This window comes from Streptomyces sp. NPDC048434, from assembly GCF_043200375.1.
Lineage (GTDB): Bacteria > Actinomycetota > Actinomycetes > Streptomycetales > Streptomycetaceae > Streptomyces.
The window spans coordinates 54,880-104,664 of sequence record NZ_JBICXQ010000034.1; the positions used below are offsets into that span (position 1 = coordinate 54,880).

Consider the following 49,785-nt stretch of genomic DNA (forward strand, 5'->3'; position numbering starts at 1 on the left):
GCTGGGACAGCGCAAACGGCTGCGCACGGTCGTGGACGCCTCGGCCGAGGGCCGGCCGACGGTCTGTGTGTCGGCGGGGCGGCGCGGGCTGGAGGTCGAGCTGTCGCCGGCGGACCTGGTGGTGCTCACGGGGGCGCACCTCGCGCCGATCGCCCGCGGCTGAACGCACTGCGGGGCGGCCGGTGGACCGGCCGCCCCTGAGGTCTGCGGATGTCAGCCCTCGTCGGGCGGCCGCTGATCGTGGTGGTCCACGGGCCAGTGCGGCGACTCCGGCTGCGGCTCCGGGTCGCGCGGCCCGAACAGCCCGGTCAGCGCGAGCTGGGTGAGCATCGAGGCGATCGGCCAGGCCAGCAGCGCGCCCTTGGCCTGCAGCCGCAGCGGGCCGTTGAAGTTCACGCCGGGGCCGACCTGCTTGGCGTGCGCGGCCACGTCCGCTGTGGGGCCCAGCCACATACCCGTCACCCAGCCCAGCACCGCGCCGAGCAGCCCGCCCACGACCAGCGCCACGACCAGCGGAATCCCGCCACGCCGGCGGAAGAGGAAGACCGCGGCGGCGCTCAGCACACCGAAGCCGAGGGACAGCAGGACGAAGGTGCCGTCCGCGCCGATCGCCTCCTCGCCCTCGGTGTTCTTGAGGTAGACGTTGCGGGTGTCCGCGATCAGCGGGATGTGCGGCGCGAGCCAGTTCCACAGCACGCCGAGCAGCACGCCGCTCACCGCGACCACGAGCGCGATCAGCGCGCCCTCGCGCAGCTCGCGGGCAAGCTCGGGGCCGCCGAGGCCGCCGTGGTCGGCGACGGGCGCGGCCTCGGGGCGCTGCGGCTCGTCGGGCGGTTGGTTGTCGGATGGCGTCAGCGGTGCGGTCACCCCGTCATCGTGCCAGGTGGGGCTGGTGGGACCGGAAGCAGGACGGCCGTTCGGTGTGGTGGCGCCCGTCATCGGGCCGCCGCCCGGCGGTACGCCCAGGTGGCGACGGCCAGCGAGAGCACCCCGACGGCCGCGCAGACGCCCAGGTCCGCGCCGACCGCGACCCAGTCGGGATGCGGGTCGAAGCTGCGTGCCAGCGCCTCCACTCCGTAGGTCGAGGGCAGCAGATCGCGGGCCCAGCCGATCGCCGCGGGCATCCGTTCGGCCGGCAGCACCCCCAGCAGCAGCGCCGCCGACATGCCCAACTGGCCGCAGAGCGTGGCGAGTTCGGGCCGAGGAGCGAGCAGGCCGAGGGCCGCGCCGAGGCCGGCCAGCGCCGCCCCGGCGAGCGGGAGCACGGCGGCCAGCACCCACAGGTGGGCCGTCGGCAGCTGGAAGAGCACACAGCCGGTGACCGCGGTGACCACCGTCCCCGGCACGGTGAACGAGGCGTACGCGGCGGCGGCGCCGAGCACCACGGCGGCCGGCGGCACCGGCAGCGTCGCGTAGTGGTCGAGCCCGCCGCCGGCCCGTAGCTGTCCGAAGTACTGGGCGAGGAGATTGAGCGCCACGAAGGCGACGACCAGCACGCTGGAGCCGGACACCACGGACCGGGCCGGATCCCCGCCGTCGACCACGCCGCGCAGCAGGACCATGATCCCGATGGACTGGAAGGTGGCGACGAACAGCAGCGGGATCCGTGCCACCCGGGCCCGGGAGAGCTGGGCCCGGTAGACGGCGCCCAGCGCGGGCACCAGACGGGCGCGCGGCGCCAGCGGGGCGGCCTCCTCGGGCCGCGCCCCGGCGCCCCGGACCGCCCCGGCCACCGCCTGCGCGGGAACCACACTCACGTTGTCACCAAGCCTTCCTCGCTGCTCCCGTGGTACTCCATACGTCCGCCGTACCGGCCTCCGTTCACGCCTTGACCAGTCCTTCCGCCCGGCCCCCCAGGGCCAGGTACACATCCTCCAGGCTGGGCGTGGCCAGCGTGAAGTCGTCCAGGGCCGCGAAGGCGGGGCCCGCAGTGACCGCGGTGACGGCGGAGCGGGCCCGGTCGGCGGGCAGGCGGAGGGTCCAGCGGCGGCCGGAGATGTGCGCGGCGGCTTCGAGGGCGGCGACCTCGGGCACCTCCAGCGGCGGGCGGTCGCGCCACACCAGCTCCAGCCGGACCTCCTCGCTCACCATTTCCTTCAGTCCGCCGGGCGTGTCGCAGGCGATGACGCGGCCCCGGTCGATCACCGCCACCCGGTCGAGCACGCTCTCGGCCTCCAGGACGTTATGGGTCACCAGCACCACCGTGACGCCGTACTCGGCCCGGCGCCGGTCCACCGCGGCCCACACGGCGCGCCGTGCGACCGGGTCCATACCGGTGGTCGGCTCGTCCAGCACCAGCAGCGGCCGCTCGCCGATCAGCGCGGTGGCCAGGCAGGCCAGCCGCCGCTGCCCGCCGGACAGCTTCTTCAGCGCCCGTCCCGTGATGTCGGCGAGGCCCAGCTCGCCGATCACCGCGTCCCGCTCGGCGCGCGCCTCGCGGGCACCGAGCCCGCGCAGCCGGCCGGTGGTCTCCACCGCCAGCGAGACCGTCATCTCGTCCAGAGCGGTCGACTCCTGGCCCAGGTAGCCGAGCAGCCGGGCGGCCCGCTCAGGGTGGCGCACCAGGTCGTGGCCCAGTACGGAGATGCTGCCGGAGTCCGGGCGCAGCAGTCCGGTCAGCTGACGGACCAGGGTGGACTTGCCGGCGCCGTTGGGGCCGAGCAGCCCGAAGATCTCGCCGCGGCGCACCTCCAGGGTGATGCCGTCGTTGGCGCGTACGGCGGACGCGCGTGCCGCCCCGCGGCGCCCGCGCATCGCGGGGTACGTCTTGACCAGGTCCCGCACGGCGCACACCGGCATCCCGCGCTCCACCTGTTTTGCGCCCGTCCTCACGAGCTATGAGGGTACGCGTCCCCGGCCCGCCTCCGGGCCGCGGGGCTCCGGCGGGCGGGGACGGGCAGGGGGCTCCGGCCGGTCAGTCCCCGGCCGGAGCGTGCTCGGCGGCCGTGCGCAGATCGACCTCGCGCCAGAATCCGGCCCGGATCGCATAGCGGTCGTGCTCGTCGATCTGGTCGTCCTTGTGGGCCAGCAGCCCGAACCGGGCGGCGTAGCGCAGCAGTTCACCGTCGATGCGGTGCGGGATGCGCGGGTACTCCGTCGACAGCTGCTGGAGATGGGCGGTGACGGAGAGCCGGTCGGTCCAGCGGCGGGCGAAGACCTGGCCGACCTCGAAGGGGTCGCCGCTGACGGCGGTGATGTCCTCCTCGCGGTCGGCCCAGCGCTGCTCGGCGCTGGTGAGCTGGGCGAGGGTGGGCAGGGCCGCGGTCTCGGAGGGCTCACCGACCGGGCCGCCGCGCTCGACCCAGCCCTTGTCGGACGACCAGCGCAGAGTGGCACCGCCCGGTGCCTGCGGAGCGGGGCCGGCCGCACCAGCGGCGGGGCCCTGGCCTGCGGCGTGGGCCCGGCCGAGACCGGCCAGGTCCTTGGGGGTGGGGACGACCTTGGAGCCCGCGGCGCCGGCCTCGTCAGCGGCGGCCGGTGCGCCCTCGGCGCCGCCCGGCGCCCGGGAGACGCCGTTGGCGCCGCTGCGCTCATGGGCGTGCTCGGCGGATTCCGGGCCGGAGGCGGCGGCCGCCGCGGCGGCCGCGACCGCGGACTCGGGCAGCGGGGCGGAGAGGATCGCGGCGATCTCGGGGCGGGGTACGGGCGGCGGCGCACAGGGACCGCCGAGCTCCTTGGCGCGGACCGCGCGGGTGATCCAGGTCCGGTCCAGCACCCGCCGCTCGTCGGCCTCGGCGACCAGGTCCTCGGACTGGTTGTAGTCGCCGTCCGCGGCCTGGACGGCCCACAGATGGACCGCGACGCCGTGTTCCTTCGCCGACATCAGGCCGGGCAGGAGGTCGCCGTCGCCGGTGACCAGGACGATGTCGGAGCAGGCCCGGTTACGTGCGAGTTCGGTCAGCTCGGCGTGCATCGCGGCGTCCACGCCCTTCTGCGCCCAGCGCCCGTCGCTGCGGGTCAGCGCGCCCAGCCGGACGGTGACGCGGGGCATCACCCGCAGCCGGCGGTGCTCGGGCTGCGGGACGCGGTCGGGGGCGCCGTCGAACCAGTAGATCCGCAGCAGCGGGCGTTCGGTGTCCGCCTCGGCGCGCTGGCGCAGGCCCTGGATGAGGGCGGCGTGATCCACCGTGATCCGGGAACGGGCGGGCTCTCCGGCGAGCAGGCTCGCCGCGGCGCCGAGCAAATACCCGGCGTCCACCAGGACGACACAGCGATCCACGATCCACCCTCTTCCCTGAGGTGCTGATGTCCGGTCGCCCCCCGGCTCGGCCCGTGGCACGAGTTCTCTTCGGTTGTCCTTCGAGTCTGCCCGACCCTACGGGCGTTATCTGCCCGAACTCGATCATCGGCGTGGCGGATTCGGCGGGGATGTTGAGTACAGCGCGTGATCAACCATATAACGCAGGGTAATTGCCCGAAATGCAGCGCTCTGTCCGGCATGTAAGTCTGGATCCGGCCCCGATCCCAGATTCCCCCTCAGGAGGCAAGATCATGGCCAAGGACAAGAAGCAGGACCGCAGTCAGCAGCAGAAGACGGCATCCTCGGCGGAACGCGGCCAGCAGGAAGCCCAGAAGTCGAGCCTTGAGGCACAGTCCCAGTCGCGGTCACAGGCGCAGGGCAGCCCGGCAGATGTTGCGCGTAAGCACCAGCGGCGCTTCGGTCACAACTGATCCACGCCACACAGAGGTTGAGGGGCGCGTCCGCTACGGGGCGCGCCCCTCGGGGTACTAACGGCCGGGGCCGGCGGCTCAGCCCGCCAGGCAGGACGGGCCGAGCAGCACCTTCAGATCGCCGAACAGCGAGGGGTCGGGCGTGACCCGGTGCCGGTCCAGTCGGAGCACGGTCGTCTTGCGGGCCCCCTGCAGCTTGATCCGCACCTCCGTGGAACCGCGGTGGCTGCTGAGCACCTCACCGAGCTTCTCGACCATCGGCGGGGTGACCTTGACCGTCGGAATGGTGATCGTCACGGGGGCGTTGGTGCCGGCCTCCGAGAGGTCGGGGACCATCATCTCCATGGCCACCAGCCGCGGGATGTCCTCCCGCTTGTCGAGGCGGCCCTTGACGAAGACCACGGTGTCCTCGACGAGTTGGGTGGACACCAGCTGGTAGGTCGCCGGGAAGAACATGCAGTCGATGGAGCCGGCCAGGTCCTCGACGGTGGCGATCGCCCAGGCGTTGCCCTGCTTGGTCATCTTGCGCTGCAGGCCGGAGATGATGCCGCCGATGGTGACGATCGAACCGTCCGAGTAGTCGCCGCCGGTCAGCTGGGCGATGGCGGCGTCCGCCTTGTCGGACAGCACATGCTCCAGGCCGAAGAGCGGGTGGTCGGAGACGTAGAGACCGAGCATCTCGCGCTCCTGGGCGAGGAGGTAGGCCTTGTCCCACTCGATGTCCGAGAACTCCACGTCCAGGCCGAAGCCGGGGCTCTCGTCCGCGCCGGCGTCGCCCATGCCGCCGAAGAGGTCGAACTGCCCCTCGGCCTCCTTGCGCTTGACCTGCACGACGTTGTCGATCATCGGTTCGTAGTGCGCCGTCAGGCCCTTGCGGGTGTGGCCCATCTCGTCGAAGGCACCGGCCTTGATCAGCGATTCGGTGGTGCGCTTGTTGCAGACGACCGCGTCGACCTTGTCGAGGTAGTCGGGGAAGGAGAGGTACTTTCCCTTCGCCTTGCGGCAGCGGATGATCGACTCGACGACGTTCTGACCGACGTTACGGACCGCGGTGAGACCGAAGAGGATCACATCGTCGCCCTGGGCGGCGAAGTTGGCCTCCGACTCGTTGACGTTCGGCGGCAGCACCTTGATGCCCATGCGGCGGCACTCGTTCAGATAGACCGCCGACTTGTCCTTGTCGTCGCGCACCGAGGTCAGCAGCGCGGACATGTACTCGGCCGGGTAGTTGGCCTTGAGGTAGGCGGTCCAGTACGTGACCAGGCCGTACGCGGAGGAGTGCGCCTTGTTGAAGGCGTAGCCGGCGAACGGGACCAGGACGTCCCACAGTGCCTGGATGGCCTGGTCGGAGAAGCCCTTCTTCTTCGCGCCCTCCTGGAAGAGCACGAAGTTCTTCGCCAGCTCCTCGGGCTTCTTCTTGCCCATGACGCGGCGGAGGATGTCGGCCTCGCCGAGGGAGTACCCGGCGATGATCTGGGCGGCCTTCTGCACCTGCTCCTGGTACACGATGAGGCCGTGGGTCAGGCCGAGGACCTCCTTGAGGGGCTCCTCCAGCTCCGGGTGGATCGGGGTGATCTCCTGGAGGCCGTTCTTGCGCAGCGCGTAGTTGGTGTGCGAGTCCATGCCCATCGGGCCCGGCCGGTACAGCGCCGAGACGGCGGAAATGTCCTCGAAGTTGTCGGGCTTCATCAGCCGCAGCAACGAGCGCATCGGACCGCCGTCGAACTGGAAGACGCCGAGCGTGTCACCGCGGCAGAGCATCTCGTAGGTCTTGGGGTCGTCCAGCGAGACGGAGAGCAGCTCCAGGTCGACGCCCTTGTTCTTCTTCACCATCTTGACGGCGTCGTCCATGATGGTGAGGTTGCGCAGGCCCAGGAAGTCCATCTTGAGCAGGCCGAGCGACTCGCACTGGGGGTAGTCCCACTGCGTGATGGTGACGTTGTCGGTGTGCCTGACCCAGACCGGGGCGTGGTCGACGATCGGCTCGCTGGACATGATGACGCCGGCCGCGTGCACGCCCATCTGCCGGACCAGGCCCTCGACGCCCTTGGCGGTGTCGATGACCTTCTTCACGTCCGGTTCGTTCTCGTACATCCCCCGGATCTCGCCCGCCTCGCTGTAGCGCGGGTGCTGGGGGTCGGTGATGCCGCTGAGGTCGATGCCCTTGCCGAGGACGTCGGCGGGCATGGCCTTGGTGAGGCGGTCACCCATGGCGTACGGATAGCCCAGGACGCGCGCGGAGTCCTTGATGGCGTTCTTGGCCTTGATCTTGCCGTAGGTGCCGATCATGGCGACCTTGTCGGCGCCGTACTTTTCCGTGACATACCGGATGACTTCGACGCGCCTGCGCTCGTCGAAGTCGATGTCGACATCGGGCATGGACACGCGCTCGGGGTTGAGGAACCGCTCGAAGATCAGTCCGTGCGTGATCGGGTCGAGGTCGGTGATGCCCATCGCATACGCCACGATCGAGCCGGCCGCTGAGCCACGGCCGGGGCCGACCGCGATGCCGTTGTTCTTGGCCCACATGATGAAGTCGGCGACGACCAGGAAGTAGCCGGGGAACCCCATCTGGATGATGATGTCCATCTCGTACTCGGCCTGCTTCTGCCGGTCCTCGGGGACACCGCCCGGGTAACGGCGCTGCATGCCGACCCGGACCTCCTCCTGGAACCAGGTGACCTCCGTGAAGCCCTGCGGGATGTCGAACTTCGGCATCAGGTCGCGCTTCTCGAACATCCCGGAGACGTCGATCTGGTCGGCGACCAGGCGGGTGTTGGCGCAACCCTGCTGCCAGGCGTCCGAGGAGTCGATGGCGTACATCTCGTCCGTGGACTTGAGGTAGTAGCCCGTGCCGTCGAAGCGGAAGCGGTCAGGGTCGGAGAGGTTCTTGCCGGTCTGGATGCACAGCAGGGCGTCGTGCGCCGTGGACTCGTGCGCGTAGGTGTAGTGCGAGTCGTTGGTGACCAGCGGCGGGATGTCGAGCTTCTTGCCGATCTCCAGAAGACCGTCGCGGACCCGGCGCTCGATCTCGATGCCGTGGTCCATCAGCTCCAGGAAATACCGGTCCTTGCCGAAGATGTCCTGGTATTCGGACGCGGACTTCAGCGCCTCGTCGAACTGGCCGAGCCGCAGCCGGGTCTGCAGCTCACCGGAGGGGCAGCCGGTCGAGGCGATCAGTCCCTCGGACCACTGGGCGATGGTCTCCTTGTCCATCCGCGGCCACTTCGTCAGCCAGCCCTCGGCATACGCGTCCGAGGACAGCCGGAAGAGGTTGTGCAGTCCGGTCCTGTTCGCCGCCCAGATCGTCTTGTGCGTGTAACCACCGGAGCCCGAGACGTCATCGCGCTTCTGATGCGGCTGGCCCCACTGCACCTTGCGCTTGTTGCGCCGCGACTCCGGCGCCACATACGCCTCGATGCCGATGATCGGCGTCACCCCCGCCTTCTTCGCCGAGTGGAAGAAGTCGTACGCACCATGGAGGTTGCCGTGGTCGGACATGGCGATATGCGTCATGTCCATCTCGTTGCACGCCTTGAACATGTCCGACAGCCGCGCCGCACCGTCCAGCAGTGAGTACTGGGTGTGGACATGCAGGTGCGTGAACGGGGGCCTGGACGGGGCTGCCACGGCGGAGGACCTCCAAAGGAACGAAGCGGCACAAGGCGCCTCGGCGGGGGGCGGTGGTCGGACGACGGATGGACGGTCGGCGACGGATGGGTGAGACGGTCTCGAAGTCTACGACTCCTGACTGACAATCGCCGGGCACCGACGAGTAGCCTCGCGCGTTGTCAGTGACAGATCCGCGACGGGCTCCGCCACGGTTCTCCGTACCCTCTTCCGCACCTCAGGAGGCACCCAGCGATGCCGTCCCAGCACGCCCCCGCGCAGGACGCCGAGCAGCGCGGCGAGGAAATCCTCGCCGTATTCGACACCGCCTTCGGGGAGCTGCTCGCCGCCGACCCCGCAGCCTTCCGTGTGAAATTCCGGAAGATGGCCGCCTCCGCCTTCGCCTTCTACCGGGGCACGGCCTGTCTGTTCTACCGGGACCTGGAGGCCTCACAGGACGACGGCGGCAAGGACAGCGGCCCGTATCTGGACGAGCGGACCGGCCGGGTGTGGATCCACGGCGATCTGCACGCCGAGAACTTCGGCACGTACATGGACGCCACGGGCCGGCTGATCTTCAACGTCAACGACTTCGACGAGGCGTACGTCGGGCCGTTCACCTGGGACCTCAAGCGGTTCGCCGCCTCGGTCGCGCTGATCGGCTACGCCAAGGCGCTCAGCGACAAGCAGATCACCGACCTGGTGCGCACCTACGCCGCCGCCTACCGGGAGCGCATCCACGCGCTGGCCTCGGGGACGAAGAGCTCCGACCGGGACGAGCTGCCGCCCTTCACGCTGGACACCGCCGAGGGCCCGCTGCTGGGCGCGCTGCGCATGGCCCGCTCGCTGACCCGGTTCGGGCTGCTGGACTCGATGACGGAGATCCGCGACTTCGAGCGCCGCTTCTCGGCGGGCGGTGGCAGCGTCGAGCTGGACGCGGCCACCCGCTACAAGGTCCTCGCCGCCTTCGACGGCTATCTGGAGACGCTGCCGGAGTCGAGCCTGGACCGCCCGGACTCCTACCGCGTCAAGGACGTGGTGGGCCGGCGCGGCATCGGCATCGGCTCGGCCGGTCTGCCGTCGTACAACATCCTGCTCGAGGGCAACAGCGACGCCCTGGAGAACGATGTGGTGATCTACATGAAGCAGGCGCAGACCCCGGCCGTCTCCCGGCACATCACCGACCCCGCGGTCCGCGGCTACTTCCAGCACGAGGGCCACCGCACGGTGATTTCGCAGCGCGCCCTGCAGGATCACGCCGACCCGTGGCTGGGCTGGACCGAACTCGACGGCGCGGGCCAGCTGGTCGCCGAGATCTCGCCGTACGCGGTCGACCTGGACTGGTCGGACATCGACGACCCGGAGGAGATCGCGGCGGTGGTGGCCGACCTGGGCCGGGCCACCGCGACCATGCACGCAGCAGCGGACGACGAGAGCGGCCACTCGCTGGTGCCGTTCTCGACGGAGCGGGCCATCGACGCGGCCATCGCGGCCGACGAGGACGGCTTCGCGGCGCTGCTGGTGGACTTCGCGCACTCCTACGGCGCCCGCGCCCGCGGCGACCACCAGATCTTCGTGGACCTCTTCCGCAACGGCCGGATCCCGGGCCTGTAGGGGCCGGGGGCGGCGCCCGACGCGTGCCGTACGCACCGTATATCCCGGTGCGTACGGCTTCGGACCCCCTTAGCCGCCGCTTACCCCGGCCCATGGCACACTCGGCTGCAATGGACATCTCGGCGGCACACCTGCGGGCACTGCGCGCGGCGCTTTTCACGGCGCTGTGCGTGACGTTGTCCGCGGCGTCGCATGTGCTGCTGTCCCGTATGCCGCTGCCGCTGACCACCGTCGCCGCGCTCTGTGCCGCCGTGTTCGCCCTCGCCTATGCGCTGGCCGGGCGGGAGCGCGGCTTCTGGCGGATCGCGGCGCTGCTGGTCCCGCTGGAACTGGCCGCCGATCTGGTCTTCAGCCTGGGGCAGCACACCTGTTACGGGGAGGCCGGCGGCCCGGTCGCCGGCCCGCTGCGCTCGCTGGGCATGGATCTGCTGTGCGGCGGCGACCCCGTCGGGTCACCGCTGGCACGGCTGTCCCAGGACGACGCTGCGCCCGTGGCCACCTGGCTGGTGCTGCTCGCGGCGCATGTGGGCACCGGGCTGCTGGCGGCGGGCTGGCTGCGCCGCGGCGAGGCCGCGCTGCACCAGCTGCTGGGCGCGGTGGCGGGCTTCGCCTTCCGCCCGCTGCTGATCGCCGTCGCGGTGATCGGCGCCACCGCCGAGCCCCGCCACCCGGCGCCCGCCCCCGTACGGTCCGGGCGCCCCGCCCGCGCCGTCCCCCTGCTCGTGCACTGTGTCGTGCGCCGTGGGCCGCCCTGCGCGCTCGCTGCGTGAGCCTTCGGCCACGCGGCCCGCGTACGCCCGCACCGCGCGCCTACGCCTTTGACAGCACGCACCTTCCGTCCCACGGACAACCACGGAGCAGGAACAGTCATGAGCAACCGCAACAACCAGGCCAACAAGCAGGCAGCCCGCGAGCGGCTGCGCGCCGAACGTGAGCGGCAGGCGAAGAAGGACCGGGTCCGCCGGCAGCTGATCGTCGGCGGCGCGATCGTCGGTGTTCTGGCGATAGCCGGCGGTATCGGGGTGGCGGTCGCCAATATGGGCGGCGGCAGCTCCGTCAGCAGCAGCGGCGGGGGCAGCGGCGACTGGGCGAAGGCCGCGAAGGCCACGCTGGTCAAGCCCCAGAACACCAGCGGCAAGAACGGCACCACGGTCGTCGTCGGCAAGAAGGACGCCAAGAACACCCTGAACCTCTTCGAGGACCCGCGCTGCCCCGGCTGCGCCGGCTTCGAGCAGAACGTCGGCGCCACCGTCGAGAAGGACATCAAGGACGGCAAGTACAAGGCGTCCTACCACCTGGGCACGTTCCTCGACGCCAACCTCAAGGGCACCGGTTCCAAGAACGCGCTGAGCGCACTGGGCGCCGCCCTCGACGTCAGCCCGGACGCCTTCTTGAAGTACAAGTACGCGCTGTACTCGAAGGAGTTCCACCCGGACGAGACCGGTCCGGACAAGTTCGCCGACGACAGCTACCTGATCAAGGTCGCCGACACCATCCCGGCACTCAAGGGCAACGCGGCCTTCCAGAAGGCCGTCAAGTCGGGCACCTACGACCGGTGGGCGCTGGAGATGTCCGACGCCTTCAGCGCGGTCAAGGACGTCACCAGCACCCCGACGATCAAGCTCAATGACTCCGTGCTGGGCACGGACAGCCCGCAGGGCAAGGTGGCCCCGTCCAGCGTGGCCGCCTTCAACTCCATGGTCGGCAAGGCACTGAAGAGCTGACGCGGGCGGCCCGCTCCCCAGGACGGGCCGCATCCCGCACCTCTCGGCCGGCGTGCTCCGTGCACGTCGGCCGATGCCAAATCTTGACCCGGGCCGGTGCCGTGCACATGGCAGACTCCCGTCATGCAGGCGACGGGAGTTCGCCCCGGGGCCCGGCCGGCGGCCGCGCCGGGGGTTCAGCTCAGGGCGGTGCGGGCGGCGCTGTTCACCGCGCTGTGCACCACCCTGTCCGCGGCCTCCCATGTACTGCTCTCCCACACCCCGTTGCCGCCCGCTTCGGTCGCCGCGATCTGCGCCGGTGTCTTCGCCGCTGCCTATGTACTGACCGGCCGGGAGCGTGGCTTCGGCAGCGTCGCCGCGCTCCTGGTACCGCTGGAGCTGGCCGCCGACACCGTCTTCACCGCCGGGCAGCACACCTGTTACGGCCCGGCCGGCGGCCCGGTCACCGGCCCGCTGCGCTCGGTCGGCGTCGATCTGCTGTGCCGGGGCGGCGAGTTGGGCACACCGCTGGCCCGGGTGGCCGCCCATCCGGGGGCGCCGCTGCCGCCGGCCGTTCCGGCGGCGGCCCCCTGGCTGCTGCTCGCCGCCCATGTCGCGGTCGGCCTGCTGGCCGCGGCCTGGCTGCACCGTGGCGATGCCGCCCTGGACGCCCTGCTGCGCGCAGCGGCGGCCGGCGCCTTCCGCCCCCTGCTCACCGCGGCCGCGGTGAGCACCGCCGCCTTCGCCCCGCCCCGTCGGCGGATCCGGCCGCTGCACCCGCTGCCGCCGGCCCGCCCGCTCCCCCTCCTCGTGCACTGCGTACGGCGCCGCGGCCCGCCCCCTCCGGCTGCCGCCTGACCAGCCCGCAGAAGCCGGCACAACCCTTGAGGGGACGGGACCACCCATGAGCAACCGCAACAACCTGGCCAACAAGACCGCGGCCCGCGAACGCATCCGGGCCGAGCGGGAACGCCAGAAGAAGAAGGAGAAGCTGCGCCGCCAACTGACCGCGGTGGGCGCGGTGGTCGGCGTCCTCGCCGTGGCCGGCGGCATCGGCTACGCCGTGATGAAGGCCAACGAGCCCAAGGGCTGGGAGGCCGCCAAGGAGGCCAAAGCGGTCGCGCCCGCGCACACCCAGGGCAAGAACGGCACCGAGATCCTCATAGGCGACAAGAACGCCAAACAGACCCTGGAGGTCTTCGAGGACGTCCGCTGCCCGGCGTGTGCAGCCTTCGAGCAGAGCAGCGGCAAGGCCCTGCTCAAGGACATCGAAGACGGCCGGTACCGGGTTCGCTTCACGATGTACACCTTCATCGACGACGCCCAGGGCGGCGGCGCGGGCTCGAAGAACGCGCTGAGCGCGCTCGGCGCGGCGCTCAACGTCAGCCCGGAGGCCTTCTTGAAGTACAAGTCGGCGCTGTACTCCGCCAAGTACCACCCCGACGAGCGCGAGGACCTCTACGCCAAGGACTCCGAGCTGCTCAAGGTGGCCGCCGAGGTGCCGGAGCTGAAGAACGACAAGGCGTTCGCCGCGGCGGTCAAGAAGGGCACCTACGACCGCTGGGCGATGGACATGACCGCGCTGTTCGGACGCAAGGGCGTCAAGGGCACGCCCACGTTCATGCACGGCGGCAAGAAGCTGGTGATGCCGCAGGTCCCGCAGCAGCAGATGACGCAGGCGCAGTACAACCAGCTCGCGCAGGCCAACTTCAAGAAGATGATCGACAAGGAGTTCGGCCCGGCGAAGGGCTCCGCGGGAGGAGACCCGGGCAAGGGCGGCAGCAAGGGCGAAGGTGGCGGGAAGGGCATCCGTGAGGGCGAAAAGGACCCCACGGGCGCGCACTGAGCGCCTTTCGGACAACGGGCGGGCGAATTCTCGGGGTTATCGGGAATCGCCCTCCCGGGCCCGATTACCGGCCAGTAAGGTGATCGGCCGTGACCGATCATGACCAGATCTCGCGCCGCACTGCCGTTACGGCCGTAGCCGCCACCGCCGCACTTCTGCCGTTCGCCGGCGCCGCCGCCGCGCACGCCCAAGGGGCCCCGGAGCAGGGCTCGTTCTTCCAGCACGGGGTCGCCTCGGGTGACCCCCTTCCCGACGGCGTCCTGCTGTGGACCCGGGTCACGCCGACCCCGGCGGCCGCACCCGGCTCCGGCCGCGGGCCGGCCGCCAAGGTGAGCTGGCAGGTGGCGAGCGACAAGGACTTCGCGTCCGTCGTCGCACGGGGAACCCTGACCACCTCCGCCGCCGCCGACCACACCGTCAAGGCGGACGTCCGCGGCCTGCACCCGGCCACCCACTACTACTACCGCTTCACCGTCGACGGGCAGCACTCCCCCGTCGGCCGGACCCGCACCGCCCCCGCCCACGACACCGCGGCCGGCAATGTCCGCTTCGGTGTGGTCTCCTGCGCCAACTGGGAGTCCGGCTACTTCTCGCCGTACCGGCATCTGGCCGCCCGTACCGAGCTGGACGCGGTGCTGCACGTCGGCGACTACCTCTACGAGTACAAGTCCGGCGAGTTCCCGGACTTCAAGTACGTCGTCCGCCCCCACACCCCCGCCCACGAGCTGCTGACGCTCGCCGACTACCGCACCCGGCACGGCGTCCACAAGACCGACCCGGACGCGATGGCCATGCACGCCACGCACCCGGTCATCGCCATCTGGGACGACCACGAGTTCGCCGACAACGCCTGGAAGGGCGGCGCGGTGAACCACACCGCGGACACCGAGGGACCCTGGTCCGCGCGGATGGCCGCCGCGAAGCAGGCCTACTTCGAGTGGATGCCGGTGCGCCCCTCGATCGCCGGCACCACCTACCGCAGGCTGCGCTTCGGCACCCTCGCCGATCTGCACCTGCTCGATCTGCGATCGTTCCGCGACGCCCAGGCCAAGCCGGGCAGCGGTGAGGTGGACGACCCCAGCCGTACGATCACCGGCCGGGCCCAACTGGACTGGCTCAAGTCCGGACTCGAACGCTCGGACACCGCCTGGCGACTGGTCGGCACCTCGGTGATGATCTCGCAGGTCGCCTTCGGCTCCGTCCCCGCCAAGCTGCTCGGCCCGCTCGCCGAGATCCTCGGGATACCCAAGGAGGGCCTGGCGATCAACACCGACCAGTGGGACGGCTACACCGACGACCGGCGCGAGCTGCTCTCCCACCTCAGCGACCGCGGTATCGGCAACACCGTGTTCCTGACCGGCGACATCCACATGGCCTGGGCCAACGATGTGCCGCTGGAGGCGGCGACTTACCCCGCCACCCGGCCGGTGGCGACGGAGTTCGTGGTCACCTCCGTCACCTCCGACAACGTGGACGACTTCCTGCATGTCGCCCCGCACACCCTCTCGCTGGCCGGGGTCGCCGCCATCAAGGCCGCCAACCGGCATGTGAAGTGGCTGGACATGGACTCGCACGGCTACGGGGTCCTGGACGTCGACGCCGAGCGTACGCAGATGGACTATTTCGGCATCTCAGACAAAACAGACCCGCACGCCACCAGCACACTGCTGCGCTCGTACCGGACCCGGTCCGGCACCCAGCAGGTGGAGCGGGCGGACCAGCCGCTCGGGTAGGAGGTGTCCGCCCGGGCCCGGCCGGCTTACCGGCTCACAGGTCGGCGAGGAAGCCCAGCGCCACCTTCCAGGTGCTCTCCGCCGCCTCCGCGTCATAGTCGGGCAGATCGGGATCGGTGAAGAGGTGGCCGGCGCCGGCGTAGCGGAAGACCTCTACGTCCGCGCCGGCCCGGCGCATCTGGAGATACCAGGCGGTCAGCCAGTCGTGCGGCTCGTACGGGTCCGGGTCGGCGACATGCAGCTGCACCGGCAGGTCGTCGGCGACGGTGCCCTCCGCGATGTCCGAGGTTCCGTGCAGCAGAAGCAGCCCCCGGGCCTTCTCGTCAGCCAGCGCGAGGTTCTGCGCGACCGAGCCGCCGAAGGAGAAGCCGGCGTAGACCAGTCCGCGGTCCGAGTAGGGCGCGACGGCCGTGATGGCGCGCTTGAGCAGCTCCTCCTTGCCGATCTCGTCCTTGATGAGAATGCCGTCCGGGACGGAGTCGGCGGTCCGGCCGTCGAACAGGTCGGGGACGATCACCTCGTGCCCCGCGGCGCGCATCCGGTCCGCCGCCGCGTGCACCGCGGGACGCAGCCCGCACACCGAATGAATCAGGACAATCGTCGAAAGTCCGCTGGTCGAGGACTCGGTGGAGGGCGGCACTGACATCACTTCCCTGGAGTTGGATCGATCTCCCCCCATCGTGCCAGTTACGGTCACAGGGACCGGGTACCAGCACACCACCGCCCCTGCACCCCATGGAGGAGGAGTCTCGTGTCATTGGAGGACGTCGTGCGTCCGGTCGTCGTCATCGGCGGCGCGGTCCTGCTCGCGCTCATCCTGGTCTGGCTCACCGACCGGGCACTGCGCCGGATCGACGCCGCCCACCCGGAGACCCCCCTGTGGGGGCTGCTGCGCCGCTGCCGGATGCCGCTGCAAGTGACGCTCTGCGCGGCCCTGTTGGGCGGCTCGTTCGACCACGCCGGGCTGACGTCCGTCAAAAAGCATGCGGCGGGCGTCGGCCAGGCGCTGACCCTGGTCCTGATCGCGGCCGCCGCCTGGCTGGTCGTCCGGGCCGCGGCGGCGATCGTCGAGTCGTCGTACTCGCGCTATGCGGCGGGCGCCCGGGACGCGGCACGGGTGCGGCGGGTACGGACCCAGGTGACGCTGATCCAGCGGGTGGTGACGGCCGTGGTGATCATCGTCGCGGCCGCCTCGATGCTGCTGACGTTCCCCGAGATGCGGGCGGTCGGCACCTCCATGCTGGCGTCGGCCGGACTGCTGGGCATCGTCGCCGGTGTCGCCGCCCAGTCCACCCTCGGCAATCTCTTCGCCGGACTGCAGATCGCGTTCGGCGACATGGTGCGGATCGGGGACACCGTCGTCGTGGACGGCGAGTGGGGCACCGTCGAGGAGATCACGCTGACCTTTCTGACCGTACGGACCTGGGACGAGCGCCGGATCACCATGCCGGTGTCGTACTTCACCGGCAAGCCGTTCGAGAACTGGTCCCGCGGCGGTGCGCAGATGACCGGGACGGTCCTCTTCCACCTCGACCACAGCGCGCCGGTGGAGAAGATGCGCCAGCGGTTGCTGGAGATTCTCCAGGCGTGCCCGGAGTGGGACGGCAGGTCCTGGAGCCTGGTGGTCACCGACACCACACCGTCCACGATCGTGGTGCGTGCGCTGGCGACCGCCCGGGACTCGGACACCCTCTGGACGGTGCGCTGCGAGGTCCGCGAGCGGATGCTGGAGTGGCTGCAGGCCGAGCACGCCTACGCGCTGCCGCGGATCAGCACCGCACCGGCGCCGCTGGGCACCCCCGCATTCGGCCGGGGCGGGGAGCCGGGCGCGCGGTCCGCGCAGGGCTGAGCCCCCGGTCCCGCCCGCCCGTTACGGCCTTACGGCGCGCCCCGCAGGCTGCGCATGTCCAGATGCCGCAGCACCCGGTCGACGATCTCCGGGTCCGCGCCCGGTTCACTGCGCGCCGCCAGTACCTCGTGCCGGGCGGCCGAGAGCATCTCGCCCTGGATGCGCTGCACCTTCTTCATCCGGGTGATGCGCTTTTCGAAGAGCTCGCGCCGCTCGTCGTCGACGATGTCCGGCGCGATCCGGGCACCGATGTCGTGCGCGCGGCGCGCCAGCTGGTCGCTGACCTCGTCGGGCAGCTCCTCGACCTCCAGGATCTCCTTCAGCCGCCGCTTGGACGCCTTGATCACCCGGATCGCCAGCTCCCGCTCCAGCGCGTCGACGACATCGGTGTCGGCCCGAACCCGCAGTCTGCGCACCAGCCAGGGCAGGGTGAGGCCCTGGATGAGGAGGGTGCTGAGCACCACCGCGAAGGCGATGAAGAGGATGTCGTCGCGGGCCGGGAAGTCGTTGCCGCCGTCGATGCTGTACGGAATGGCCAGCGCCAGCGCCACCGAGGCCACCCCGCGCATCCCCGACCACCACATGATGAGCGTCTCCCGCCAGCTCATCGGGATCTCCTCGTCGTAGTCGCGCCGCTTGTGCATCCGCTTGGCCAGCCAGGCGGCGGGCAGCAGCCACAGCAGCCGGACCCCGACCACCACCCCGACGACGGCGGCGCCGGCGCCGAGCAGCTGGCCCCAACGGTGCGAAGCCGCCCCGAAGATGTTGTGCAGCTCCAGGCCGATCAGCCCGAAGGCGACACCGGTGACGAGGGTGTCGACGACCTCCCAGAAGGTGTAGCCGGCGAGCCGGCCCATCACATCGTCCGGGTCGACCGCGTACTCGGCCAGGAAGAGCGCGCAGGTCAGCACCGCGAGCACACCGGAGCCCCGGAAGTTCTCGGCCAGGACGTAGGCGACGAACGGCACCAGCAGCGTCAGACCGATCTGCAGCGTGGGGTCACCGAGCAGCCCCATCAGCTTGTTGGTGAGCCAGCCGAGCCCCAGGCCGACCGCTATGGCGACCACCGCGGAGAGCACCAGCGAGCCGACCGCGGCGGGCACCGAGAAGGTTCCGCTGACCGCCGCGGCGAGCGCGACGTGGTACAGCACGATCGCGGTGACATCGTTGAACAGCCCCTCGCCCTCCAGGATGGAGACCATCCGGCGGGGCAGTCCGAGCTTGCCGGCGACGGCGGTCGCGGCCACCGGGTCGGGCGGGGCGACCAGCGCGCCGAGCACCACCGCTGCGGCCACCGGCATACCGGGCACCACCGCCTGGGCGACGGCGGCGACCGCGGCGGTGGTGGCGAAGACCAGTGCCACGGCGAGCAGGAAGATCGGCCGGAGGTTGGCGGTGAACTGCCGCCAGGAGGTGCGCTGCACGGCCGCGTAGAGCAGCGGCGGCAGCACCACCGGCAGGATGAACTCGGGCGGTACCTCGACGTTGGGCACGAACGGCAGCAGTGCCAGCACCGCGCCGACCAGGGTCATCAGCACCGGTGACGGAAGCCCCAGTCGGTCGCCGACCGGAACCATGACCACGGCTCCGAGCAGAAGGACGAACATCAGAGCCAGCTGGTCCACGGTGGCTACGCTCCGGGGTCGGATTTGATCACTTGCCGGCCCCAGCCTGCCACGACACCCGCGGTTGCCCGCCGTGGCGGCTCCCGCAGGAGGCCCTCCGCGTCAGCTGCTCTCGTCCCGGACGGTGTCGAGGGCGCGCTGCAGATCGTCCGGGTAGGAGCTCTCGAACTCGACCCAGCGGCCGTCGGAGGGGTGCTCGAAGCCCAGCCGCATGGCGTGCAGCCACTGCCGGGTGAGGCCGAGGCGCTTGGCGAGGGTGGGGTCGGCGCCGTAGGTCAGGTCGCCGACGCAGGGGTGGCGGTGCGCGGACATGTGCACCCGGATCTGGTGGGTGCGGCCGGTCTCCAGCTTGATGTCGAGCAGGCTGGCCGCGCGGAACGCCTCGATCAGGTCGTAGTGCGTGACGGACGCCTTGCCCTCGGCCGTCACCGCCCACTTGTAGTCGTGCTGCGGGTGCCGGCCGATGGGGGCGTCGATGGTGCCGCTCATCGGGTCCGGGTGGCCCTGGACCAGGGCGTGATAGCGCTTGTCGACCGTACGCTCACGGAACTGCTGCTTGAGGAGCGTGTAGGCGCGCTCGGACTTGGCGACCACCATCAGGCCCGAGGTGCCGACGTCGAGACGGTGCACGATGCCCTGGCGCTCGGCGGCACCGGAGGTGGAGATGCGGTAGCCGGCCGCGGCCAGACCGCCGATGACGGTCGTTCCCGTCCAGCCGGGGCTGGGGTGCGCGGCGACGCCGACGGGCTTGACGATCACGACGATGTCGTCGTCGTCATGCACGATCTCCATGCCCTCGACGGGCTCGGCGACGATCTCCACGGGCGGCGCGGACTGCGGCATCTCGACTTCCAGCCAGGCGCCGCCGCTCACCCGCTCGGACTTCATCACCTCGGAGCCGTCGACCCGGACCTTGCCGGCGGCGGCCAGCTCGGCCGCCTTCGTACGGGAGAAGCCGAACATCCGGGCCAGCGCGGCGTCGACGCGCTCGCCCTCCAGGCCGTCCGGTACGGGCAGGGTGCGGATCTCGGGAATGGTGCTCACCCCACGAGTATGGCAGTCCCACCGTGGTGCCCTGCCCGGCGGCCGGGACCCGGACGGCTCGTCAGCGTCTGCGGGGCCGGTCAGTCCTTGTGGACGGTCCCGTCGGGGTCGAGCCCGCGGAAGGAGAGGATCACGATCAGGATGCCGCCGCAGACGATGCCGGAGTCGGCGAGGTTGAAGACCGCGAAGTGCGCCGGGGCGATGAAGTCGACCACCGCGCCCTCGAAGACCCCCGGCGACCGGAACAGCCGGTCGGTGAGGTTGCCGAAGGCGCCGCCCAGCAGCAGCCCGAGCGCGATCGCCCAGGGCATGCTGTAGAGCTTGCGGGCGATCCGGGCGATCACCAGGATCACGGCCGCCGCGATGATGGTGAGGAAGATCGTCAGCGCCTCGCCCATGCTGAACGCGGCGCCGCGGTTACGGATCACGGTGAACTGCAGCAGCGTCCCGATGACCTCGATGGGCTCGTGGTGCTCCAGCTTCGCGACCACCAGCAGCTTGCTGCCCAGGTCGAGCAGGTAGACGAGGAGCGCGACCAGCAACAGCGCGCCGATCCGCCGTTTGCCGCGGCCTGCGGCCTGTTCCGGCGTCACCGGCTCTCCCCCTTCGGATCCCTTCGTGGAATCCGCTCCGGCACCCGGTTCGGGTTCCGGCGTACCGGTGATGCGTTCCGCCTCTGCCACGTGTGAGTCCCTCAGCCCGTTGTATCCCCGGCCGGGCCGTGCCCGGCTGAACCACGAGAGTACGGCACACACGTACGGGCGCGGGCGATCCGGGTGCCGCCCGCGACGACTGCCGGCCGCCTCATCGGCGCTCCTGTTTCTGCTTGCACTCCACGCACAGCGTCGCCCGGGGGAAGGCCTGCATCCGCGCCTTGCCGATGGGGTTGCCGCAGTTCTCGCAGAGCCCGTAGGTGCCCGCGTCCAGCCGGCCGAGGGCCCGCTCGGTCTGGTGGAGCATCTCGCGGGCGTTGGAGGCGAGCGACAGCTCGTGTTCGCGGGTGATGTTCTTGGTGCCGGTGTCGGCCTCGTCGTCGCCCGCTCCGTCACCGGAGTCACGCATCAGCCCGGCGATGGCGTCCTCGGCCGAGGCGATCTCCAGCCGCAGCCGCGCCGTCTCCTCCATCAGTTCGGTCCGCGCCTCGGCGACCTCTTGGGGCGTCCAGGGTTCCTCGCCGGGCCGTACGGCGAGCTCCCCCGGCGCCGCGGCCACCCGGGCCATGGGCACCGCGGAGTCGTCGCCGTGGGCCTTGGCCGTTGCGGCCGCAGTCTTCTTCGCCACCACCGTCTTGGCTCCCGTCTTCTTAGCGGGCACCGCGGCCGTCTTGGCCGGAGCCTTCTTCGCCGCGGTCTTCTTCGCCGCGGTCTTCTTCGCGGCCGCCTTCTTCGACGCCGCCTTCTTGGCCGTGGCCTTCCGCGGCGTGGCCGTGCCGGCCGCCGTCTTCTTGGCCGCGGCCTTCTTCGGAGCTGTCTTCTTCGGCGCAGGCTGCTTCGCGACGGCCTCGTCGGCAGGCGTCGTGCTCTTCTCCGCGGCGGTCTTTTTCGCCACCATGGCCGCGACCCCTTCACATATGTGACTTTGTTCGCGAATCGTGACGGGAACGATAAATCGCCGCACGCCACGCGGCAACGGGACGCACCACCCTTCGGGACCTGCCACCCGGGCCCTGACGTCCGGTCTGCCTCGTTTGTGCCCCGCTCCCCGGCCGGTAATCCGCCCGTCGGCGCGGCACCCGCCTGCTCGCCATTCGGGTCACGGAGCGCGCCCGCGCCCGGCACCGCGAGGAGCCGGACCGACGGCCCGGCGAGCGGCCGGGGCCTCCCCGCACGGCGCCCCGGCCCGGCCCGCCCCCCGGCTGCACGAAATCCGGTCGGCCACTGTCGGCGCCGCCCCGTACACTGGGCCGAGCGAGAGGCATTGATGGGACGAGTAGCGCCGTACGCAGCCAGCAGCGACCCGGGGACGGTGGGAGCCCGGGGGTGTGCACGACGCGAAGATCACCCCGGAGCCGCCGGAAGAAAGCCCGTGGATCACCCCCGCGGCGAGTAGAACCGGCAGCGCGACCCCAATGAGGGGGCGGTGCAACGGCACCGCCAAGGAGGGTGGTACCGCGGGAGCGAAGGCTCTCGTCCCTCCGGACGGAGAAGCAGCAGGTGTCCGCCGGAGGAAGCCCCCGATGAGTCCGCAGCCCCAGTACCGCCAGGTACCCGCCCAGGTAGACCTCCCCGCCCTCGAGCACGCCGTGCTTGAGTTCTGGCAGGAGCAGAAGATCTTCGCCCGCACCCTCCAGCAGTCCGAGGGGCGGCCCGAGTGGGTCTTCTACGAGGGCCCCCCGACCGCCAATGGCATGCCCGGCGCGCACCACATCGAGGCGCGCGTCTTCAAGGACGTCTTCCCCCGGTTCCGCACGATGCAGGGCTACCACGTCGACCGCAAGGCCGGCTGGGACTGCCACGGCCTCCCGGTCGAGCTGGCCGTGGAGAAGGAGCTGGGCTTCAGCGGCAAGAAGGACATCGAGGCGTACGGCATCGCCGAGTTCAACGCCAAGTGCCGCGAGTCGGTGACCCGCCATACCGACGCCTTCGCCGAGCTCACGACCCGTATGGGCTACTGGACCGACCTGGACGCCCCGTACCGCACGATGGACCCCGACTACATCGAGTCGGTGTGGTGGTCGCTGAAGGAGATCTTCAACAAGGGCCTGCTGGTCCAGGACCACCGTGTCGCCCCCTGGTGCCCGCGCTGTGGCACCGGCCTGTCGGACCACGAGCTGGCACAGGGCTACGAGACGGTCGTCGACCCCTCGGTCTTCGTCCGCCTCCCGCTGACGTCCGGCCCGCTGGCCGGCCGGGCCGCGCTGCTGATCTGGACCACCACCCCCTGGACCCTGGTCTCCAACACGGCCGTCGCCGCGCACCCCGACGTCACCTATGTCGTCGCCACCGACGGCAGCGAGCAGCTGGTCGTCGCCGAGCCGCTGCTGGAGAAGGCCCTCGGCGAGGGCTGGACCACCACCGGCGAGTCGTTCACCGGCCGCGAGATGGAGCGCTGGGCCTATGAGCGCCCCTTCGACCTCGTCGAGCTGGAGGGCGCCAACATCGTCGTCAACGCCGAGTACGTCACCACCGACGACGGCACCGGCCTCGTCCACCAGGCCCCGGCCTTCGGTGAGGACGACCTCAAGACCTGCAAGGCGTACGACCTGCCGGTGGTCAACCCGGTCCGCCCGGACGGCACGTTCGAGGAAGGACTGGACCTGGTCGGCGGCCAGTTCTTCAAGAAGGCCGACGAGGCGCTGGTCGCCGACCTCGACGCCCGCGGCCTGCTCTTCCGGCACCTCGCGTACGAGCACAGCTACCCGCACTGCTGGCGCTGCCACACCGCGCTGCTCTACTACGCCCAGCCGTCGTGGTACATCCGCACCACCGCGGTCAAGGACGCCCTGCTGCGGGAGAACGAGAACACCAACTGGTTCCCGGAGTCGGTCAAGCACGGCCGCTTCGGCGACTGGCTCAAGAACAACATCGACTGGGCGCTGTCCCGCAACCGCTACTGGGGCACCCCGCTGCCCATCTGGCACTGCGAGGAGGGCCACCTCACCTGCGTCGGCTCGCTCACCGAGCTGACCGAGCTGACCGGCACCGACCAGTCGGACCTGGACCCGCACCGCCCGTACATCGACGCGATCACCTTCGCCTGCCCGACGTGCCAGGGCACCGCGACCCGCGTCCCGGAGGTCATCGACGCCTGGTACGACTCGGGCTCGATGCCGTTCGCGCAGTGGGGCTACCCGTACCGCAACAGGGAACTGTTCGAGAAGCGTTACCCGGCGCAGTTCATCTCGGAGGCCATCGACCAGACCCGCGGCTGGTTCTACACGCTGATGGCCGTCGGCACGCTCGTCTTCGACAAGTCCTCGTACGAGAACGTGGTCTGCCTCGGTCACATCCTGGCCGAGGACGGCCGGAAGATGTCCAAGCACCTGGGCAACACCCTCCAGCCGATCCCGCTCATGGACCAGCACGGCGCCGACGCGGTCCGCTGGTTCATGGCCGCCGGCGGCTCCCCGTGGGCCGCCCGCCGGGTGGGCCACTCCACCATCCAGGAAGTCGTCCGCAAGACGCTGCTGACGTACTGGAACACCGTCGCCTTCCAGGCGCTGTACGCCCGTACGTCGAACTGGGCGCCCTCCGCGGCCGACCCGGCCCCCGTCGACCGCCCGCTGCTGGACCGCTGGCTGCTCGGCGAGCTGAACACCCTGGTCGAGCAGACCACCGAGTCCCTGGAGACGTTCGATACCCAGCGGGCCGGCAAGCTGCTGTCCTCCTTCGTCGACGACCTCTCCAACTGGTACGTCCGCCGCTCCCGCCGTCGCTTCTGGCAGGGCGACGCCGCCGCGCTGCGGACGCTCCACGAGGTCATCGAGACCGTCACCCGCCTCATGGCACCCCTCACCCCGTTCATCACCGAGCGGGTCTGGCAGGACCTGGTCGTCCCGGTCACCCCGGAGGCGCCGGAGTCCGTCCATCTCGCCGGCTGGCCGGTCGCCGACCGGACGCTCATCGACCCGGCGCTGTCCGGCCGGATGCAGCTGGTGCGCCGGCTGGTCGAGCTGGGCCGCGCGACCCGCGCCGAGTCGGGGGTGAAGACCCGCCAGCCACTGTCCCGTGCGCTGGTGGCGGCCCACGGTTTCGCGGGCCTGCCCGAGGACCTGCGGGCACAGATCACCGAGGAGCTCAACGTCAGCTCGCTGGCCTCGCTGTCGGAGGTGGGCGGCTCCCTGGTCGACACCACCGCGAAGGCGAACTTCCGTGCCCTGGGCAAGCGGTTCGGCAAGGGCGTCCAGGCGGTCGCCAAGGCCGTCGCCGCGGCCGATGCCGCGGCGCTCTCCCTCGCGCTGCGCGAGGGCACGGCCCATGTCGAGGTCGACGGTGAGACCGTCTCGCTCGCCCCGGACGAGGTCATCATCACCGAGACCCCGCGCGAGGGCTGGTCGGTGGCCTCCGACGCCGGTGCCACGGTCGCCCTCGACCTGGAGATCACCCCGGAGCTGCGCCGGGCGGGCCTGGCCCGCGACGCGATCCGGCTGATCCAGGAGGCCCGTAAGAACAGCGGCCTGGACGTCGCCGACCGGATCGCGCTGCGCTGGCAGTCCACCGACGAGGAGGTGCGGACGGCGCTGGCCGACCACACCGGCCTGATCTCCGACGAGGTGCTCGCCGACGACTTCACCCCCGGCGAGGCGGACGGATCGTACGGCCCCGCGTTCACCGACGAGAGCCTGTCCCTCACGTTCCAACTGCGCAAGGCGTAACCGCACCCGCGGCCACCACGGCGCACCAGGCCCCCCGGCGCAACCCGCACCGGGGGGCCTTGCCGTCCCCGCGGACGCAACCGGCCCACCCGGCGGACACCCGGCCCACGCGGCGGACGTATCCGGCCCACGCGCACAAGTACACACAAAAGGGCCGGGCCCCGAAGGAGTGTTCCCTCGGGGCCCGGCCCTGATTGCCGACTGTGTGCGCTACGCGGACGTCAGTTGTCGTCCTCGTCGATGAGGAAGCCGCGCATCGGCGACGGCGTCTGCTGCATGGGCTGCTGGCCCTGCGGCCGCACCGGAGCCATCGGCTGGGTCATCGCCGGCGACATCTGCTGCTGACCGCCGTAGGACGGACCACCGTTGGACGGACCGGCCATGGAGTGGTTGCCGCCCATCTGCTGGCCGCCACCCATGGTGTGGTTGCCGCCCATGGTGCCGGCACCGGCCGACGCCATCGACGGGGACGGCGGCAGCGAAGCGGCCGCCGGGGTCCGCGGCGGAGCCAGCGAGTCGTCGGCCTGGTTCTCCAGCTGACGCAGCTGGCTCTCCAGGTAGGACTTCAGCCGGGTGCGGTACTCGCGCTCGAAGCCGCGCAGGTCCTCGACCTTGCGCTCCAGCGTCGCGCGGGCCGACTCCAGCGAGCCCATCGCCACGCGGTGCTTCTCCTGCGCGTCCCGCTCCAGCGCATCGGCCTTGGCGCGGGCGTCCCGCTCCAGGCCCTCGGCACGGCTGCGCGCCTCGCCGACGATCTTGTTGGCCTCGGAACGGGCCTCCGCGATCGCCTGGTCGGCGGTCTGCTGTGCCAGCGACAGCACGCGCGCGGCACTGTCACCGCCGGGGCCGCCCTGCTGCTGGGCAGCCTGCGGCAGCTGCGGTCCACCGGGGCCGCCCATCGGGCCACCCATCGGACCGCCGGGGCCCATCGGACCGGGGCCGTGCGGGCCCTGCGGACCGGGGCCGTGGCCACCGGGACCTGGAGGCAGCTGCGGTGCACCACCGGGCAGTTGGGGCGGGCCACCCATCCCCTGCTGCTGCTGCGGCGGGACCGGCTGCGGACCGGATATGGCAGCGGGCACCGGAGACCCGGGCCTCTGCTGCTGATCCTGCTGCTGGTCCGGTCCCTTGCGCAGACCCTGCTGCTGCTGGTTCTGCGCGGCGGCGCGGGTGGCAGCGGCAAGCTTGGCGCGCAGGTCCTCGTTCTCCCGCAGGAGCCGGGTCAGTTCGGCTTCGACCTCATCGAGGAAGGCATCGACCTCGTCCTCGTCATAGCCTTCTCGGAGGCGGACGGTCGTGAACTGCTTGTTCCGCACGTCCTCGGGGGTCAACGGCATCTCTACTTCACCTCAACGTAGTCGTCGGCAATCGGCAAGACCGTATCGTTCACACCAACAACACCGACCTCACGACGGTGATCAGGATGTACACGATGATCATCAATACGAAGAAGGACAGGTCGAGCGCCACGCCCCCGAGACGCAGCGGCGGGATTACCCGCCGCAGAAGCTTGAGTGGCGGATCAGTGACAGTGTAGGCGGCCTCAAGAACGACCACCATCGCCTTGCCGGGTTGCCATGAACGGGCGAACTGGAAGACATAGTCCATCACCAGCCGGAAGATCAACACGATCAGGAAGCAGTACAGCGCGATGTAGATCACCTGACCAAAGACACTCATCTCGCGCTTCCCTCTCCCCTTGCCTTGCTCCTGTGTTGGCCTTACGGCCGCGGTGTGCCCGGTGTTGCGTCTCAGCTCTGGTTGAAGAACCCGCCCTCTGCGATGCGGGCCTTGTCCTCCGCCGTGACATCGACGTTAGCAGGCGACAACAGGAACACCTTCTGCGTCACCCGCTCGATGCTGCCGTGAAGACCAAACACCAAACCGGCCGCAAAGTCGACAAGTCGCTTCGCGTCGGTGTCATCCATCTCCGTCAGATTCATGATCACCGGAGTGCCCTCACGGAAGTGTTCCCCGATGGTACGGGCTTCGTTGTAGGTCCGGGGGTGAAGTGTGGTGATGCGGTAGGGCTCCCGCTCGGACACAACCTTGGGCATGATCACCGGTGCGTTCTTCTCCAGATTTGGACGTTCGGGTGTGATGGATGCCACGGGGGCGATTCGCGCGGGTCGTCCGCTTTCCGCGGCGAGCGGGGCCGGTTCGCGTTGGGCCGGAGGTGTCACGGCACGGACGGGTTCCTCCCGTTCCGGGTGCGTTTCGGCCTGCACTTGGTGCTGTTGCCGCCGTCCCCGATCGGGTTCCGGGTCAAGCTCGGGTTCGAACTCGTCATCGGGGTCGAACCCCCGGCCGTCGTACCCATCGTCCTCCACGAGGCCGAGGTAGACCGCCATCTTGCGCATCGCGCCGGCCATTCTCTGCGTCCTCCGCTCTGTGGTGGATCGGCTCCGTCACCAGGGGCCTTGGATCCACTCGGCCTGCCCGCTTTTTGCGGTAATGACCATATTTTGTGCTGTGGTCCGACTTGCTTGGCGACGTTACCGGAGCCGTGGTCGGACTCCGAGTACCGCAGTGCCGACGCGCACATGTGTCGCCCCGGCCGTCACGGCGTCTTCGAGGTCCGCGCTCATACCTGCGGACACCATGTTGGCAGCAGGATGAGCCGCGCGCAGGTCGGATGACATTTCCATGAGCCGCCCGAAAGCGGCGAGTTCACGTCCGGCATACGGCCCGGTCAGCGGCGCGACGGTCATGAGACCGTCCAGTCGCAGACCTTGGGCCCCGGCGATCACCTCGGCGAGCGCCTCGACTCCGTCGGGCGCCACTCCGCCGCGCTCACCCCGCTCCCCCGACTCCGCATCGAGCGCCACCTGGATCAGACAACCCAGTTCACGCTCGGCACGCACCGCCTCCTTGGAGAGTGCGGTGACGAGCCTGGCCCGGTCGACCGACTGAACAATTCCGGCATAACCGGCCACGGAGCGCACCTTGTTCGTCTGCAGTTGACCGACGAAGTGCCAAGTAAGGGGCAAATCAGCGCATTCGGCGGCCTTGGGTGCCGCCTCCTGATCGCGGTTCTCCGCGACCTGCCGCACCCCCAGCTCCGCGAGCAACCGGACATCGCTCGCGGGGTAGGTCTTGGTGACCACGATCAGGGTCACCTCGTCACGCGGCCGGCCGGCCTTGGCGCATGCGGCGGAGATACGTTCCTCCACCCGCGCCAGGTTCTCGGCCAGTTGCGTCTTGCGGTCGTCCGTCACAGCTCGGCCTCCCCCAGCCCCGGGCCGGGGGTGTCCCCGAGCCATACATAGCTCGCGAGCCGTCCCGTTGTACGGTCGCGCCGGTAAGAGAAGTGGTCGGCGGATTCGCGGGTGCAGATGTGGGAATCCTCACGCACCGGCACGCCCGCCGCGGCGAGTTGGGCCCGTACACCCGCGGTGACGTCCACCGCGGGAGTGCCCCAGCTGGTCGTCGCACGGGCCTCGGGCACCACCGCGGCGACATCGGAACGCATCGCCTCGGGCACCTCGTAACACCGACCGCAGATCGCCGGTCCCGTGTACGCGACGATCCGCGCCGGCACCGCACCCCGCTTCACCATCGTCTCGACGACCGCCGGGACGACCCCGGCGACCAGACCGGGCCGGCCGGCATGCGCGGCCCCCGCGATCCCGGCGACCGGATCGGCCAGCAGGACCGGGGTGCAGTCGGCGGTCAGAACGGCGAGCGCGAGGCCCCGGCGATCCGTCACCACCGCGTCGACACCGGGAATCTCCGTACCGTGCCATGGCCCGTCGACCACCGCGACATCCCGGCCGTGCACCTGGTTCATCCAGACCACCGCGGCCGGGTCGAGGCCGAGTTCCGTGGCGACCCGTGCACGGTTGGCGCGTACGGCCTGCGGGTCGTCGCCGACCGCGCCGCCCAGGTTGAGCTGCTCATACGGAGCGGCGCTCACCCCGCCCCACCTGTCGGTGAAGGCGAAATGCGCGCCGCTCTCGTGGTGCTGTTGCCCTATCACTTCGCTGCTTCGGTCACTTCAGGAAGTCGGGGACGTCCAGTTCCTCGGCCGCGGAGTCCGAGTACGGACGGGCCGGGGGAACCTGCGGGGCGCCCGTCGGGGGCGCCGGGACCTCGCCCAGCGAGGAGGATTCAGCCGGGGCCGGCTCCTCGTCACGCACGGGCACCGAACCCAGTCCGCCGAAGGACGACGAACGCGGCTCCGGCGGGGCGGCCGGACGGCTCGGGGCCGGGGTGGGCTCCTCGCGCTTCTGGGACGACAGCGCCGACTGCGCATCGCGGCGGGCCGGCGGCTGACCGCCGTCGAAGCCCGCGGCGATGACCGTCACCCGGACCTCGTCGCCCAGTGCGTCGTCGATGACCGCACCGAAGATGATGTTGGCTTCCGGGTGCGCGGCCTCGCTGACCAGCTGCGCGGCCTCGTTGATCTCGAAGAGACCGAGGTCGGAACCGCCGGAGATGGAGAGCAGCACCCCTCGGGCGCCGTCGATGGAGGCCTCCAGGAGCGGCGAGGAGATCGCCATCTCGGCGGCGGCCACCGCGCGGTCGTCGCCACGTGCGGAGCCGATGCCCATGAGCGCGGAACCGGCCTCCGACATCACGGACTTGACATCTGCGAAGTCGAGGTTGATCAGACCCGGTGTGGTGATCAGATCGGTGATGCCCTGGACACCCGACAGCAGCACCTGGTCCGCCGACTTGAACGCGTCGAGCACGCTCACCTGACGGTCCGAGATGGACAGCAGCCGGTCGTTGGGGATCACGATGAGGGTGTCGACCTCTTCGCGCAGCTGGGCGATGCCGTCCTCGGCCTGGTTGGCGCGACGGCGGCCCTCGAAGGTGAACGGCCGGGTGACCACACCGATCGTCAGGGCGCCCAGCGATCGGGCGATGTTGGCGACGACGGGCGCGCCGCCGGTGCCGGTGCCGCCGCCCTCACCCGCGGTCACGAAGACCATGTCGGCCCCCTTGAGGACCTCCTCGATCTCCTCGCGGTGGTCCTCGGACGCCTTGCGGCCCACATCCGGGTTGGCGCCGGCGCCGAGTCCGCGCGTCATTTCGCGGCCGACGTCGAGCTTGACGTCGGCGTCGCTCATCAGCAGCGCCTGTGCATCGGTGTTGATCGCGATGAACTCGACGCCCTTGAGCCCGACCTCGATCATCCGGTTGATGGCGTTCACGCCACCGCCGCCGATGCCGACGACCTTGATGACTGCGAGGTAGTTCTGCGGTGCTGCCACGTCGAAGGCCTCTCGCCTCGAGTTACGTGTCGTCGCCGCACGTGCGTGTGGACGCCGACTGATGCCGATGGGACGGTTCGTATCGCCGACCCGAACCCTAACGTTGAAGTTTAGGGTTACCTGTACCTGTGTTCCTGGGTTCCATAGTCCCTTTGGAACGAGACACTAAGTCGACAAGGCGCGCCCGTTCAACGAACACGCCGAACCTCCCGTTTTTCTTTTCACCCTATGTGATCACCCATAGTCGTAGCCATCCAGGGTGCTGGCCTGCGGCTCCGCACGTCAACTCCCGGATACCGCAGGGGCACTGGGGACCGAGACGTCGAAGTGGCGCCCGGCATGTGCCGCTTTCAGCAGTGCGGTCAGCACCTTTGCCTTTTCGGCGCCCTCTTCGCGACTGCCCCAGGCGACCGTGCGGCCGCCGTTCAGTTCGAGGGTGATGGCGTCGTAGGACCGTACACGGACCTTGCGTACTTCCTTGCGTACGGCCGTGGGCAGATCCTGGGCGACCTCGACCGCGGCGCGTCGCAACCGGTCGATTCCGAAACGGCGCAGACTCGGGGAGTCGGATGCGGCCATTTCCAGAAGCGGAACGCCCTTGGGGGCCGTGCTGACGGTGGCGAACCGGACGCCCTCGGCGTCCACTTCGACAAACTTTCCGCCCGCTTGCATCAGCAGTTCCGGCACCCTTTCGGTCACCTTCAGACCGATCGTGTTCGGCCAGGACCGCTCGACGTCAACGGTCTTGATGCGCGGCAGCCGCGCGCGCAGCCGGCGGGCGAGCGCGTCCGTATCCACCGAGACCAGCGGCGCATTCATCGGGGCGTGGGCCGCGGCGATGACCTCATGCGGCGTCAGCACCTCGGTGCCGGCGGCCTTGACGCGTTCCACCCGAAGCCAGTTCGAGGCGTAGAGGGCCCAGACGCCGAACGTGCCGAGCAACGCCGTGACGACCATGCTGATGATCAGACTGCGGCGGCCCGGCGCGCGAAGAGGAATGCGCACCCACCGGAATCCCGTCGCGCGGGGCGGCGCGGCGGAGGGCGGGCCGGACGGTGACTTCTTCTCGCCGCGCCGGGCGGTTGTCGGTCCGGCCACGCTCCCTGCCTTCTCTCGTGCGCTACTTGTTGTTCTGCGCGATCGCCTCGTACACCATGCCGACCAGCAGCTCGTCGGCGTCCCGGCGGCCGAACTCGGAGGCCGCGCGGGACATCTCGTACAGCCGGTGCGGATCTGCCAGGACCGGGAGCACGCTGTTCTGCACCCAGTCCGGGGTCAGCTGGGCGTCATCGACCAGCAGGCCCCCGCCGGCGTTGACCAACGGCTGGGCGTTGAGCCGCTGCTCGCCGTTGCCGATGGGCAACGGAACGAAAGCGGCCGGCAGCCCGACGGCGGACAACTCGGCGACGGTCATCGCGCCCGCGCGGCAGAGCATCATGTCGGCCGCGGCGTACGCGAGATCCATCCGGTCCACGTACGGTACCGGGACATAGGGGGGCATGCCGGGCATGTTGTCCACGTGCGGCAGTTCGTTCTTCGGACCGACCACGTGCAGCACCTGGATTCCGGCGCGCTGGAGGACCGGTACGGCGGCCTGGATGACCTCGTTCAGCCGGCGGGCGCCCTGGGATCCACCGGACACCAGCAGGGTCGGGAGGTTGGGGTCGAGCCCGAAGGCGGCCCGCGCCTCCGGGCGGACCGCGGCACGGTCCAGGGTGGCGATGGTACGGCGCAGCGGGATGCCGACATAGCGGGCACCGCGCAGCTTGCTGTCGGGGGTGCTGACGGCAACGAACTTGGCGTACCGCGAGCCGATCTTGTTGGCCAGGCCGGGGCGGGCGTTGGCCTCGTGGACGATGATCGGCACCCCGAGGCGCTTGGCGGCCAGATAGCCGGGCAGCGCCACATAGCCGCCGAAGCCGACGACACAGTCCGCCTTCGTGCGCTCCAGGATCTGCTCGGCGGCCTTGATCGTGCCGCGCAGCCGCCCGGGGACGGTGATCAGTTCGGGCGTGGGCTTGCGCGGCAGCGGCACGGCCGGGATGAGACCGAGCTCATAGCCGCGTTCCGGGACGAGCCGGGTCTCCAGGCCCTTCTCCGTACCGAGTGCCGTGATCCCCACGGTGGGGTCCTGCCTCCGCAGTGCGTCCGCGAGGGCGAGCGCGGGCTCGATGTGGCCGGCGGTCCCCCCACCGGCGAGTACGACATGCACCGAAATTCACCGCTCTCCGGACGGTCGCTTCTTGACGCGCCGTCTCATCGTCTTCCATCTCACCCCAGCCGGTTTCCTTCCGAAAACCGGCTTCCGCGTGGCCAACACGGCCAACGCCGCCCGTGCAGCGGGCTCGTCACGCGCGAAGGCGATCAGCAGCCCGATGGCGAACATCGTCGGCAGCAGGGCGGAGCCTCCGTAGGAGAACAGCGGGAGCGGGACACCGGCGATCGGCAACAGGCCGAGCACCGCACCGATGTTGATCACGGCCTGGGCCGTGATCCAGGTGGTCACACCTCCCGCGGCGTACCGTACGAAGGGGTCCTCCGTGCGTCCGGCCACGCGGATACCCGCATAGCCTAGAGCCGCGAAGAGGGCGAGCACCGACAGCGTCCCCGCCAGGCCCAGTTCCTCCCCGGTGATGGCGAAGATGAAGTCGGTGTGCGGTTCGGGGAGTTCTCCCCATTTTTCCATACTCGCACCGAGGCCGGAACCGAAGAATCCGCCGGACGCCAGAGCATAGATGCCGTGCACGGCCTGCCAGCACTGGTCGCCGGGGCCCGGATCGGTCGCTCCGATGCAGGCCAGCCGGGACATCCGGTTGGCGCTGGTCTTGATCAGCAGCGCCCCGATCAGCGCGGCACTGCCCAGCACCCCCACGAACAGCCGGGTCGGCGCACCGGCCAGCCACAGCAGCCCGAAGAGGATCGCCGTGAGAATGATCGCGGTGCCCATGTCGCCGCCGAGCATGATCAGCCCGAGCAGCAGGAACGCCACCGGGATCAGCGGCACCAGCAGATGCTTCCACTGCACCAGCAGCCTTTTGTCCTGTTTGCGGGCCAGCAGATCGGCGCCCCACAGCACCAGGGCGAGCTTGGCGAACTCGCTCGGTTGCATCTGGAAAGGGCCGCCGAGGTTGATCCAGTTCTGGTTGCCGTTGACCGCGACCCCTATGCCCGGAATCTGCACCAGGCACATCAGGAACACCGAGACGGCGAGCAGCGGATAGGCCAGCGTGCGGTGCAGCCGTACCGACATCCGGGAGGCGGCCAGCAGCAGCCCGCCGCCCAGGACGGCGGCGAGCAGCTGCTTGCGGAAGAAGTACGTCGGGGCCAGACCGGACTGCAGGGCCTTGATCTGGGACGCCGAGTAGACCATCACCAGCCCCAGGACCGTGATCAGCAGGCTGCCGCCGAGGATCAGGTAGTACGCGGTCAGCGGGCGGTCCCAGGCCCGCTTCAGCCGGGTGCCGAGTCCCCGGGGCCCGCCCGGTGTGCGGCCCCCGCGCGGCCCTCGCACCATGGACGGCCGACGCGGACGCGACGGGACCGCCTTCGCCGATCGGGCCGTCATCCTCGTCCCCTCCACAGGTGCGCTCGCCGTCGGCTGACGACGACAGCGGGGAGAAACGGTCTAGTGATCCCGTGCGGTCAGCTCGCCGACCGCGTCGGCGAAGGCCTCGCCCCGCTTGTTGTAATTGACGAACATGTCCATCGAGGCACAGGCCGGAGCCAGCAGGACGGTGTCGCCGGGCTCGGCCAGGCGGGTCGCTTCCCGGACCGCCTCAGGCATCGCCCCAGTGTCGGTCCGGTCGAGGTCGACCACCGGGACATCGGGGGCGTGTCGCGCCAGGGCTTCGCGAATCAGCGCCCGATCGGCGCCGATCAGCACCACACCGCGCAGCCGGGGCGCCGACTTCTGCACCAGCTCGTCGAACGTCGCGCCCTTGGCGAGGCCGCCGGCGATCCACACGATGTGCTCGTACGCCGCCAACGACGCCTCGGCGGCGTGGGTGTTGGTGGCCTTGGAGTCGTCGATGTAGCTGACGCCGTCGAGATCCGCGATGTGCTGGATGCGGTGGGCGTCGGGGTGGAAGGCGCGCAGTCCGTCGCGTACGGCGGCGGGCCGGACGCCGAAGGCACGGGCCAGTGCCGCCGCCGCGAGGGCGTTGGCGATGTTGTGCGGGGCGGGGGTCCCGGAACCGGGCGCGATGTCGGAGACCTCGGCGAGCTCCTGGGCCTGCTGCTGACGGTTCTCCACGAAGGCACGGTCGACGAGGATGCCCTCGACGACGCCCAGTTGGGAGGGGCCGGGGGTGCCGAGGGTGAAGCCGATCGCGCGGCAGCCCTCCTCGACATCGGCCTCGCGCACCAGGTCCTCGGTCGCCTTGTCGGCCACGTTGTAGACGCACGCGACGGTGTTGCCCTCGTAGATCCGGCCCTTGTCGGCGGCGTACGCCTGCATGGATCCGTGCCAGTCGAGGTGGTCGGGCGCGAGGTTGAGGACCGCGGCGGAGTGGGCGCGCAGCGACGGCGCCCAGTGCAGCTGGTAGCTGGAGAGTTCGACGGCGAGCACGTCGTAGGGGCGCTCGCCGTCCTTGCCCTGGCCGAGGACGACATCGATGATCGGGGTCCCGATGTTGCCGACGGCCGCGGTGTGCAGCCCTTCGGCGGCCAGGATCGAGGCCAGCATCCGCACCGTGGTGGTCTTGCCGTTGGTACCGGTGACCCCGAGCCAGGCCGCGGCGGGTTGTCCCCCGGGGGTGTCCCGCAGCCGCCAGGCGATCTCGACATCGCCGACCACGTCCACGCCGGCCTCGGCGGCCGCCGCGAACAGCGGGCTGTCCGGCTTCCAGCCGGGCGAGGTGACGATGAGATCCGTGCCCTCGGGAAGGGTCGCGCCGTCGCCGAGGCGGACGCTGATGCCTTCCGCCTCCAGCTCACCCGCGGCGGCCCGCTGCTTGTCGCCGTCGCCGCCGTCCACGACGGTGACACGGGCGCCGAGGCCGGCCAGCGCGCGGGCGGCACTGATGCCGCTCACGCCCAGGCCGGCGACGGTGATGTGCTGACCGGCGAACCCCTCGGGGGTCCGGGTCGGGTCGTGCGTGGTCACTTCGCTGCCTGCCAGCCGCCGTAGAAGATGCCTAGGCCCACGATGACGCACATGCCCTGGATGATCCAGAACCTGACCACCACAAGGACTTCGGACCACCCCTTGAGTTCGAAGTGGTGCTGGAGTGGCGCCATCCGGAAGACCCGCTTACCGGTGAGCCGGAACGATCCGACCTGGATGACCACGGACATGGTGATCAGGACGAAGAGACCGCCGAGGATGGCCAGCAGCAGCTCCGTACGGGAGCAGATGGCCAGACCGGCCAGCGCGCCGCCCAGGGCCAGCGAACCGGTGTCCCCCATGAAGATCTTGGCGGGCGAGGTGTTCCACCACAGGAAGCCGAAGCAGGCGCCCATCAGCGCCGAGGCGACGACCGCGAGGTCGAGTGGATCGCGGACCTCGTAACACCCCGGTCCCGCGGTGATCTGGTTGGCGCACGACTCCTGGTGCTGCCAGATGCCGATGAACGTGTAGGCGCCGAAGACCATCACCGAGGCGCCGGTGGCGAGGCCGTCGAGGCCGTCGGTGAGGTTCACGCCGTTGGACATCGCCAGGATCATGAACAGCGCCCAGATCACGAAGATCACCGGGCCGATCTGCCAGCCGAAGTCCTGGGTGAAGGAGAGCCGGTCGGACGCCGGGGTCTGCCCGCGCAGATCGGCGAACTGCAGCGAGAGCACGGCGAAGGCGATGCCGACGATCAGCTGACCGGCCATCTTGGCCTTGGCCCGCAGGCCCAGCGAACGCTGTTTGACGATCTTGATGTAGTCGTCGAGGAAGCCGACCAGGCCCATACCCGCCATCAGGAACAGCACCAGCACACCGGAGAAGGTGGGGTCACTGCTCGTGATGACCTTGGTCAGCACATAGGCGATGATCGTGGCCAGGATGAAGGCGATACCACCCATGGTGGGCGTACCGCGCTTGCTGTGGTGATCGCGCGGGCCGTCATCGCGGATGAACTGCCCGTATCCCTTTTTGGCCAGCAGCTTGATCAGCACCGGGGTGCCGATCAGGGTCAGGAAGAGCCCGATCATTCCGGAGAAGAGGATCTGCTTCATCGAGTTCATCGGGACGCGGCTCCACCCTCAGCGCCCGCGGCGCCCAGCATGCCTCCGTCGTCCAGCAATGCTGCGGCAACTCGCTCCAGACCCACCGACCTGGACGCCTTCACCAGCACGACGTCTCCCGGTCGCAGCTCGCTGCGCAACAGGTCGACCGCCGCCCGCGCGTCGGACACGTGCACCGACTCCTCACCCCACGAACCCTCGTTCTTGGCGCCCATGTCGAGCCAGGCCGCTTCCCTGCCGCCGACTGCCACGAGCTTGCTGACGTTGAGCCGGACGACCAGCCGCCCGACCGCGTCGTGTTCGGCGAGCGACTCCTCGCCCAGCTCGGCCATCTCACCGAGCACCGCCCACGTACGACCGCCCTTCGCCTTGGCGGCTGCGCCCATCGCGACCAGCGCTCGCAGCGCCGCTCGCATGGACTCGGGGTTCGCGTTGTAGGCGTCGTTGACGACCCTCACGCCGTCCGCGCGCTCGGTGACCTCCATACGCCAGCGGGAGAGCGTGCCGGCTTCGGAGAGCGCGGTGGCGATCTCGTCTACGGGCATGCCCAACTCATGGGCGACGGCGGCCGCGGCGAGCGCGTTCGACACGTGGTGCTCACCGTACAGCCGCATGGTCACATCGCTGCACCCGGAGGGTGTGTGAAGCGTAAAGGCGGGCTGTCCGGCCTCTGTGATCCGGACATTCTCGGCACGTACGGCGGCGTCCTCGGCCTCACCGAACAGGATCGTGCGGGCCCTTGTGCGGGGGACCATGGCGCGTACATACGGGTCGTCGGCGTTGAGCACCGCGACCCCGCCGTCCTCGGCCGGAGGCAACTCCTCGATGAGTTCGCCCTTTGCCAGGGCGATCTGCTCACGGCCGCCGAACTCACCGATGTGCGCGGAGCCGACGTTCAGCACCACCCCGATCCTCGGCGGGGTCAGCCCGGCGAGGTAGCGGATGTGGCCGACGCCGCGGGCGCCCATCTCCAGGACGAGGTGACGGGTGGTCTCATCGGCGCGCAGCGCGGTCAGCGGCAGCCCGATCTCGTTGTTGAGGTTGCCCTCCGGCCAGACCGTCGGGCCGGTGCGCTGCAGCAGCTGGGCGATCAGGTCCTTGGTGCTGGTCTTGCCGGCCGAGCCGGTGAGACCGACGACGGTGGTGCCCAGCCGCTCGACGACGGCGCGGGCGAGCGCGCCGAGCGCGGCGACCACGTCGTCGACGACGATGGCGGGGACGCCGACGGGGCGGTTGGCCAGGACGGCCACCGCGCCTGCCTCGACAGCGCCCGGCGCGAAGTCGTGGCCGTCGGCACGTTCACCGGCAAAGGCCACGAACAGTGCGCCGGGGCATACCGCGCGGGAGTCCGCCACGACCGGTCCGGTCACCCGGCGGCCGTCGTCCGGTATGTCGTACTGCCGGCCGCCGACGATGCTCGCGATCTCGGCGAGGGACAGGGAGATCACAGGTCACCCCCGGTGAGGGGCGGGCGGTGACGGTAATGAGGTTGTGCGCGCATGGCGGTGTGTCATCCCTGGTGGTTCGGCTGCGGTGACTGCTGCGACTTCTGCGAGTCCTCGATGGCATCGCGCAGCACCTGACGGTCGTCGAAGGGGCGTACCACTCCGGCGATGTCCTGGCCCTGCTCGTGGCCCTTGCCCGCGACGATCACGGTGTCGCCGGGCTCGGCGCGGGCGACGGCGGCGGCGATGGCGATGGCCCGCTCTTCCTCGACCAGCACCGTGCCGCGTTCATGAATGGGGACTTCCGCGGCACCCGCGAGCATGGTGGCGAGGATCGAGAGCGGGTCCTCGTTGCGGGGGTTGTCGGAGGTCAGGATGGCCGTGTCGGCGAGCCGGGCCACCGCGGCACCCATGGGGGCGCGCTTGTGCGGGTCGCGGTCGCCGCCGCAGCCGAGGACGGCGTGCAGCTTGCCGTCGGTGACCTTGCGCAGCGCGCGCAGAACCGATTCGACGGCGTCCGTCTTGTGGGCGTAGTCGACGACCGCCAGGTACGGCTGGCCGGCGTCGATGCGCTCCAGACGGCCGGGGACGCCGGGCACCGCGGCGACACCGTCGGCGGCGGTCTGCGGGTCGATGCCGGCGACGACCAGGGAGGTGATCGCGGCGAGCGCGTTGGCGACGTTGAACGGGCCGGCGATCGGGGAGGCGGCGCGCAGGGTCTGGCCGTCCGGGCCGTGCACGGTGAAGGTCGAGCCGAGCGCGCCGACCTCGACGTCGGACGCCCGCCAGTCGGCGTCCGGGTGGCCCTCCGCCGAGAAGGTGGTGACCGGGACCTCGGACTCGCCCTCGGCCAGCCGCTTGCCGTACTCGTCGTCGAGGTTGACCACGCCGGCCCGGCTGCGGGCCTTGGTGAACAGCTGGGCCTTGGCCTGGAAGTAGTCCTCCATGCCGGAGTGGAACTCCATGTGCTCCGGGCTGAGGTTGTTGAAGATCGCGACGTCGAAGACGCAGCCGTCGACCCGGCCGAGGACCAGTGCGTGGCTGGAGACCTCCATGGCGACCGCGCGCACGCCGCGCTCGCGCATCACGGCGAACAGCGCCTGCAGGTCGGTGGCCTCGGGGGTGGTGCGCTCGGACTTGATGCGCTCCCCGCCGATACGGGTCTCCACGGTGCCGATCAGACCGGTCAGGCCCCCGTCGGCAGTCTTCGCGGCGGCCTCCCGCAGCCCGCCCTCGATGAGGTAGGCGGTGGTGGTCTTGCCGGAGGTGCCGGTGATGCCGATCTGGAGGAGGTCCTCCCCCGGCGCTCCGTAGATCGAGACGGCCAGGGCGCCCATCCGGGCCCGCGGGTTCTCGACGACGAGGGCCGGCAGGCCGGTCGCCGCGGCGCGCTCGGCGCCCGACGGGTCGGTCAGGATCGCCGCGGCACCGAGGTCGGCGGCCTGGGCGACGAAGTCGGCGCCGTGCAGACGGGCGCCGGGCAGCGCGGCATAGACATCACCGGGGCGGACCGCCCGGGAGTCGTGGGTGATGCCGGTGACCATGACATCGGAGTGGCCGGCGTCCGGGGCCGGGCATCCCAGCTGCTCGGCGAGGTCCGCCAGGGGGGTGGGGCGGACCGTTTCAGGGCGCGGGGCTCCCGGATAGGTGCCGGGCCCGCCCTTCTCGGCGTGCTGGGCTTTCGGGGACTGATCAGCATGTGACACGGCCGTGAGCGTACCGGGCACAACCGGCCCGGGGCGAAGTGAGGGCCGTGGGGAGGAGCGGATTCCCGGGACGGGGGTGCCGTCGGGGGTGCCGTCGGGGGTGATGGTCGTCACGGCGGGATAGCCTCGATTTCATTGGCCTGGCGTGAAGGTGACCGGCAGCTTCGGGGGCTTGGCGCCGGTCGGCGGGACCTGGAGGGTTTTCAGCGCGAAGGCCATGACCTGCTGGTAGATCGGGCCACAGACCTGGCCGCCGAAGTAGCTGCCCGTAGTGGGGTTCTGAACGGCGCAGTAGACCGTGATGCGGGGCTTGTCGGCGGGTGCGAAGCCGGCGAAGGACGCCGTGTAGCCGTGGTAGCGGCCGGTTTTGGGGTCCACCCGGTTGGACGTGCCGGTCTTGCCACCGACGCGGTAGCCGTCGATCTTCGCCTTCGCTCCGGTGCCTTCCTCGTCGTCGACCACCGATTCGAGCATGGTGGCGAGCGTGCTCGCGGTCTTCCGGCTGACCACGCGGTTCCTGTCGGGCTTGGGCGCCGGTGCGTAGTGGCCGCCGGGTCCGGTGCTGCCGCGGACCAGTGAGGGGGCGATGCGCTCGCCGCCGTTGGCGATCGTGGAGTAGACGGAGGCGGCCTGTACGGCGTTGAGGGACAGCCCCTGGCCGAACGGGATGGTGAACTGCTGCGAGGTGTTCCAGTCCTGCGGCTTGGCCAGGATGCCGTCGGTCTCCCCGGGGAAGCCGAGCCCGGTCGGCTTCCCGATACCGAACTTGCGCAGATACGAGTAGAGGACCTGGTTGGCCGCGGGCTGGGTCCTGCCGAGCTGGCCGGCCGCGAGGATCGTGCCGATGTTGCTGGACTTGGCGAGCACACCGTTGAGCGTCAGATGCCAGGTGGCGTGGTCGATGTCGTCCGCGAACAGCCGGTCGCCGCGGTGCAGCCGGTTGGGCACGGTGACCCGGGTGGACGACGTGGCGACACCCTGCTCCAGGACGGCGGCCATCGACATCAGTTTGCTGGTGGACCCCGGCTCGAACGCGTCGGACAGCGCGGCATTGCCCAGCGCTTCCGGGTCGGCCTTCGAGACCTCGTTGGGGTCGAACCCGGGCGCATTGGCGAGCGCCAGGATCTCCCCGGTGCGGGTGTCCTGGACGACGACATAGCCGCGGTCGGCGTTCGACTTGGCGACCTGCTGGGTGATGGCCTGCTGGGCCGCCCACTGGATGTCGCGGTCGAGGGTCAGCTCGACGTCGCTGCCGGGGACGGCGGGGTGTTCCTGGGTGTCGGCGGTGGGCACCCGGCGGCCACCGGACTGGGCGTAGACGAGCTTGCCGTCCTTGCCCGCCAGCTGCTTGTTCAGCAGCGCCTCCAGGCCACCGCCGCCCTTGCCGGCTCCGTTCACGAAGCCGAGGACGCCGGCGGCGAGGTTCTGGTTCGGGTAGAGGCGCTTGCTGTGCTTGTCGGCGAAGATCCCCACCAGGACGTCGGGCCGGGGCGCGCTCTTGGGGGCGGCGGCGGCCTTGGCGTCGAGGCTCTTGCGCAGGTCCTTGATCCGCTTCCAGATCTGCGGGGTCCGCTGCCGGGCGAGCAGGACGTAGCGCGCCTTGGGCCGGTCGAGCTTCTCGGTGAGGGTGGCCCGGTCCTCGCCGAGGATCGGCGCGAGCAGCGCGGCGGCCCGCTGCGGAGCGTCGTCGATCTTGGTCTTGCCGGGCGCCAGCAGGCTCGGGTCGGCGGTGATGTCGTACGCATCGACGGTGGTGGCGAGGTCCACGCCGTTCCGGTCGGTGATCGCACCGCGCTCGGCGGCCAGCTTGACCGGTACATAGCGGTTCTCGTTGGCCTTGGCGGCGAACGCCCCGGCGTCCACGGCCTGCACCTGGAAGAGCCGTACGACGAAGACCAGCATCACCAGCGTCAGTGCGAGGGCGACCAGCCGCAGCCGGGGGCGGGGGCTGCCGAGGCGGAGCGCCGGGGGCCCGGAGCGGGGGCGGGCGGCGGGGCGCCGGGCGGGGGGCCTGGGACCCGGCCGGGACGCGGGGCGCTTGGCGGGCGGGCGGCCGGCGCGGCCGCCGCGCTGGGCGGGGCGCGGCACCCGGCGAGGGTCCCTGGGCTCGGTCATGCCGCGATCACCTGCCGGAGGTCGTCGGGAAGAGGGCGGCCGCGGCGTCGGCCTCGGGTGCGGCGGAGGCGGTACCGGCGAACGGGATACGCGGGGCGGAGGAGACCAGGGAGGCCGGGGCGGCCGCCGGCGCCGGCGGGGCGGGGTCGCCCGGTGTCAGCGCTGCGCGCTCCGGGCCCGGCGCACCGGCCGCAGCCGGCACCGGCGGCCGCACGGCCGGCGGCTCCGGCGGGACGGGCGGTGCGGACGGGACGGTGGGGCCGGCCGTGCCCGGCCTCGACGGCTCGGCGGAGGTGCTCAGCGGCGCCCCGTCCGACGTGGCCGCGCTCGTCCTGCCGCGGACGGTGCCGTCGGGGAGCAGGAACGCGGGGCTGCCGCCCGGCACCATGCCCAGTCGGCGGGCCCGCCGCTCCAGCGCGCCCGGGGCGGAGTACGCGTCCACGTCCTGCTGCAGCGCCTGCTGCTCGTCCGTCAGCTCGTCGGTCTTCTTCTCCAGCTTGCTGAGCTCGAACGACCCCTGGTTGAGGGCGGAGTTGAGCAGCAGCAGGGTGATCAGGCCGGAGCCGAGCAGGACGACGATGAGGAGCACGAAGGGCGTGCGCGCCGCGGTGCCGACGCCGGAGGGGAACAGCGCGGCAAAGCGTTTCTGCCTGCCGCGCGGCACCCCCTGGCCTCTCACGCGGTGTCCTCGACGATCTCGCGGATGCGCTCTGCGCCGCGCAGCCGGGCGGGGGCGGCGCGGCGGTTCTCGGCGACCTCCTCCTCCGTGGGGAGTTCGGCGCCGCGGGTCAGCAGCTTGAGCCGGGGCTGGTAGCGCTCGGGGACGACCGGCAGCCCGGCCGGCGCCGTATTGGCCGCTCCGGCCGCGAGGACCTGCTTGACCAGCCGGTCCTCCAGCGACTGGTAGGAGAGCACGGCGATCCGGCCGCCCACGGCGAGCGCCTTCACAGCGGCCGGAACGGCGCGCTCGACACTCGCCAGCTCACCGTTGACCTCGATGCGCAGCGCCTGGAACGTGCGCTTGGCGGGGTTGCCGCCGGTGCGCTTGGCGGCCTGCGGCAGCGCGTCACGGATCAGCTCGACGAGCCGAGCGCTGTTGGTGAACGGTTCCTTGGCGCGCTCGCGTACGACGGCCTCGACGATCCGCTTGGCCTGCTTCTCCTCACCGTAGGAGCGCAGGATCCGGACCAGCTCACCGGGCGCATAGGTGTTGAGGACGTCCGCGGCGCTGATGCCGGTCGTCTGGTCCATCCGCATGTCCAGCGGGGCGTCCTGCGCATACGCGAAGCCGCGGTCGGCCTCGTCGAGCTGCATGGAGGACACCCCGAGGTCGAACAGGACGCCTTGGACGCGCGGGGTGCCGAGACGGTCGAGGACCTCGGGGAGCTCGTCGTAGACGGCGTGCACCAGGGTGGCGCGCTCTCCGTACGGGGCGAGCCGCTCGCCCGCGAGCTTCAGGGCGGACGGGTCGCGGTCGAGCGCGATCAGCCGGGCCGCCGGGAAGGTGGAGAGCAGTGCCTCGCTGTGCCCGCCGAGTCCGAGCGTGCAGTCCACGACGACCGCGCCGGGCTCGGCGAGGGCGGGGGCGAGCATGTCCAGACACCTCTGGAGCATGACGGGGACGTGGCGAGTGTTGTTGGTCATGCGACGGCCCCGCTGCGCTCGGCCCGCCTGCAGGCGCCACGCGCGCACCGCTTCCTGAATTGCTCGCTACGCTCGCTCATGTGCCTTCCGATGGGCTGGGCGGCAGGTGGGTCCCCGGCCGCTGGCTGGGGGGTTGCCGCACGTACCGCTTGGTCCCCGCCCGCTCTGAAGGGGAAGTGGCCCTCCGGCGACGGGGAAGTGACGTCGGAAGACCATGGGAGCGGGAGGAGGCCGAGCCGTACGTACGATGCGCGCACGCGAGGAATCCGGTATCCAAGGAGAGCGTCACGCCTCCCACTTCGCGCCACTTTAGTCCACCGGCTGTCCCGGTCAATCAACCGGTTCCGCGCGTCCTCCGACGGCTTTCGCGCCGCCTTTCCCGCGGGCTTCTCACCCGGACGGGGGTGACACGGACGGCCCTGTGGATTACCTCACAAGGGGTGACGTTGACCCCTATGCCCGACCTCTCATGCAGCCGAAAGGCCGGGTGACGATTACCGTGAATCCATGCCCATACCTGCATCGCAGCCGTTGCCCCCGTCCGCCGACAGCGCCGGCGGCCGTGCCGGTGACACCGTCACCGACCGACTCGTCGAGGCGAACCAGCGCTACGCCGATGCGTTCAGCGACCCCGGGATGGACGCCCGGCCCGTGCTCAAGGTCGCCGTCGTGGCCTGTATGGACGCCCGGCTCGACCTGCACGACGCGCTGGGCCTCGAGCTCGGCGACTGCCACACCATCCGCAATGCCGGCGGTGTGGTCACCGACGACATCATCCGGTCCCTGACCATCAGCCAGCGTGCCCTCGGCACCCGCTCGGTCGTCCTCATCCACCACACCGGCTGCGGTCTGCTCAGCCTGACCGAGGACTTCCGCCACGACCTGGCGGCCGAGGTCGGACAGCGTCCCACCTGGGCCGTCGAGGCGTTCAAGGACCTCGACGAGGACGTACGGCAGTCCATGCAGCGGGTGCGCACCTCGCCCTTCCTCCTGCACACCGACGATGTCCGCGGCTTCGTCTTCGACGTGACCACGGGGCTGCTCCGGGAGATCGACCCGCGGCCCTGACGCTCCGGGGCCGGTCCGGCCGATGCCCGGACCGGCCCGGAAAGCCGGATTCGCCGGGAAGGCCGGGACTTATCCTTGTGAGTTATCCACAGGTCATGACGCGAAGCCGCGCGGGCGGCAAGAATGCGTGAGTGACGTCGTCTTGGCGGTGCCGGGTGCGACGCACACTTTCGGGGTGGGCCGGGTCCGCACAGGGGGCATCGGCCCGTAGTACGGGGCCGAGGAGGGCCGAGTGACGACGTATGACGAACGAGCGAGCCTCAGCGATCTGACCACCACCGCGGAGCGTGTTCACCGGTCGGTGGAGGGCGTGATCGAGGGCAAGCCGGAGGTCGTACGGCTCGCGCTGACCGTGCTGCTGGCCGAGGGACATCTGCTGATCGAGGATGTGCCCGGCGTCGGCAAGACCATGCTCGCCAAGGCGCTCGCCCGCTCCATCGACTGCTCGGTGCGGCGTATCCAGTTCACGCCCGACCTGCTGCCCTCCGACATCACCGGCGTCAGCATCTTCGACCAGCAGCAGCGGGACTTCGAGTTCAAGCCCGGCGCGATCTTCTCCCAGATCGTGATCGGCGACGAGATCAACCGCGCCTCGCCCAAGACCCAGTCGGCGCTCCTGGAATCCATGGAGGAGCGCCAGGTCACGATGGACGGGCAGACCTATGAGCTGCCCAGCCCGTTCATGGTCGTCGCCACCCAGAACCCGGTCGAGATGGAGGGCACATACCCCCTCCCCGAGGCGCAGCGGGACCGCTTCATGGCGCGGGTGTCGATCGGCTATCCCAGCCCGGCGGCCGAGCTGCAGATGCTGGACGTGCACGGCGGCGCCTCGCCGCTCGACGACCTCCAGCCGGTCGCGCACGCCCACGAGATCCTCAAGCTGATCGAGGCGGTGCGTACGGTCCATGTCGCCGAAACGGTGCGCAGATACACCGTGGACCTGGTGGCGGCCACCCGCAGCCACCCCGAGCTGCGGCTCGGCGCCTCGCCGCGGGCGACCCTGCATCTGCTGCGCGCCGCCAAGGCCTCGGCAGCGCTCCTGGGGCGGGAGTACGCCCTCCCGGACGATGTCCAGTCGCTGGCGGCGGCGGTGCTCGCGCACCGGCTGCTGCCCACCGCCCAGGCCCAGTTGAACCGCCGGACGGCCGAACAGATCGTGCTGGAGATCCTGCAGCGCGTCCCGGTCCCCGACCCGTCCGCGCAGGCCTGGCGGACACCCGGCCAGCAGCCGCCCGGCGTACGGGGGTTGTGATGTCCGAGGGGGGCGGCGAGGGGACGCCGGAGCGCAGCGGGCTGCGGGCGGCCCTCGGGGGGCTGACGACGCGGGGCAGATCGTTCCTGGCGGCCGGGGTGGCTGCCATGGCGTGCTCCTACCTCCTGGGACAGGCGGATCTGCTACGGGTCGGTCTGCTGCTCGCCGCCCTCCCACTGGTGTGTGTCCTGGTCCTGCACCGCACCCGCTACCGGGTCGCGGGCAGCCGTACCCTCTCCCCCGCCCGGGTGCCCGCGGCGGCCGAGTCCCGGGTCCGGCTGCGGATGGAGAACATCTCCCGGCTGCCGACGGGCGTACTGATGCTGCAGGACCGGGTGCCGTACGTCCTCGGGCCCCGGCCGCGCTTCGTCCTGGACCGGGTCGAAGCCGGCGGCCGCCGCGAGGTCTCCTACCGCGTCCGCTCCGATCTGCGCGGGCGCTATCCGCTGGGACCGCTGCAACTGCGGCTCTCCGACCCCTTCGGGATGTGCGAGCTGACCCGTTCGTTCAGCGCCGTCGACACCCTGACGGTGGTGCCGCGGGTCGAACCGCTGCCGCCGGCGCGGCTGGCGGGCGAGGCCGCCGGGTACGGCGACGGACGCCGGCGCTCCCTGGCGCTGACCGGCGAGGACGATCTCATTCCGCGCGACTACCGGCACGGCGACGATCTGCGCCGGGTCCACTGGCGGTCCACCGCGCGCTACGGCGAGTTGATGGTCCGCAGGGAGGAGCAGCCGCAGAAGGCGCGCTGCACGGTCCTGCTCGACACCCGCGGGATCGCCCACCCGGGAGCGGGCCCCGACTCGGCCTTCGAGTGGGCGGTGGCGGGCGCCGCCTCGGCCGCCGTGCATCTGCTGGAGCGTGGCTTCTCGGTGCGGCTGCTGACCGACACGGGCACTTCGGTGCCGGGCCCCGACGGCGCCGGAGGCTTCGCGGGCGGCGCCGAATCCGCCGACGCCATGGGCCTGTTGCTGGACACCCTCGCCGTCGTGGACCACTCCGAGGAAGAGGGGCTGTCGGCGGCGTACAACGCCGTGCGCAGCGGCAAAGAAGGACTGCTGATCGCCTTCTTCGGCGATCTGGACGAGGAGCAGGCGGCGGTCGCCGGACGGATGCGGCAGCGCAGCGGCGCGGCCGTCGCCTTCGTCCTGGACGGCGACGCCTGGACGCGGGGCCCCGGCGGCATCAGATTCTCCGGCGGCCAGGTCCCGGTGGCCGAACGGCTGCGGCTGCTGCGCAGGGCGGGCTGGACGGCGCTGCCGGTGGCTCCGGGCGAGGCACTCGCCGACCTGTGGCGTACGGCCGCGGACCGTACCGGGGCGGAGCCGCACCGGCCGGCGGACGCGGGCGCGCCGGAGACGGTGACCGGGGGCTGGTCATGAACGGGGGCGTGGACATGCGACGGCCTACGGACGGGCGGCCGCTGAGGGACGGGGAGCCGGGTGCACCCCGCCACCGCGGCCGGGTCGGCGGACCGTGCGGGCGGTGCCCGGGTCCCGAGGGAAATGAGGCACGGGCATGAGCGGCCGGGCGCGGCTGGCGCTGTGCGCGGCGGTGGCCACCCTGTGTGCCGCCGGCTCGCTGCTGCCGCTGGTGGATCCCCTCACCTGGATCTTCGAGGCAGCGATCCTGCTGGCCATCATGAGCGGCGTGGGCGCGGCCGCCCGCCGGGTCCCCCTCGCCGGACCGCTGACCATCGGCGCACAGGCCCTGGCCGCCGTCCTGCTGATGACCCTGCTGTTCACCCGGGACGAGGCGGTCCTCGGACTGCTGCCGGGCCCGGACGCCGTCGCGGAGTTCGGCCGACTGCTGCAGGACGGCGTACAGGACGTCAGCCGGTACGCCATCCCCGCCCCGGTCACCCCCGGCATCCGGCTCCTGCTGATCGCCGGCGTGCTGGTGATCGGCCTGGCCGTGGACGCGCTGGCCGTCACCTACCGCAGCGCAGCCCCCGCCGGGCTGCCGCTGCTCGCGCTGTATTCGGTGGCGGCGGGACTGTCCCAGGGCGGCGCGGGCTGGCTGCTGTTCCTGATTGCGGCGGCCGGCTATCTGCTGCTTCTGCTGGCCGAGGGCCGCGACCGGCTGTCCCAGTGGGGCCGGGTGTTCGGCGGGCCGGGCGCCGGAGCCGACCTGCCGGGCGGCGGACGGGGATTCGCCACCGGCGCCGACGGACCGGCGTACGCCCCGGTCCGCACGGGCCGCAGGATCGGCGCGCTGGCGCTCGGGCTCGCCGTGGTGGTGCCCGCCGTGCTGCCCTCCCTCGGCGGCGGGTTGCTGGGCGCCTCCGGCAGCGGCGCGGGGCCTGGCAGCGGCGGTGGCACGATCTCCGCGGTGAACCCGCTGGTGTCGCTGCAGGACAGCCTCAACCAGCCCGAGGACAAGGAAGTCCTCAACTACCGCACCACCGCCTCCGACACCCGCGATCTGTATCTGCGGATCGTCGCCCTCGACCAGTTCGACGGCACGACCTGGAAGCCGTCCGAGCGTACGGTCACGGACGTCCCCGAGCAGCTCCCGCGACCGCCCGGCCTCAGCTCCGCGGTCAGCCTCAACCGGATCAACACCTCCATCTCGACCGCCGAGTGGTACGCCCAGAACTGGCTGCCGCTCCCCTACCCGGCGTCCAAGGTGGACATCTCCGGGCGCTGGCGCTTCGAGCCCAGGGGCCGCACGCTCGTCGGGGACCGCGGGCAGAACACCCACGGCCTGCAGTACCAGGTCGAGAGCCTCCAAGTGCGGCCCACCTCCGGGCAGCTGGCCGCCGCGCCGGCGCCGCCCGCCGGCCTGCTGCGCGAGTACACCAAGGTCCCGGACTCACTGCCCCCGGTCGTACGGTCCACCGCACGCCGGGTCACCCGCGGCGCACCGACCACCTACGCCAAGGCCGTCAAGCTCCAGGACTGGTTCGCGCTCAACGGCGGCTTCAGCTACAACACGGACGCCCGGGCGGGCAGCGGTTCCGCGGCCATTGTGCGGTTCCTGCGGCAGAAGGAGGGCTTTTGCGTCCACTTCTCCTTCTCGATGGCGGCGATGGCCCGGACGCTGGGCATCCCGGCCCGGGTCGCGGTCGGATTCACCCCGGGCACCAAGCAGCCCGACGGCACGACCTCGGTCGGCCTGAAGGACGCACATGCCTGGCCCGAGCTGTACTTCCAGGGCATCGGCTGGACCCGCTTCGAGCCGACCCCGAGCCGCGGCAGTATCCCTGACTACGCGTACCCCGAAACCCCGGGCACCGCCGACCCCGGCGGCCCGGACCCCGCGCCCTCCCGGTCCGCGGCACCCTCGGAGGGGCCCTCCGCGGCCCCGTCGTGCGGCCCCGGCGAGCAGCGATCCGGGTCCGGCTCGGGATGCGTCACGCTGCCCACGGATCCCGGAGCCCGCCCCCCGGAGAGCGGCTCGTCCCCCTGGACGGCCACCGGTATCGCACTGGCCGCCCTGCTCGTCCTGCTGCTGCCCACGGCCCCGCTGCTGTGGCGTCTGCGTACGCGCTCCAGACGGCTGGCGGCCGACGGTCCGGACGGGGACTTCGCCGCGGGCATCCTCGCCGCCTGGCGGGAGCTGCTGGACACCGCCTGGGACTTCGGCATCCTGCCGGACGAGTCCCTGACTCCGCGTAAGGCGGCGACGCGGATCATTCAGCTCGGAGAACTGCAACCGGAGCCCGCCGCGGCCGCCCAGCACGTTGCGGCGGCGGTCGAGCAGGTTCTCTACGCACCGCAACCGCAGCCGGTGTCCGGTCTCGCCCTCGACGTACAACAGGTGCGGGCCGGGTTGCGGGCCGGCGCGACCCGTGGCATGCGGCTGCGCGCCCGGTTCGCCCCGCGCTCAGTGGCCCGCCTCCGCTGGGCCTGCTCCGCCCGCTGGACGGCATGGCTGCTCCGGTGCCGCGACAGCCGCCCGGTGGCCTCGGCACGGCGCGCGGCTGCCGCCCTCCGGCCAGGCCGGCAGCGGGCGTAGCCAGAGGCAACCGGCACGGAAAACGTGTGGTGGGGGGCCGCCACTACCGCCGCCGCCCCCCCCCCAACAAAACACGACCCCCACCCCCGGCCGGGCCGGGGCGCGCGGAGCGGGCCACACCGTCACCCCGGGGACAGTTGGGGGGGTGCGCGTGAACTTGGGCATCTACGGAGGGGGGGTGGTGGTCGGGCGGT

General features: G+C 71.0%; 40 protein-coding genes (1 of these 40 only partly in view). 14 read left to right on the forward strand and 26 right to left on the reverse strand.

Translation table 11 applies throughout. The features are described 5' to 3' along the window. Nucleotides 1-163, forward strand: partial view of a Cys-tRNA(Pro) deacylase gene (gene ybaK / locus ACGFWI_RS32715; protein WP_393909665.1) — the 3' end only. It extends 332 nt beyond the left edge of the window; 163 of the gene's 495 nt are visible here — the last part of the coding sequence; its start codon lies beyond the left edge, outside the window; its stop codon occupies nucleotides 161-163. 50 nt (nucleotides 164-213) lie between these two features. Here ybaK and ACGFWI_RS32720 read toward each other — a convergent pair whose 3' ends face one another. From ACGFWI_RS32720 to ACGFWI_RS32735, 4 genes are all read right to left on the reverse strand, one after another. Further along, on the reverse strand, nucleotides 214-867 hold the full coding sequence (locus ACGFWI_RS32720; RefSeq protein WP_393909666.1) for an ABC transporter permease: 654 nt from the start codon (nucleotides 865-867) through the stop codon (nucleotides 214-216). Nucleotides 868-935: 68 nt separating this feature from the next. Then, the gene (locus tag ACGFWI_RS32725; RefSeq protein WP_393909667.1) at nucleotides 936-1,757 is read right to left on the reverse strand and encodes an ABC transporter permease; all 822 of its coding nucleotides are present in this window, start codon (nucleotides 1,755-1,757) and stop codon (nucleotides 936-938) included. Between the two features lie 64 nt (nucleotides 1,758-1,821). Further along, a complete protein-coding gene (locus ACGFWI_RS32730) occupies nucleotides 1,822-2,799 on the reverse strand; it encodes an ABC transporter ATP-binding protein (RefSeq protein ID WP_393909708.1) in 978 nt (325 codons plus the stop codon). A gap of 115 nt (nucleotides 2,800-2,914) precedes the next feature. Beyond that, on the reverse strand, nucleotides 2,915-4,219 hold the full coding sequence (locus tag ACGFWI_RS32735) for an NYN domain-containing protein (RefSeq protein WP_393909668.1): 1,305 nt from the start codon (nucleotides 4,217-4,219) through the stop codon (nucleotides 2,915-2,917). A 272-nt stretch (nucleotides 4,220-4,491) separates the two neighbouring features. Here ACGFWI_RS32735 and ACGFWI_RS32740 point away from each other — a divergent pair, with 272 nt between their 5' ends. Beyond that, complete coding sequence (locus tag ACGFWI_RS32740) at nucleotides 4,492-4,671, forward strand: hypothetical protein (protein ID WP_393909669.1); 180 nt, start codon at nucleotides 4,492-4,494, stop codon at nucleotides 4,669-4,671. Nucleotides 4,672-4,749: 78 nt separating this feature from the next. On the opposite strand, the gene dnaE is transcribed toward ACGFWI_RS32740, so the two are convergent. After that, nucleotides 4,750-8,301, reverse strand: coding sequence for a DNA polymerase III subunit alpha (gene dnaE / locus ACGFWI_RS32745; RefSeq protein WP_393909670.1), 3,552 nt, complete (start codon nucleotides 8,299-8,301; stop codon nucleotides 4,750-4,752). A gap of 234 nt (nucleotides 8,302-8,535) precedes the next feature. Here dnaE and ACGFWI_RS32750 point away from each other — a divergent pair, with 234 nt between their 5' ends. The 6 genes from ACGFWI_RS32750 to ACGFWI_RS32775 all read left to right on the forward strand — a co-directional run bounded on the left by ACGFWI_RS32750 (nucleotide 8,536) and on the right by ACGFWI_RS32775 (nucleotide 15,176). Further along, nucleotides 8,536-9,894: a DUF2252 domain-containing protein gene (locus ACGFWI_RS32750; RefSeq protein ID WP_393909671.1), complete on the forward strand. Its 1,359-nt coding sequence runs from the start codon at nucleotides 8,536-8,538 to the stop codon at nucleotides 9,892-9,894. A gap of 110 nt (nucleotides 9,895-10,004) precedes the next feature. After that, nucleotides 10,005-10,664, forward strand: a complete 660-nt coding sequence (locus ACGFWI_RS32755; protein WP_393909672.1) for a hypothetical protein — start codon at nucleotides 10,005-10,007, stop codon at nucleotides 10,662-10,664. A gap of 99 nt (nucleotides 10,665-10,763) precedes the next feature. After that, on the forward strand, nucleotides 10,764-11,618 hold the full coding sequence (locus tag ACGFWI_RS32760; protein ID WP_393909673.1) for a thioredoxin domain-containing protein: 855 nt from the start codon (nucleotides 10,764-10,766) through the stop codon (nucleotides 11,616-11,618). Between the two features lie 123 nt (nucleotides 11,619-11,741). Further along, on the forward strand, nucleotides 11,742-12,455 hold the full coding sequence (locus ACGFWI_RS32765) for a hypothetical protein (protein ID WP_393909674.1): 714 nt from the start codon (nucleotides 11,742-11,744) through the stop codon (nucleotides 12,453-12,455). Nucleotides 12,456-12,501: 46 nt separating this feature from the next. Then, complete coding sequence (locus tag ACGFWI_RS32770) at nucleotides 12,502-13,443, forward strand: thioredoxin domain-containing protein (RefSeq protein ID WP_393909675.1); 942 nt, start codon at nucleotides 12,502-12,504, stop codon at nucleotides 13,441-13,443. Nucleotides 13,444-13,532: 89 nt separating this feature from the next. Then, on the forward strand, nucleotides 13,533-15,176 hold the full coding sequence (locus ACGFWI_RS32775) for an alkaline phosphatase D family protein (RefSeq protein WP_393909676.1): 1,644 nt from the start codon (nucleotides 13,533-13,535) through the stop codon (nucleotides 15,174-15,176). Nucleotides 15,177-15,210: 34 nt separating this feature from the next. Here ACGFWI_RS32775 and ACGFWI_RS32780 read toward each other — a convergent pair whose 3' ends face one another. Continuing rightward, nucleotides 15,211-15,822, reverse strand: a complete 612-nt coding sequence (locus ACGFWI_RS32780) for a dienelactone hydrolase family protein (protein WP_393909677.1) — start codon at nucleotides 15,820-15,822, stop codon at nucleotides 15,211-15,213. Nucleotides 15,823-15,933: 111 nt separating this feature from the next. Here ACGFWI_RS32780 and ACGFWI_RS32785 point away from each other — a divergent pair, with 111 nt between their 5' ends. Beyond that, entirely contained in the window at nucleotides 15,934-17,025 is a 1,092-nt protein-coding gene (locus ACGFWI_RS32785; protein ID WP_393909709.1) for a mechanosensitive ion channel family protein, read from the forward strand. A gap of 29 nt (nucleotides 17,026-17,054) precedes the next feature. Here the strand turns inward: ACGFWI_RS32785 and ACGFWI_RS32790 are convergent, their stop codons facing one another. The 4 genes from ACGFWI_RS32790 to ACGFWI_RS32805 form a co-directional block, all read right to left on the reverse strand. Beyond that, the gene (locus ACGFWI_RS32790; protein WP_393909710.1) at nucleotides 17,055-18,632 is read right to left on the reverse strand and encodes a Na+/H+ antiporter; all 1,578 of its coding nucleotides are present in this window, start codon (nucleotides 18,630-18,632) and stop codon (nucleotides 17,055-17,057) included. Between the two features lie 120 nt (nucleotides 18,633-18,752). Beyond that, complete coding sequence (locus ACGFWI_RS32795; protein WP_393909678.1) at nucleotides 18,753-19,694, reverse strand: RluA family pseudouridine synthase; 942 nt, start codon at nucleotides 19,692-19,694, stop codon at nucleotides 18,753-18,755. 80 nt (nucleotides 19,695-19,774) lie between these two features. Next, complete coding sequence (gene lspA, locus ACGFWI_RS32800; RefSeq protein ID WP_393909679.1) at nucleotides 19,775-20,377, reverse strand: signal peptidase II; 603 nt, start codon at nucleotides 20,375-20,377, stop codon at nucleotides 19,775-19,777. Nucleotides 20,378-20,498: 121 nt separating this feature from the next. Further along, a complete protein-coding gene (locus ACGFWI_RS32805) occupies nucleotides 20,499-21,245 on the reverse strand; it encodes a TraR/DksA family transcriptional regulator (protein ID WP_393909680.1) in 747 nt (248 codons plus the stop codon). 625 nt (nucleotides 21,246-21,870) lie between these two features. Between ACGFWI_RS32805 and ileS the strand changes: the two genes are divergently transcribed. Then, nucleotides 21,871-25,008, forward strand: a complete 3,138-nt coding sequence (gene ileS / locus ACGFWI_RS32810; RefSeq protein ID WP_393909681.1) for an isoleucine--tRNA ligase — start codon at nucleotides 21,871-21,873, stop codon at nucleotides 25,006-25,008. A gap of 221 nt (nucleotides 25,009-25,229) precedes the next feature. Here the strand turns inward: ileS and ACGFWI_RS32815 are convergent, their stop codons facing one another. The 16 genes from ACGFWI_RS32815 to rsmH all read right to left on the reverse strand — a co-directional run bounded on the left by ACGFWI_RS32815 (nucleotide 25,230) and on the right by rsmH (nucleotide 43,311). Further along, a complete protein-coding gene (locus tag ACGFWI_RS32815; RefSeq protein ID WP_393909682.1) occupies nucleotides 25,230-26,345 on the reverse strand; it encodes a DivIVA domain-containing protein in 1,116 nt (371 codons plus the stop codon). 49 nt (nucleotides 26,346-26,394) lie between these two features. After that, the gene (locus tag ACGFWI_RS32820) at nucleotides 26,395-26,688 is read right to left on the reverse strand and encodes a YggT family protein (RefSeq protein ID WP_006606159.1); all 294 of its coding nucleotides are present in this window, start codon (nucleotides 26,686-26,688) and stop codon (nucleotides 26,395-26,397) included. A gap of 71 nt (nucleotides 26,689-26,759) precedes the next feature. Beyond that, nucleotides 26,760-27,380, reverse strand: coding sequence for a cell division protein SepF (locus ACGFWI_RS32825; protein WP_030085876.1), 621 nt, complete (start codon nucleotides 27,378-27,380; stop codon nucleotides 26,760-26,762). A 123-nt stretch (nucleotides 27,381-27,503) separates the two neighbouring features. Continuing rightward, complete coding sequence (locus ACGFWI_RS32830) at nucleotides 27,504-28,226, reverse strand: YggS family pyridoxal phosphate-dependent enzyme (protein WP_393909683.1); 723 nt, start codon at nucleotides 28,224-28,226, stop codon at nucleotides 27,504-27,506. Next, on the reverse strand, nucleotides 28,223-28,987 hold the full coding sequence (gene pgeF, locus ACGFWI_RS32835) for a peptidoglycan editing factor PgeF (protein WP_393909684.1): 765 nt from the start codon (nucleotides 28,985-28,987) through the stop codon (nucleotides 28,223-28,225). Before pgeF ends, ACGFWI_RS32830 begins: the two co-directional genes overlap by 4 nt. A 13-nt stretch (nucleotides 28,988-29,000) precedes the next feature. Beyond that, on the reverse strand, nucleotides 29,001-30,227 hold the full coding sequence (gene ftsZ, locus ACGFWI_RS32840; RefSeq protein WP_393909685.1) for a cell division protein FtsZ: 1,227 nt from the start codon (nucleotides 30,225-30,227) through the stop codon (nucleotides 29,001-29,003). A gap of 282 nt (nucleotides 30,228-30,509) precedes the next feature. After that, a complete protein-coding gene (locus ACGFWI_RS32845) occupies nucleotides 30,510-31,325 on the reverse strand; it encodes a cell division protein FtsQ/DivIB (protein ID WP_393909686.1) in 816 nt (271 codons plus the stop codon). Nucleotides 31,326-31,347: 22 nt separating this feature from the next. Further along, complete coding sequence (murG, locus tag ACGFWI_RS32850; protein WP_393909687.1) at nucleotides 31,348-32,439, reverse strand: undecaprenyldiphospho-muramoylpentapeptide beta-N-acetylglucosaminyltransferase; 1,092 nt, start codon at nucleotides 32,437-32,439, stop codon at nucleotides 31,348-31,350. Nucleotides 32,440-32,445: 6 nt separating this feature from the next. Then, complete coding sequence (gene ftsW / locus ACGFWI_RS32855; RefSeq protein WP_393909688.1) at nucleotides 32,446-33,792, reverse strand: putative lipid II flippase FtsW; 1,347 nt, start codon at nucleotides 33,790-33,792, stop codon at nucleotides 32,446-32,448. A 60-nt stretch (nucleotides 33,793-33,852) separates the two neighbouring features. Continuing rightward, nucleotides 33,853-35,331 (reverse strand): UDP-N-acetylmuramoyl-L-alanine--D-glutamate ligase, encoded by a 1,479-nt coding sequence (gene murD / locus ACGFWI_RS32860; RefSeq protein ID WP_393909689.1) that lies wholly within the window; start codon nucleotides 35,329-35,331, stop codon nucleotides 33,853-33,855. Next, a complete protein-coding gene (gene mraY / locus ACGFWI_RS32865) occupies nucleotides 35,328-36,392 on the reverse strand; it encodes a phospho-N-acetylmuramoyl-pentapeptide-transferase (RefSeq protein ID WP_030085860.1) in 1,065 nt (354 codons plus the stop codon). The genes murD and mraY overlap by 4 nt, the downstream gene beginning before the upstream one ends. A gap of 5 nt (nucleotides 36,393-36,397) precedes the next feature. After that, complete coding sequence (gene murF, locus ACGFWI_RS32870; RefSeq protein WP_393909690.1) at nucleotides 36,398-37,849, reverse strand: UDP-N-acetylmuramoyl-tripeptide--D-alanyl-D-alanine ligase; 1,452 nt, start codon at nucleotides 37,847-37,849, stop codon at nucleotides 36,398-36,400. Between the two features lie 62 nt (nucleotides 37,850-37,911). Next, nucleotides 37,912-39,666, reverse strand: coding sequence for a UDP-N-acetylmuramoyl-L-alanyl-D-glutamate--2,6-diaminopimelate ligase (locus ACGFWI_RS32875; protein ID WP_393909691.1), 1,755 nt, complete (start codon nucleotides 39,664-39,666; stop codon nucleotides 37,912-37,914). A gap of 18 nt (nucleotides 39,667-39,684) precedes the next feature. Next, nucleotides 39,685-41,667 (reverse strand): peptidoglycan D,D-transpeptidase FtsI family protein, encoded by a 1,983-nt coding sequence (locus ACGFWI_RS32880; RefSeq protein WP_393909692.1) that lies wholly within the window; start codon nucleotides 41,665-41,667, stop codon nucleotides 39,685-39,687. A 7-nt stretch (nucleotides 41,668-41,674) separates the two neighbouring features. After that, nucleotides 41,675-42,346, reverse strand: coding sequence for a septum formation initiator family protein (locus ACGFWI_RS32885; RefSeq protein ID WP_393909693.1), 672 nt, complete (start codon nucleotides 42,344-42,346; stop codon nucleotides 41,675-41,677). After that, a complete protein-coding gene (gene rsmH, locus ACGFWI_RS32890) occupies nucleotides 42,343-43,311 on the reverse strand; it encodes a 16S rRNA (cytosine(1402)-N(4))-methyltransferase RsmH (RefSeq protein ID WP_393909694.1) in 969 nt (322 codons plus the stop codon). The genes ACGFWI_RS32885 and rsmH overlap by 4 nt, the downstream gene beginning before the upstream one ends. Nucleotides 43,312-43,818: 507 nt before the next feature. Here rsmH and ACGFWI_RS32895 point away from each other — a divergent pair. From ACGFWI_RS32895 to ACGFWI_RS32910, 4 genes are all read left to right on the forward strand, one after another. Further along, on the forward strand, nucleotides 43,819-44,379 hold the full coding sequence (locus ACGFWI_RS32895) for a beta-class carbonic anhydrase (protein WP_393909695.1): 561 nt from the start codon (nucleotides 43,819-43,821) through the stop codon (nucleotides 44,377-44,379). 232 nt (nucleotides 44,380-44,611) lie between these two features. Further along, nucleotides 44,612-45,631, forward strand: a complete 1,020-nt coding sequence (locus tag ACGFWI_RS32900) for an AAA family ATPase (protein WP_393909696.1) — start codon at nucleotides 44,612-44,614, stop codon at nucleotides 45,629-45,631. Further along, the gene (locus ACGFWI_RS32905; RefSeq protein WP_393909697.1) at nucleotides 45,631-47,013 is read left to right on the forward strand and encodes a DUF58 domain-containing protein; all 1,383 of its coding nucleotides are present in this window, start codon (nucleotides 45,631-45,633) and stop codon (nucleotides 47,011-47,013) included. Before ACGFWI_RS32900 ends, ACGFWI_RS32905 begins: the two co-directional genes overlap by 1 nt. Before the next feature lie 136 nt (nucleotides 47,014-47,149). Further along, complete coding sequence (locus ACGFWI_RS32910) at nucleotides 47,150-49,591, forward strand: transglutaminaseTgpA domain-containing protein (RefSeq protein WP_393909698.1); 2,442 nt, start codon at nucleotides 47,150-47,152, stop codon at nucleotides 49,589-49,591. The last annotated feature ends 194 nt before the right edge of the window (nucleotides 49,592-49,785 follow it).

What these genes read in the sequence shown, in the direction of transcription:
- ACGFWI_RS32905 (WP_393909697.1), top strand. Translation starts at nt 45,631, where the DNA reads ATGTCCGAGGGGGGCGGCGAGGGGACGCCGGAGCGCAGCGGGCTGCGG.
- ACGFWI_RS32755 (WP_393909672.1), top strand. Translation starts at nt 10,005, where the DNA reads ATGGACATCTCGGCGGCACACCTGCGGGCACTGCGCGCGGCGCTTTTC.
- ACGFWI_RS32750 (WP_393909671.1), top strand. Translation starts at nt 8,536, where the DNA reads ATGCCGTCCCAGCACGCCCCCGCGCAGGACGCCGAGCAGCGCGGCGAG.
- ACGFWI_RS32880 (WP_393909692.1), bottom strand. Translation starts at nt 41,667, where the DNA reads ATGACCGAGCCCAGGGACCCTCGCCGGGTGCCGCGCCCCGCCCAGCGC.
- rsmH (WP_393909694.1), bottom strand. Translation starts at nt 43,311, where the DNA reads ATGACCAACAACACTCGCCACGTCCCCGTCATGCTCCAGAGGTGTCTG.
- ACGFWI_RS32815 (WP_393909682.1), bottom strand. Translation starts at nt 26,345, where the DNA reads ATGCCGTTGACCCCCGAGGACGTGCGGAACAAGCAGTTCACGACCGTC.
- ACGFWI_RS32825 (WP_030085876.1), bottom strand. Translation starts at nt 27,380, where the DNA reads ATGGCCGGCGCGATGCGCAAGATGGCGGTCTACCTCGGCCTCGTGGAG.
- ACGFWI_RS32730 (WP_393909708.1), bottom strand. Translation starts at nt 2,799, where the DNA reads ATGCCGGTGTGCGCCGTGCGGGACCTGGTCAAGACGTACCCCGCGATG.
- ACGFWI_RS32910 (WP_393909698.1), top strand. Translation starts at nt 47,150, where the DNA reads ATGAGCGGCCGGGCGCGGCTGGCGCTGTGCGCGGCGGTGGCCACCCTG.
- ACGFWI_RS32895 (WP_393909695.1), top strand. Translation starts at nt 43,819, where the DNA reads ATGCCCATACCTGCATCGCAGCCGTTGCCCCCGTCCGCCGACAGCGCC.
- ACGFWI_RS32805 (WP_393909680.1), bottom strand. Translation starts at nt 21,245, where the DNA reads ATGGTGGCGAAAAAGACCGCCGCGGAGAAGAGCACGACGCCTGCCGAC.
- mraY (WP_030085860.1), bottom strand. Translation starts at nt 36,392, where the DNA reads ATGAAGCAGATCCTCTTCTCCGGAATGATCGGGCTCTTCCTGACCCTG.
- ACGFWI_RS32740 (WP_393909669.1), top strand. Translation starts at nt 4,492, where the DNA reads ATGGCCAAGGACAAGAAGCAGGACCGCAGTCAGCAGCAGAAGACGGCA.
- ileS (WP_393909681.1), top strand. Translation starts at nt 21,871, where the DNA reads ATGAGTCCGCAGCCCCAGTACCGCCAGGTACCCGCCCAGGTAGACCTC.
- ftsW (WP_393909688.1), bottom strand. Translation starts at nt 33,792, where the DNA reads ATGACGGCCCGATCGGCGAAGGCGGTCCCGTCGCGTCCGCGTCGGCCG.
- ACGFWI_RS32820 (WP_006606159.1), bottom strand. Translation starts at nt 26,688, where the DNA reads ATGAGTGTCTTTGGTCAGGTGATCTACATCGCGCTGTACTGCTTCCTG.
- ACGFWI_RS32765 (WP_393909674.1), top strand. Translation starts at nt 11,742, where the DNA reads ATGCAGGCGACGGGAGTTCGCCCCGGGGCCCGGCCGGCGGCCGCGCCG.
- ACGFWI_RS32760 (WP_393909673.1), top strand. Translation starts at nt 10,764, where the DNA reads ATGAGCAACCGCAACAACCAGGCCAACAAGCAGGCAGCCCGCGAGCGG.
- ACGFWI_RS32770 (WP_393909675.1), top strand. Translation starts at nt 12,502, where the DNA reads ATGAGCAACCGCAACAACCTGGCCAACAAGACCGCGGCCCGCGAACGC.
- ACGFWI_RS32780 (WP_393909677.1), bottom strand. Translation starts at nt 15,822, where the DNA reads ATGTCAGTGCCGCCCTCCACCGAGTCCTCGACCAGCGGACTTTCGACG.
- ACGFWI_RS32790 (WP_393909710.1), bottom strand. Translation starts at nt 18,632, where the DNA reads ATGTTCGTCCTTCTGCTCGGAGCCGTGGTCATGGTTCCGGTCGGCGAC.